Annotated in this window: 55 protein-coding genes (2 of these 55 running past the window's edge); 33 read left to right on the forward strand and 22 right to left on the reverse strand. The window is 69.6% G+C overall.

Going from position 1 to position 55,781, the window contains the following annotated elements; all coding sequences use genetic code 11:
• Window positions 1-246, reverse strand: partial view of a trypsin-like serine peptidase gene (locus tag ACWDRB_RS36515; protein ID WP_449901549.1) — the start only. Its footprint begins 876 nt before the window's first position; the window shows 246 of its 1,122 coding nt (coding positions 1-246); it begins with the start codon at window positions 244-246; its stop codon lies beyond the left edge, outside the window.
• 283 nt (window positions 247-529) lie between these two features.
• Between ACWDRB_RS36515 and ACWDRB_RS36520 the strand changes: the two genes are divergently transcribed.
• The 6 genes from ACWDRB_RS36520 to ACWDRB_RS36545 all read left to right on the forward strand — a co-directional run bounded on the left by ACWDRB_RS36520 (window position 530) and on the right by ACWDRB_RS36545 (window position 5,582).
• Complete coding sequence (locus tag ACWDRB_RS36520) at window positions 530-1,966, forward strand: acetyl-CoA synthetase (protein WP_449901551.1); 1,437 nt, start codon at window positions 530-532, stop codon at window positions 1,964-1,966.
• A gap of 96 nt (window positions 1,967-2,062) precedes the next feature.
• A complete protein-coding gene (locus ACWDRB_RS36525) occupies window positions 2,063-2,341 on the forward strand; it encodes a hypothetical protein (protein WP_449901554.1) in 279 nt (92 codons plus the stop codon).
• Window positions 2,328-2,756, forward strand: a complete 429-nt coding sequence (locus tag ACWDRB_RS36530) for a TA system VapC family ribonuclease toxin (RefSeq protein ID WP_449901556.1) — start codon at window positions 2,328-2,330, stop codon at window positions 2,754-2,756. The genes ACWDRB_RS36525 and ACWDRB_RS36530 overlap by 14 nt, the downstream gene beginning before the upstream one ends.
• 46 nt (window positions 2,757-2,802) lie before the next feature.
• Complete coding sequence (locus ACWDRB_RS36535; RefSeq protein WP_449901559.1) at window positions 2,803-3,681, forward strand: hypothetical protein; 879 nt, start codon at window positions 2,803-2,805, stop codon at window positions 3,679-3,681.
• A gap of 9 nt (window positions 3,682-3,690) precedes the next feature.
• A complete protein-coding gene (locus ACWDRB_RS36540) occupies window positions 3,691-4,647 on the forward strand; it encodes a zinc-binding dehydrogenase (protein ID WP_449901562.1) in 957 nt (318 codons plus the stop codon).
• Window positions 4,648-4,754: 107 nt separating this feature from the next.
• Window positions 4,755-5,582, forward strand: coding sequence for an oxygenase MpaB family protein (locus ACWDRB_RS36545; protein ID WP_449901564.1), 828 nt, complete (start codon window positions 4,755-4,757; stop codon window positions 5,580-5,582).
• Window positions 5,583-5,589: 7 nt separating this feature from the next.
• Here ACWDRB_RS36545 and ACWDRB_RS36550 read toward each other — a convergent pair whose 3' ends face one another.
• The 5 genes from ACWDRB_RS36550 to ACWDRB_RS36570 form a co-directional block, all read right to left on the reverse strand.
• Window positions 5,590-6,330 carry a helix-turn-helix transcriptional regulator gene (locus ACWDRB_RS36550; RefSeq protein WP_449901566.1) on the reverse strand — a complete coding sequence of 247 codons (741 nt, stop codon included), beginning with the start codon at window positions 6,328-6,330 and terminating at the stop codon, window positions 5,590-5,592.
• Entirely contained in the window at window positions 6,327-7,154 is an 828-nt protein-coding gene (locus ACWDRB_RS36555; RefSeq protein ID WP_350729333.1) for a DUF4097 family beta strand repeat-containing protein, read from the reverse strand. Before ACWDRB_RS36555 ends, ACWDRB_RS36550 begins: the two co-directional genes overlap by 4 nt.
• Window positions 7,155-7,324: 170 nt before the next feature.
• Window positions 7,325-7,504, reverse strand: coding sequence for a DUF6104 family protein (locus ACWDRB_RS36560; protein WP_192793777.1), 180 nt, complete (start codon window positions 7,502-7,504; stop codon window positions 7,325-7,327).
• A gap of 68 nt (window positions 7,505-7,572) precedes the next feature.
• A complete protein-coding gene (locus ACWDRB_RS36565) occupies window positions 7,573-11,214 on the reverse strand; it encodes a multifunctional oxoglutarate decarboxylase/oxoglutarate dehydrogenase thiamine pyrophosphate-binding subunit/dihydrolipoyllysine-residue succinyltransferase subunit (RefSeq protein WP_449901568.1) in 3,642 nt (1,213 codons plus the stop codon).
• 204 nt (window positions 11,215-11,418) lie between these two features.
• On the reverse strand, window positions 11,419-12,063 hold the full coding sequence (locus tag ACWDRB_RS36570; RefSeq protein ID WP_449901570.1) for a B3/B4 domain-containing protein: 645 nt from the start codon (window positions 12,061-12,063) through the stop codon (window positions 11,419-11,421).
• 74 nt (window positions 12,064-12,137) lie between these two features.
• On the opposite strand from ACWDRB_RS36570, the gene ACWDRB_RS36575 reads away from it, so the two are divergent.
• Both ACWDRB_RS36575 and ACWDRB_RS36580 read left to right on the forward strand, forming a co-directional pair.
• Window positions 12,138-12,704, forward strand: coding sequence for a winged helix-turn-helix domain-containing protein (locus ACWDRB_RS36575; RefSeq protein ID WP_449901573.1), 567 nt, complete (start codon window positions 12,138-12,140; stop codon window positions 12,702-12,704).
• A complete protein-coding gene (locus tag ACWDRB_RS36580; protein WP_449901575.1) occupies window positions 12,701-13,984 on the forward strand; it encodes an MFS transporter in 1,284 nt (427 codons plus the stop codon). The genes ACWDRB_RS36575 and ACWDRB_RS36580 overlap by 4 nt, the downstream gene beginning before the upstream one ends.
• Here the strand turns inward: ACWDRB_RS36580 and ACWDRB_RS36585 are convergent.
• Window positions 13,932-14,777: a glutathione S-transferase family protein gene (locus tag ACWDRB_RS36585; RefSeq protein ID WP_449901577.1), complete on the reverse strand. Its 846-nt coding sequence runs from the start codon at window positions 14,775-14,777 to the stop codon at window positions 13,932-13,934. The genes ACWDRB_RS36580 and ACWDRB_RS36585 overlap by 53 nt on opposite strands.
• A gap of 44 nt (window positions 14,778-14,821) precedes the next feature.
• Between ACWDRB_RS36585 and ACWDRB_RS36590 the strand changes: the two genes are divergently transcribed.
• The 8 genes from ACWDRB_RS36590 (at window position 14,822) to ACWDRB_RS36625 (ending at window position 23,993) form a co-directional block, all read left to right on the forward strand.
• Window positions 14,822-15,880 (forward strand): MBL fold metallo-hydrolase, encoded by a 1,059-nt coding sequence (locus ACWDRB_RS36590; RefSeq protein WP_449901580.1) that lies wholly within the window; start codon window positions 14,822-14,824, stop codon window positions 15,878-15,880.
• A gap of 53 nt (window positions 15,881-15,933) precedes the next feature.
• Window positions 15,934-16,806: an SDR family oxidoreductase gene (locus tag ACWDRB_RS36595; RefSeq protein WP_350729346.1), complete on the forward strand. Its 873-nt coding sequence runs from the start codon at window positions 15,934-15,936 to the stop codon at window positions 16,804-16,806.
• A 293-nt stretch (window positions 16,807-17,099) separates the two neighbouring features.
• A complete protein-coding gene (locus ACWDRB_RS36600) occupies window positions 17,100-18,257 on the forward strand; it encodes an ROK family transcriptional regulator (RefSeq protein WP_449901582.1) in 1,158 nt (385 codons plus the stop codon).
• Window positions 18,258-18,272: 15 nt separating this feature from the next.
• A complete protein-coding gene (locus ACWDRB_RS36605; protein WP_350729349.1) occupies window positions 18,273-19,757 on the forward strand; it encodes a sugar ABC transporter ATP-binding protein in 1,485 nt (494 codons plus the stop codon).
• Window positions 19,757-20,770: an ABC transporter permease gene (locus ACWDRB_RS36610; RefSeq protein WP_449901585.1), complete on the forward strand. Its 1,014-nt coding sequence runs from the start codon at window positions 19,757-19,759 to the stop codon at window positions 20,768-20,770. The genes ACWDRB_RS36605 and ACWDRB_RS36610 overlap by 1 nt, the downstream gene beginning before the upstream one ends.
• Window positions 20,767-21,819 carry an ABC transporter substrate-binding protein gene (locus tag ACWDRB_RS36615; protein ID WP_449901587.1) on the forward strand — a complete coding sequence of 351 codons (1,053 nt, stop codon included), beginning with the start codon at window positions 20,767-20,769 and terminating at the stop codon, window positions 21,817-21,819. Before ACWDRB_RS36610 ends, ACWDRB_RS36615 begins: the two co-directional genes overlap by 4 nt.
• A gap of 11 nt (window positions 21,820-21,830) precedes the next feature.
• Window positions 21,831-22,988, forward strand: a complete 1,158-nt coding sequence (locus ACWDRB_RS36620) for a Gfo/Idh/MocA family protein (protein WP_350729355.1) — start codon at window positions 21,831-21,833, stop codon at window positions 22,986-22,988.
• 3 nt (window positions 22,989-22,991) lie between these two features.
• Window positions 22,992-23,993 carry a sugar phosphate isomerase/epimerase family protein gene (locus tag ACWDRB_RS36625; RefSeq protein WP_350729357.1) on the forward strand — a complete coding sequence of 334 codons (1,002 nt, stop codon included), beginning with the start codon at window positions 22,992-22,994 and terminating at the stop codon, window positions 23,991-23,993.
• A gap of 268 nt (window positions 23,994-24,261) precedes the next feature.
• Here ACWDRB_RS36625 and ACWDRB_RS36630 read toward each other — a convergent pair whose 3' ends face one another.
• Window positions 24,262-24,870, reverse strand: a complete 609-nt coding sequence (locus ACWDRB_RS36630) for a DJ-1/PfpI family protein (RefSeq protein ID WP_449901592.1) — start codon at window positions 24,868-24,870, stop codon at window positions 24,262-24,264.
• Window positions 24,871-25,112: 242 nt separating this feature from the next.
• Between ACWDRB_RS36630 and ACWDRB_RS36635 the strand changes: the two genes are divergently transcribed.
• Window positions 25,113-26,363 (forward strand): cytochrome P450, encoded by a 1,251-nt coding sequence (locus ACWDRB_RS36635; protein WP_449901594.1) that lies wholly within the window; start codon window positions 25,113-25,115, stop codon window positions 26,361-26,363.
• 20 nt (window positions 26,364-26,383) lie between these two features.
• Window positions 26,384-26,968, forward strand: a complete 585-nt coding sequence (locus tag ACWDRB_RS36640; RefSeq protein ID WP_350729362.1) for a TetR/AcrR family transcriptional regulator — start codon at window positions 26,384-26,386, stop codon at window positions 26,966-26,968.
• Window positions 26,969-27,007: 39 nt separating this feature from the next.
• On the opposite strand, the gene ACWDRB_RS36645 is transcribed toward ACWDRB_RS36640, so the two are convergent.
• The 3 genes from ACWDRB_RS36645 to ACWDRB_RS36655 are packed head-to-tail and all read right to left on the reverse strand — an operon-like array spanning window position 27,008 to window position 28,768.
• Window positions 27,008-28,096, reverse strand: coding sequence for a Zn-dependent alcohol dehydrogenase (locus ACWDRB_RS36645; protein ID WP_350729364.1), 1,089 nt, complete (start codon window positions 28,094-28,096; stop codon window positions 27,008-27,010).
• 31 nt (window positions 28,097-28,127) lie between these two features.
• Window positions 28,128-28,319 carry a ferredoxin gene (locus ACWDRB_RS36650; RefSeq protein ID WP_350729366.1) on the reverse strand — a complete coding sequence of 64 codons (192 nt, stop codon included), beginning with the start codon at window positions 28,317-28,319 and terminating at the stop codon, window positions 28,128-28,130.
• Window positions 28,316-28,768, reverse strand: coding sequence for a pyridoxamine 5'-phosphate oxidase family protein (locus ACWDRB_RS36655; RefSeq protein ID WP_449901599.1), 453 nt, complete (start codon window positions 28,766-28,768; stop codon window positions 28,316-28,318). Before ACWDRB_RS36655 ends, ACWDRB_RS36650 begins: the two co-directional genes overlap by 4 nt.
• An 85-nt stretch (window positions 28,769-28,853) precedes the next feature.
• On the opposite strand from ACWDRB_RS36655, the gene ACWDRB_RS36660 reads away from it, so the two are divergent.
• Window positions 28,854-29,483 (forward strand): class I SAM-dependent methyltransferase, encoded by a 630-nt coding sequence (locus ACWDRB_RS36660; RefSeq protein ID WP_350729798.1) that lies wholly within the window; start codon window positions 28,854-28,856, stop codon window positions 29,481-29,483.
• Here ACWDRB_RS36660 and ACWDRB_RS36665 read toward each other — a convergent pair whose 3' ends face one another.
• The 4 genes from ACWDRB_RS36665 to ACWDRB_RS36680 form a co-directional block, all read right to left on the reverse strand.
• Window positions 29,484-30,479 (reverse strand): DUF1702 family protein, encoded by a 996-nt coding sequence (locus tag ACWDRB_RS36665; protein ID WP_449901601.1) that lies wholly within the window; start codon window positions 30,477-30,479, stop codon window positions 29,484-29,486.
• Window positions 30,480-30,602: 123 nt separating this feature from the next.
• Window positions 30,603-31,658 carry a prenyltransferase gene (locus tag ACWDRB_RS36670; RefSeq protein ID WP_449901603.1) on the reverse strand — a complete coding sequence of 352 codons (1,056 nt, stop codon included), beginning with the start codon at window positions 31,656-31,658 and terminating at the stop codon, window positions 30,603-30,605.
• Window positions 31,655-32,365 carry a class I SAM-dependent methyltransferase gene (locus tag ACWDRB_RS36675; protein ID WP_449901606.1) on the reverse strand — a complete coding sequence of 237 codons (711 nt, stop codon included), beginning with the start codon at window positions 32,363-32,365 and terminating at the stop codon, window positions 31,655-31,657. The genes ACWDRB_RS36670 and ACWDRB_RS36675 overlap by 4 nt, the downstream gene beginning before the upstream one ends.
• Before the next feature lie 3 nt (window positions 32,366-32,368).
• Window positions 32,369-33,628 (reverse strand): glycosyltransferase family 4 protein, encoded by a 1,260-nt coding sequence (locus tag ACWDRB_RS36680; protein WP_449901607.1) that lies wholly within the window; start codon window positions 33,626-33,628, stop codon window positions 32,369-32,371.
• 255 nt (window positions 33,629-33,883) lie between these two features.
• Between ACWDRB_RS36680 and ACWDRB_RS36685 the strand changes: the two genes are divergently transcribed.
• Complete coding sequence (locus ACWDRB_RS36685; RefSeq protein ID WP_364259882.1) at window positions 33,884-34,906, forward strand: GDP-mannose 4,6-dehydratase; 1,023 nt, start codon at window positions 33,884-33,886, stop codon at window positions 34,904-34,906.
• 3 nt (window positions 34,907-34,909) lie between these two features.
• Here ACWDRB_RS36685 and ACWDRB_RS36690 read toward each other — a convergent pair whose 3' ends face one another.
• Complete coding sequence (locus tag ACWDRB_RS36690; protein WP_449901610.1) at window positions 34,910-35,743, reverse strand: AraC family transcriptional regulator; 834 nt, start codon at window positions 35,741-35,743, stop codon at window positions 34,910-34,912.
• 61 nt (window positions 35,744-35,804) lie between these two features.
• On the opposite strand from ACWDRB_RS36690, the gene ACWDRB_RS36695 reads away from it, so the two are divergent.
• From ACWDRB_RS36695 to ACWDRB_RS36715, 5 genes are all read left to right on the forward strand, one after another.
• Window positions 35,805-36,491, forward strand: a complete 687-nt coding sequence (locus tag ACWDRB_RS36695) for a helix-turn-helix domain-containing protein (protein ID WP_449901612.1) — start codon at window positions 35,805-35,807, stop codon at window positions 36,489-36,491.
• Between the two features lie 80 nt (window positions 36,492-36,571).
• On the forward strand, window positions 36,572-37,405 hold the full coding sequence (locus ACWDRB_RS36700; protein ID WP_449901615.1) for an SRPBCC domain-containing protein: 834 nt from the start codon (window positions 36,572-36,574) through the stop codon (window positions 37,403-37,405).
• 56 nt (window positions 37,406-37,461) lie between these two features.
• Window positions 37,462-37,872, forward strand: a complete 411-nt coding sequence (locus tag ACWDRB_RS36705) for a DUF2000 domain-containing protein (protein WP_355205224.1) — start codon at window positions 37,462-37,464, stop codon at window positions 37,870-37,872.
• Window positions 37,873-38,050: 178 nt separating this feature from the next.
• Window positions 38,051-38,791 (forward strand): class I SAM-dependent methyltransferase, encoded by a 741-nt coding sequence (locus ACWDRB_RS36710; RefSeq protein ID WP_449901618.1) that lies wholly within the window; start codon window positions 38,051-38,053, stop codon window positions 38,789-38,791.
• A gap of 975 nt (window positions 38,792-39,766) precedes the next feature.
• Complete coding sequence (locus tag ACWDRB_RS36715) at window positions 39,767-40,615, forward strand: endonuclease domain-containing protein (RefSeq protein ID WP_449901620.1); 849 nt, start codon at window positions 39,767-39,769, stop codon at window positions 40,613-40,615.
• 42 nt (window positions 40,616-40,657) lie between these two features.
• Here ACWDRB_RS36715 and ACWDRB_RS36720 read toward each other — a convergent pair whose 3' ends face one another.
• Window positions 40,658-41,863: a cytochrome P450 gene (locus tag ACWDRB_RS36720; RefSeq protein ID WP_449901623.1), complete on the reverse strand. Its 1,206-nt coding sequence runs from the start codon at window positions 41,861-41,863 to the stop codon at window positions 40,658-40,660.
• Window positions 41,864-42,798: 935 nt separating this feature from the next.
• Here ACWDRB_RS36720 and ACWDRB_RS36725 point away from each other — a divergent pair.
• Genes ACWDRB_RS36725 through ACWDRB_RS36755 form a run of 7 tightly spaced genes read left to right on the forward strand, consistent with a single transcriptional unit; the run spans window position 42,799 to window position 50,208 of the window.
• Window positions 42,799-43,644, forward strand: a complete 846-nt coding sequence (locus ACWDRB_RS36725; protein WP_449901625.1) for a fumarylacetoacetate hydrolase family protein — start codon at window positions 42,799-42,801, stop codon at window positions 43,642-43,644.
• Window positions 43,641-44,939, forward strand: a complete 1,299-nt coding sequence (locus tag ACWDRB_RS36730) for an L-fuconate dehydratase (RefSeq protein ID WP_449901628.1) — start codon at window positions 43,641-43,643, stop codon at window positions 44,937-44,939. Before ACWDRB_RS36725 ends, ACWDRB_RS36730 begins: the two co-directional genes overlap by 4 nt.
• Window positions 44,936-45,670 (forward strand): SDR family NAD(P)-dependent oxidoreductase, encoded by a 735-nt coding sequence (locus tag ACWDRB_RS36735; protein WP_364259908.1) that lies wholly within the window; start codon window positions 44,936-44,938, stop codon window positions 45,668-45,670. Before ACWDRB_RS36730 ends, ACWDRB_RS36735 begins: the two co-directional genes overlap by 4 nt.
• A gap of 14 nt (window positions 45,671-45,684) precedes the next feature.
• On the forward strand, window positions 45,685-46,710 hold the full coding sequence (locus ACWDRB_RS36740; protein WP_449901630.1) for a sugar ABC transporter substrate-binding protein: 1,026 nt from the start codon (window positions 45,685-45,687) through the stop codon (window positions 46,708-46,710).
• Window positions 46,710-48,191, forward strand: coding sequence for a sugar ABC transporter ATP-binding protein (locus ACWDRB_RS36745; protein ID WP_449901632.1), 1,482 nt, complete (start codon window positions 46,710-46,712; stop codon window positions 48,189-48,191). Before ACWDRB_RS36740 ends, ACWDRB_RS36745 begins: the two co-directional genes overlap by 1 nt.
• Before the next feature lie 5 nt (window positions 48,192-48,196).
• A complete protein-coding gene (locus ACWDRB_RS36750) occupies window positions 48,197-49,177 on the forward strand; it encodes an ABC transporter permease (protein ID WP_364259917.1) in 981 nt (326 codons plus the stop codon).
• The gene (locus tag ACWDRB_RS36755) at window positions 49,174-50,208 is read left to right on the forward strand and encodes an aldo/keto reductase (RefSeq protein WP_449901635.1); all 1,035 of its coding nucleotides are present in this window, start codon (window positions 49,174-49,176) and stop codon (window positions 50,206-50,208) included. The genes ACWDRB_RS36750 and ACWDRB_RS36755 overlap by 4 nt, the downstream gene beginning before the upstream one ends.
• A gap of 26 nt (window positions 50,209-50,234) precedes the next feature.
• Here ACWDRB_RS36755 and ACWDRB_RS36760 read toward each other — a convergent pair whose 3' ends face one another.
• Together ACWDRB_RS36760 and ACWDRB_RS36765 are read right to left on the reverse strand one after the other, a co-directional pair.
• Window positions 50,235-51,173: a DNA polymerase ligase N-terminal domain-containing protein gene (locus tag ACWDRB_RS36760; RefSeq protein WP_449901638.1), complete on the reverse strand. Its 939-nt coding sequence runs from the start codon at window positions 51,171-51,173 to the stop codon at window positions 50,235-50,237.
• Window positions 51,174-51,474: 301 nt separating this feature from the next.
• On the reverse strand, window positions 51,475-52,329 hold the full coding sequence (locus ACWDRB_RS36765; RefSeq protein WP_449901641.1) for a helix-turn-helix transcriptional regulator: 855 nt from the start codon (window positions 52,327-52,329) through the stop codon (window positions 51,475-51,477).
• A 102-nt stretch (window positions 52,330-52,431) separates the two neighbouring features.
• Here ACWDRB_RS36765 and ACWDRB_RS36770 point away from each other — a divergent pair, with 102 nt between their 5' ends.
• A complete protein-coding gene (locus ACWDRB_RS36770; RefSeq protein ID WP_449901643.1) occupies window positions 52,432-53,154 on the forward strand; it encodes an SDR family oxidoreductase in 723 nt (240 codons plus the stop codon).
• A 5-nt stretch (window positions 53,155-53,159) separates the two neighbouring features.
• Here the strand turns inward: ACWDRB_RS36770 and ACWDRB_RS36775 are convergent, their stop codons facing one another.
• The 3 genes in view from ACWDRB_RS36775 to ACWDRB_RS36785 are tightly spaced (at most 40 nt apart) and all read right to left on the reverse strand, a layout consistent with a single transcriptional unit that may run on beyond the window.
• The gene (locus tag ACWDRB_RS36775) at window positions 53,160-53,840 is read right to left on the reverse strand and encodes a FadR/GntR family transcriptional regulator (protein WP_185068291.1); all 681 of its coding nucleotides are present in this window, start codon (window positions 53,838-53,840) and stop codon (window positions 53,160-53,162) included.
• A 25-nt stretch (window positions 53,841-53,865) separates the two neighbouring features.
• Complete coding sequence (locus ACWDRB_RS36780) at window positions 53,866-54,885, reverse strand: MBL fold metallo-hydrolase (protein WP_449901645.1); 1,020 nt, start codon at window positions 54,883-54,885, stop codon at window positions 53,866-53,868.
• Window positions 54,886-54,925: 40 nt separating this feature from the next.
• Window positions 54,926-55,781, reverse strand: the 3' portion of a protein-coding gene (locus tag ACWDRB_RS36785) for a steroid 3-ketoacyl-CoA thiolase (protein WP_449901647.1). The gene runs 260 nt beyond the window's last position; the window shows 856 of its 1,116 coding nt (coding positions 261-1,116); its start codon lies off the right edge, out of view; the stop codon is at window positions 54,926-54,928.

Here is a 55,781-nt window from a genome sequence, read left to right on the forward strand (position 1 = left end):
TGCGTCGTTGCTGCCCTTGACGCCCTTGGAGGTCAGGTCGAGGCCGGCGTCATAGTCGGTGGCCAGCTTGACGCGGTCGGGGGTCCAGAACTGAACCGCCTGCTCGGCGGGGGTGGCGGAGTTCTGGGACACGACGTCGGAGGGTGCTTGGGCGTTGGCCGGGGTGCCGCCGACCACGCCCGCGGCCAGCCCGACGGCCATCAGGCCGGCGAGCGGGAACGCGATGCGCCTTGCTCGGGAAAACATGGAGCTCCTTTCGGCTTTCGGCGGCCCAGAGCGGGGTACTGCGCCCCGGTGGGCCAGGAAAACGATCGGAACGCTAATGAATGGCGCAAGGGGATGGCCATGAAACGACGCGAAAAAGCATGGCCCGGTTCCATTCCGTTATAGAAATAGCGAAACCGCATGTATTCATAATTGGCATCCCCGCAGGTCGCGCCGCCCGTTTTTTGTCTCGCGCAACAGCGGTAACAGGCATTATCAAATGCCACTCCTTATCAACCGAATCTTGTTCTGGTTAGATGGATTCATGGATCCTCGCACCCCCTGTCTCATCGGCATCGCACAACGCACCATTCGCGAGCAGCCCGGCCCGGAACCGCTCGATCTATGGGAGGAGACGGCACGCGCGGCCGCCGAGGACGCCCGGCTCCCCGTCGAGCGACTGGACTCGATCCAGATCGTCCACACGGACTCGTGGCAGTACGACTCGCCGGTCGGCCGCCTCGCCGAGCGCCTCGGGGCGACGCCGCGGCACCGTGCGTACTCCAAGGTCAGCGGTACGGCCCCGCAGCTGCTCATCGGCGAGGCGGCGGCCAGGATCGCTGCGGGCGACCTGGACTCCGCGCTGGTCACGGGGGCCGAGGCGCTGGCGACGCGCCGGGCGTACCGGCGGGCGGGCGAGCACGTCCCGTGGAGCCACCCCGCCGTGCCCAAGCCCCCGTACGGTTGGGAGCGCCCGCCGCACCCGTACGCGCTGGCCCACGGGCTCTTCCTGCCGGTGCACACCTACGCGATCATGGAGACGGCGCGGCGGGCGGCGTCCGGGCTCACGATCGCGGAGGAGATGCGCGACAGGGGCCGGCTGATGGCGCCCATGACCGAGGTGGCCGCCGCGAACCCGTACGCCTGGCGCCGGACCGTCCGCACCCCCGACGAGCTCGCGAAGGGCGACCGCTTCGTCGGCTGGCCCTACACCAGGGACACGGTGGCCGTGCTGGAGGTGGACCAGGCGGCGGCCGTCATCCTGGCCAGCTCGCGGCTGGCCGACCGGCTCGGGGTGCCCGCGGAGGGGCGGGTCTACCTGCGCGGGTGGGCGTACGGGGAGGACACCTGGGAGGTGGCCGCGCGGCCCGAACTCGGGTCTTCCCGGGCCATCGCGCACGTGGCGGAGGCCGCTTTCCGGCGGTCCGGGCTCGGGCTCGGCGACATGCACGCGCTCGACCTGTACAGCTGTTTCGCGGTGGCGCTGCGGCAGGCGTGTGACGCGATCGGGCTCGATCCCCTGGACCGGCGCGGGCTCACGGTCACCGGCGGGCTGCCGTACGCGGGCGGGCCGGCCAGCGACTACGTCCTGCACTCCACGGCGACCATGGGGGGGCTGCTGCGGGCCCAGTCCGGGCACGGGCTGGTGAGCGGGGTGGGGATGCATCTGACCAAGCACACGTATGCGGTGTGGTCCAGCGAGCCGGGAGGGCGGCTGGGGAGCGCCGCGCCCGTGTTCGTGGCCGAGGAGGTGCCTCTGGTGGGGAGCAGCGCAGGGGAGGGGGTGGTCGCGGGGTACACGGTGGCGCACGGCCGCGACGGGGCCGTCGAGCGGGGAGTGCTGGTGGTGGAGGTGCCGGGCGGGCGGGCTTACGCGGTGGTGGAAGAAGCCGGGCTGCTGGCGGACGCGGAGTCGCGGGAGCTGGTGGGGCAGGTGGTGCGGGTGTCTTCTGACGGGAAGGTCAACGTGGCGGCGTGGTGACTCAAAGTTGATGCAAAGACTGTGATCGTACGACTACTGTCCGGAGTTGACATTTTGATGTCAGCGGCGGACGCTGGAGTCATGCGGAGGACAACGGTGCGCATCGACGAGACGCTCCTCAACGAGGCGAAGGCGTACGCGGCACGTAACGGACGCAGTCTCAACTCGGTGATGGAGGATGCCTTGAGGCAACTGCTCAACCGCTCCACGGAGCTGGCCGAACGGCCGCGGGTGGAGCTGATCACTTCCAGCAGCAAGGCTGGATTCCAGCCGTGGGTCCAGGAGCGGCTCGACGCCGGCGAGAAGCTGGAGCACATCGCCTGGGATCTCGACGACGAGGAGCGTTTCCCGGAGCTGCGCAATGTTGCTCGTTGACACCAACGTCCTCATCAACGCCTTCCGGCGGGAGTCCTCCGACCACGATCAATGCCATGACTTCGTGGACGGGATGGTCAACGGCGACTCCAGCTACGCCGTGAGCGACTTCGTCGTCAACGGCTTCGTCCGGATGGTGACCAACCGGCGCGTCTACAAGGACCCCGACGACGTGGGGCGCGCGCTGACCTTCGTCGGCACCTACCGCAACCAGCCGCAGGCGTCGGTGGTCGCCCCCGACTCGAGACACTGGGAGATCTTCGTCAAGCTGTGCCGTCAGTCGGGCGCCACCGGCAACCTCATCCCCGACGTCTATCTCGCCGCACTCGCCATCGAGCACGGTTGTGAATTTGTGACCTGCGACAAGGATTTCGCCAGGTTCCAGGGCTTGCGCTGGCGGTCGCCGCTCAACTGAACTGGATGAAAGGGCGCAAGCCCGCACTACTCGGCTAGGAACCGTCGTGGTTGACCGGTTCGATGTCATCGAGGTAGGCGAGCGCGGTCGCCGCCGGTGGGTCGGGCTGGTGGTGGTGCTCGCGCTCCTCCTGATCCCTGTCGTCAGCCTGCTCATCAGCCGGGATCCCGAGCCTGCGCCGCCGGCAGGGCCGACCTCCGAGCCCATCAGGTCCCTCACCAAGATAGACAGCGCCCCCAACGCCCTCACCGTCCGGCCCGCGGTCAAGGGCGGTGAGGAGGTCATGGAGGTGGTGTTCCCGCACGGGATGCGGGCCGAGGTGCGATACCCGGCCGAGCTCGGTCTGGCCGCCATGGGGTCGCGGCCCTACCAGGGGGTCTGGATCGACGGGCAGTACCGGCAGTTGTCCGCCCCGTACAACGGTGAGTTCGAGGTGACCGCGGGTGGCCAGGCGATCAGGAACTACGCGCCCAACGTCACCCTCTGGCCCCGCCGGGCGGGCAGCGGTTACTACGGGCAGGTGCTGCTGTTCACGTTCGGGCGGTGGCGGCTGGCGATGTACGACCGGGGGCAGGGGCTGACGTTCGACCAGCGGGTGGCGCTCGCGCGGGGGCTGAAGGGCAGGGAGACGAAGGACGGCTACCTCGTGCTGTCGGCCAAGTCGCCCGTGCGGCTGGCCAGGCCGGGGGAGACGGCGCAGGGGCAGCCGCTGGGGCCGCAGCTGTGGTTCGGCGGTGGCGCGGGGGAGATGGTCGTGCTGGCGCCCACGCCCGGCTGCAAGAAGAAGGCCGGGATGCCGAGTGTGATCGTGGGGCGCGGGCGGCCGGCCGGCTCGGTGTGCAGGGGCGACGTGCTGGTCGCGGTCACGGGGCCACAGTCGTTCAGGAAGCGGGCCTTGGAAGGGATTCGGATCACGCTGAAGTAGGGTGCGGCCATGTTCGCCGTAACCGCCACACAGACCGACCCCGACAACCCACTCGCCGGGCTGACGCTCGGCGAGCGTCCGGAGCCGAAGGTCCCGGACGGATGGACGACCGTCTCCGTGCGCGCGGCCGCGCTCAACCATCACGACCTGTGGACGCTCCAAGGCGTCGGCATCAGGCAGGACCGGTTGCCGATCGTGCTCGGCTGCGACGCCGCCGGCGTGGACGAGGACGGCAACGAGGTCATCGTGCACTCCGTGATCGGCACGGGCGCCGACGAGACGCTCGATCCCAAGCGCACGCTGCTGTCCGAGGTGCACGACGGCACGTTCGCCGAGCGGGTGGCCGTGCCGCGGCGCAACCTCGTGCCCAAGCCGGCCGGGCTCGGCTTCGAGCACGCCGCCTGCCTGCCCACGGCCTGGCTGACCGCGTACCGGATGCTGTTCGACAAGGCCGGGCTCGAGCCCGGCTCCACCGTGCTGGTGCAGGGCGCGGGCGGCGGCGTCGCCACCGCGCTGATCGCGCTCGGCCGGGCCGGCGGCTACCGGGTGTGGGCTACCAGCCGCTCCGAGGAGAAGCGCGCGCGTGCCCTCGAACTCGGCGCCGACCAGGTGTTCGAGCCGGGCGCGCGGCTGCCCGAGCGGGTGGACGCGGTCATGGAGACCGTCGGTCAGGCCACCTGGGACCATTCGCTCAAGTCGCTCAAGCCGGGCGGGCGCATCGTCGTCAGCGGCGCCACCAGCGGCGCGGTCCCGCCCGCCGACCTGAACCGGGTCTTCTTCCTGCAGTTGTCCGTCGTCGGCTCCACGATGGGCACGCGGGAACAGCTCGGCCGGCTGGCGGTCTTCCTGGAGCAGACCGGGGTACGGCCCGTCGTCGACAGGGTGCTGCCGCTGGCGGAGGCGCGGGACGGGTTCGCGGCCATGGCCGAAGGGGACATCTTCGGAAAGATCGTCTTCACCGTCTGAATAAGTAAAGGGTTACTTCCCGGCTTTCCGGGTGATACAAGCATGAGTGGGCTTGTCTCACCCGGGAGGCCGTGATGATGGAGGTTCAGCCCTTCGGTCCAGGTTCGATGCACTGGGACACCACCGGCGAATACCGCAATCTGCTCGTCGCCGGGAGCGCGCTGGTCATGCAGACGATGCACCCGGCCGTGGGTGCGGCCGTCGCCGAGCACTCCACGTACAAGGACGACCCGTGGGGGCGGCTCACCCGCACGCTCGTCTCGATCCAGAAATGGGTGTACGGCGGCGCGGACGGCCCGGCGGAGGGCGCGCGGCTCAGGAGGCTGCACCGGCAGATCAGCGGGGTGGACGAGCTCGGCAGGCCCTACCACGCGCTGAACGGGGAGGCGTGGGCGTGGGTGCACCTGTCGCTGTTCGAGCGCTTCGTCGTGCTCAACCGCTATTTCGGCACCCCGTTCACCGTCGAGCAGGAGCGGCGGCTCTACGCCGAGTCGCGGCAGCTCGGCGCGATCCTGCGGGTGCCGGAGCGGGAGATGCCCACGGACCTGGAGGCGTTCTGGCGGTACTTCGACGCGATGGTGGCCGACCGGCTGGAGGCGCACCCGACGGCGCTCGACGTGCTGTCGGTCCTGCGCGGCACGCCGGCGCCGCCCGGGCTGCCGAGACCGCTGCGGCGGCTGTGGACGCCTGTGGGAGTGGGATCGGGGGAGTTCAACTACTTCGTGACGGTCGGTACGTTGCCGCCCGCCATCCGGCGGAAGCTGGGGCTGCCGTGGACGGCGCGGGAGGAGCGGCGGTTGCGGCACCTCGGGCACGCGGTGGCGGTGCTGACGCCGCGCCTGCCCGAACGCCTGAGGTACATGCCCATCGCCTACCGCGCCCGCAAGGCCGCCCGCGGCGCGCGCCGCCCGGAACGGCACCTCCGCTCGGCATGAACGGAGGTCAGCCTTCGAGGATGTCGCGGACGCGGCGGCGGGTCTCGTCGAGCGTCGTACGCAGCTCCGCCAGCTTCTCCGGCGTCAGCCGGGCCTCGGACGCCTCCTGCCGGGCCTCGGCGATGAAGTCGGCCAGCAGCTCGCCCAGCTCCGCGTCGAGGTCGGCGCGGCTCGTCGGCGAGCCGCCCAGCGTGGCCCAGACCTCGGACCAGATCCTGCGCCACTCCCCGCTGAGCCGCTCGCCCTCGTCCTGCCAGTGGGTGGCGTGCTCCATCCACTGCCGCTTCTGCTGCTCCTTGAGCCGCCTGAAGTCCTCCTTCTGCTGCTCCTTGAGCCGCCGGGTGTCATCCCGGGCCCCCGTGCGAACATCCTTGGCCATCCGCGTGAGCTCGTCGCGCAACGACTTGACCGTGTCGCGGACGTCCTCCTTGACCTCGCGGGCGATGTCGCGCACGGAGGCGGAGATCTCCTGCTCCAGGTCGTCGAGCTCGTCGAGCCGGGCGTTCAGCTCCTCGCGGCCCTTGTCGGTGATCGAGAACACCTTCTTGCCCTCGACCACCTCATGCGTCACCAGGCCCTCCTCCTCCAGGCGGGCCAGGCGCGGGTAGATCGTGCCGGGAGAGGGCGAGTAGACGCCGAGGAAGCGGTCCTGGAGCAGCCTGATGACCTCGTAGCCGTGACGCGGGCTCTCTTCCAGCAGCTTGAGCAGGTACAGCCGGAGCCGGCCGTGACCGAAGACAGGGCTCATTCCTTCTCCCCCTTGAGCAGCGCGACCTCGCCGGAGACCGTGATCGCCGACAGCGACGCCATGCCGCCGCCCAGCCTGCCCGACATCGACTTCGTGCCGGGGCCGTTCGAGTTGAACAGTTCGTGGAACGTGCTGACCAGCCTGCCGGAGGTGGATCTCACGTTCACGTCCGCCTCCACGTTTTCCGGCAGCCTGACAAGGATGTCACCGGAAACGCTGTTGAGCGTCACATGGCCGGTCGGCCGAAGCGCCAGATCCGCCGTGATGCGGCCGGAGACGGTGTTCGCCTTGAGCCGGCGCGGGGTGCCGTCGGCCACGGTCAGGTCGCCCGAGACGCTCTTGAACGCCAGGTCGCCGTCCATCGCCCGGCTCTCCACGGGGCCCGAGACGGTCGTCGCGTTCACGTCGCCGCTGACGCCGTCGAGCACGATCTCCGCGGACACGCTCCTGACCTGCGTCATCCTCTCGAACCCGGCCACCACGGCGGGCGCGGAGACCACTCCGGCGTTGACGGTGCAGTGCTTGGGAACGGTGATCGTCAGGACCGTCCTGCGCCGGTCGCGCCGGAGCCAGCCGAGGAGGCCGTCCCAGGTGAGGTCCTTGTAGGTGATGGAGAGCTCCTTGGCGTCCTCGTCGTACGTGACCAGCAGCGGGGATGCCGACTCGATCTCGGACACCTCGACTGTGGGCGGGCCGTCGCTGGCCAGCACGGCCAGGCGGCCGGCGACGATGCGCACGTCGAGCGCTTCCACTTGGCCGAACGTCAGCTGTTCTGGGCCCTCGATCGTCCACTGCTGCATGTTCCCCCGCCCTTCTGGCGACATGTTCTCCCTACGTAACACGATATGTCGCGTTCTTGGGAAACTCAAGATGTATCGCGTTGGCGCGTCGAGGTGTTGTCCCTTGGGGGGAGGGGCGGGCTGGGGGCGACGGCCCTACCGGCGCGTGGCCCCCTTGCCGCCGTGGCGGGGAAGGGGGCCGCGGTGGGGTGGGGTCAGTCGTCCTCGTCGTCGTCGAGCCGTGCCAGCCAGGTGGCCAGCCGCTCGATCGGGATCTCGAACTCCGGGTTGAGGTCGACGAACTCGCGCAGCCGCTCGCCGAGCCAGAGCAGGCTGACCTCCTCCTCGCCCCGCCGCTCGACCAGTTCCTCGATCCCCCGATCGGTGAAGTACATCTTTCTCAAGTCCTCCTGAAACGGCAGTGAGCCCCCAGCCGGGGCCGGGGGCTCACTCTGGTGTTGGATCAGCCGAACAGCTCGTGGAGGATCTCCTCGAGCTCGGTGTCGTGCGAGTTGTGCGAGCCCGTCGCCGGCGAGCTGTTGGGGCGGCGCGAGACGCGCCGCAGCCGGCGGCCGTCCAGCGTCTGCGGGTCCTCGGCCAGCTTGAGCGCCAGGTAGGGCCACGGCCCCATGTTGACCGGCTCGTCCTGTGCCCAGACCAGCTCCGCCTGCGCCCCGTAGCGGGACAGCTCGGCGGCCAGCTCCTCACCCGGGAACGGGTAGAGGCGCTCGAGCCGGACGATCGCGACGTCGTCGCGGCCCGTCTTCTCGCGCCCCGCCGCCAGGTCGTAGTAGAGCTTGCCGGACGTGAGCACGACCCTGGTGACCTTGGCCGGGTCAACGGTGGTGTCGCCCAGGACCGGCTGGAAGGTGCCCGTGGTGAAGTCGGACGCCTTGGACGTGGCCGCCTTGTGGCGCAGCAGCGACTTCGGCGTGAAGACCACCATCGGCTTGTGCCGCTGCGACTCCACCTGCCAGCGCAGGAGGTGGAAGTAGTTGGCCGGGGTCGAGGGCTGCGCGACCGTCATGTTGTCGAGCGCGCAGACCTGCAGGAACCGCTCGATGCGGGCCGAGGAGTGGTCGGGGCCCTGGCCCTCGAAGCCGTGCGGCAGCAGCAGCACGACGGAGGACTTCTGGCCCCACTTCTGCTCGCCCGACGAGATGAACTCGTCGATGATCGTCTGGGCGCCGTTGACGAAGTCGCCGAACTGCGCCTCCCAGGCGACCAGGGCGTCCGGGCGGACGACGCTGTAGCCGTATTCGAAGCCGAGCGCCGCGAACTCGCTGAGCAGCGAGTCGTAGATGTAGAACTTCGTGGTGCCCTGGTTGAAGGTCTTGAGCGGCGTGTGGTCGGCGCCGGTCATCCGGTCCACCAGGACGGCGTGGCGCTGCGTGAACGTGCCGCGGCGCGAGTCCTGGCCGACCAGGCGCACCGGGTGGCCGTCGATCAGCAGCGAGCCGTAGGCGAGCGTCTCGCCCATCGCCCAGTCGATCGTGTCCGTCTCGACCATCTGGCCGCGGCGCTGCAGCACCGGCGCCAGACGCGGGTGCGGCGTGAAGCCCTCGGGCAGGTTGAGCTGGGTGTCGACGATGCGCTTGAGCGTCTCGTCGCTGATCGCGGTCTCCGTGTCGGCGTGCGACCACTTGACGACCTCGGTCGGCGGCACCCGCATCGCGGCGGCCTCGGCCGGCTTCTTCGCCGCCTCGCGGGTCTCGGTGAACGCCTGCTCCAGCTTGGCCTGGTAGTCGCGCAGCGCCTGCTCGGCCTCCTCGACCGTGATGTCGCCCCGGCCGATCAGCGCCTCGGTGTAGAGCTTGCGGGTCGAGCGCTTGGCGTCGATCAGGTCGTACATCAGCGGCTGGGTGAAGGCCGGGTTGTCGCCCTCGTTGTGGCCGCGGCGGCGGTAGCAGATGAGGTCGATGACGACGTCCTTGCGGAACGCCTGGCGGTATTCGTAGGCCAGCTGGCCCACGCGCACCACGGCCTCGGGGTCGTCGCCGTTGACGTGGAAGATCGGGGCCTGGATCATCCGGGCCACGTCGGTCGCGTAGACCGAGGACCGGGACGAGGCGGGCGAGGTGGTGAAGCCCACCTGGTTGTTGACCACCACGTGCACGGTGCCGCCGGTGCGGTAGCCGCGCAGCTGCGACAGGTTGAGCGTCTCCGCCACGACGCCCTGGCCGGCGAAGGCCGCGTCGCCGTGGATGAGCACGGGCAGGACGGTGAAGCCCTCCTCGCCGCGCTCCAGGAGGTCCTGCTTGGCGCGGACGACACCCTCGAGCACCGGGTCGACCGCCTCCAGGTGGGAGGGGTTGGCGACCACGGAGGAGGTGATGGTCTTGCCGCCCGGCGAGGTGAACGTGCCCGTCGCGCCGAGGTGGTACTTCACGTCGCCGGAGCCGTGCGCCGTGCGCGGGTCGATGTTGCCCTCGAACTCGCCGAAGATCTGCGCGTACGACTTGCCCACGATGTTGGCCAGCACGTTGAGGCGGCCGCGGTGGGCCATGCCGATGACGACCTCGTCGAGGCCCTCGTCGGCGGCGTCGCTGATCACCGAGTCGAGCAGCGGGATCAGGGACTCGCCGCCCTCCAGGGAGAAGCGCTTCTGGCCGACGAACTTCGTCTGCAGGAACGTCTCGAACGCCTCGGCGGTGTTGAGCCGGGACAGGATGTTGAGCTGCTCGTCACGCTCGGGCGACTTGTGCGGCTTCTCCACCCGCGCCTGGATCCAGGCCCGCTCCTCGGGGTTCTGGATGTGCATGTACTCGATGCCGACCGTGCGGCAGTAGGAGTCGCGCAGCACGCCGAGGATCTCGCGGAGCTTCATCAGCGCGCGGCCGCCGAAACCGCCCGTGGCGAACTCGCGCTCCAGGTCCCACAGCGTCAGCCCGTGGGACTGGATGTCCAGGTCGGGGTGCTTGCGCTGCTTGTACTCCAGCGGGTCGGTCTCGGCCATCAGGTGGCCGCGCACGCGGTAGGCGTGGATCAGCTCGATCACGCGGGCGGACTTCGACACGTCGTCGTCGTGGGAGGCCGAGACGTCCTGGACCCAGCGGACCGGCTCGTACGGGATCCGCAGCGCCTCGAAGATCTCGTCGTAGAAGCCGTCCTCGCCCAGCAGCAGCCGGTGGATCTGGCGCAGGAAGTCGCCCGACTGGGCGCCCTGGATGATCCGGTGGTCGTAGGTGCTGGTCAGCGTCATGACCTTGGAGACGGCCAGGCGCGAGAGCGTGTCGGGCGAGGCGCCCTGGTATTCGGCCGGGTATTCCATCGCGCCGACGCCGATGATGGTGCCCTGACCGGGCATCAGGCGCGGCACGGAGTGGACGGTGCCGATCGTGCCGGGGTTGGTCAGCGAGATCGTGGTGCCGGCGAAGTCGTCGACGCCCAGCTTGCCCCCGCGGGCCTTGCGGACGACGTCCTCGTACGCCATCCAGAACTGGCGGAAGTCCATCTCCTCGGCGCCCTTGATCGAGGGCACGAGGAGCTGGCGCTCGCCGTTGCTCTTCTGGACGTCGATCGCCAGGCCGAAGCCCACGTGCTCGGGCTTGATCAGCGTCGGCTTGCCGTCGACCTCCGTGTAGGAGTAGTTCATCTCCGGCATGGCCCTCAGGGCCTTGACGATCGCGAAGCCGATCAGGTGGGTGAAGGAGATCTTCCCGCCGCGACCCCGCTTGAGGTGATTGTTGATCACAATGCGGTTGTCGATCAGCAGCTTGGCCGGGATCGCGCGCACGCTGGTGGCCGTCGGGACCGTCAGTGACAGGTCCATGTTGGCGGCCGTGCGAGCGGCGGCGCCGCGCAGCTTGACCTCCTCGGCGCCCTTGGGCACCGGGGTGGCCGGCTGCTTCGGCTTCTCGGCAGCCGGTGGTGCCTTCGGCGGCGCCTGAGGAGGAGCGGGAGCGGTCACGGTGCCGTTCGCCACCTCCCTGACCGGCGCTGCCCGGCCCGTTCCGGAATCAGGGTTGTAGTCAGCGAAGAAGTTCCACCATGCCTTGTCGACAGACTCGGGATCTTGGAGGTACTTCTGGTACAGCTCGTCGACAAGCCACTCGTTCTGACCAAAGCTTGCCAGCGGGTTTGTCCGCGACGACTCTGACGACACGGCGGAAATCGCCCTCTTCCGCAGATCGGCGTTGATGTTAGAGAACCTGTCCAAGGCTACTCGCCCGGACCGGCAGCGCGCGCCGAAGAGCCCGTGCCGCCTCGAACGATCCTCTCAGGACAGTGCAAAGAGGTCACGTCCCCCTAGTCAATCCGGGTGGTGCCGCAATTATTACTCTTTGGTATCAACACTACGACGGGAGGTTTATTTCCCGCCGGACACCAATCTGCTAGCAATCCGTACCTCTGGTGACAACTCGGACAGCAGGTCGGCCAGCTCCTCACCCGCCTCCTTGAGCTCCTCCAGCGACATCGGCTCGAGGCGCTCGAGGAGGAAGATCGCGTTGGTGGTCTCTTCGGTGAGCCGGGTGCGCGCGACCTGACGCCAGTTCCACCTGCGGCAGGTGACGCCGACGTCGTCGCGCCAGATCACCTCGCCCGGCTCGGGCGTGCCGAGCGCCTCCTCGGACGCCTCGTCGCCGGTCGCCCGCAGCAGCCGGGCCGGGCCCGTGTAGTGGTCGAGGTCCTCGCCGCCGATCGGCAGCGCGTGCTTCACGCTGATCGAGTTGTACGCGTCCACCGCCTGGTTGATCTCCGGCAGCGGCATCCTGCGGGTCAGGGCGTCGACCGAGGGCCTGGTCCGCTGCGGTTTGGCGCCGAACGCCCGATAGGCGTCCTTCCAGGCGTCGATCTTGTCCGTCTGCACCTCGTAGTCGGAGGCCGCCGCCAGCCAGGCCCGGGACCGGTCGTCCGTGGGCCCGTTGCGCAGGCCGTGCGCGGTCATGACCAGCACCGCGAAGTCGGGGCGCAGCGCGAAGACGGAGTCGTCCACCCAGATGTCGTCAAGCATCCCCACAGTCTAGAAGCGGCCGAGACCGCAAAAATCTCTTTGCAAAATTAGCTTTGCGGTTTACGGTGGAACGCATGGAGGAGCGGTACAAGATCAGTGATCCGCGGGTGCTCAAAGCGGTCTCCCACCCGCTGCGCGTGCGCCTGCTCGGCCTGCTGCGCCTGGACGGCCCCGCGACCGCGAGCGAGCTGGGGCGCAAGGCGGGCGAGAGCTCGGGCTCCACCAGCTACCACCTGCGGGAGCTGTTCAAGTACGGCTTCATCGAGGAGGACGACGACCGGCGCGACGGGCGCGAGCGACGCTGGCGGGCCCGCCACCGCTACACCTCGTGGGACGCCGGCGAGCTGTCCGACACGGCCGAGGGCCGCGAGGCGGTCCGGATCATGCACCTGCGGCAGGCCGAGTTCGTCGGGCGGGTGATGGAGGAGTTCGTCCTCGACGGCTGGTCGCGCGACTGGGGTGACGCGGCGGGGATGAGCGACCACATCCTCTCGCTGCCGCCCGCAGGGGTGCGCGAGTTCAACGACAGGGCCGAGGAGCTGCTGCGCGACCTCGCCGCCAAGTACGCCGGCGATCCCGAGGCCAGGCAGGTCCACGCCTGGCACGGCGCCGTACCGCGATCGCAGGAGGAGGAGTCGTGACCGCACGCTCGGCCTTACGCCGCTACATGCTCGTCAGCTTCCTGACCTGGCTGCCCCTGGGCCTGATGGCGGCCACCATGGTGCTCCTCATGACCGCGCGGGGGCTCAGCCTGGCGGAGGTGGGGCTGTCGGTGACGGTGTTCTCGGTCGTCACCGCCACCCTGGAGCTGCCGACCGGCGGCCTGGCCGACGTCCTCGGGCGGCGCGTGGTCCTGGCCGTCTCCGCCGCGTTCACCGTGGCCGCGCTCGCGCTGCTCGCCGTCTCCACCACGTTCTGGATGTTCCTGATCAGCGGCGTGCTCAAGGGCGTGGCCAGGGCGCTGTCCAGCGGCCCGGCCACCTCCTGGTACGTCGACACGCTCCACGGGATCGAGGGCCGCGACGCCGACCTCAAACCGGGGCTGGCCAGGGGCGGCGCGATGGAGTCCGTGGCGCTGTGCGTGGGCGTGCTGGCGGGTGGCGGCCTGCCGCTCCTGGTGCCGGCGCAGGTGATCTTCCCGCTGGCCGCGCCGCCGCTGGTGGGGGCGACGGCGGCGGCCGTGCTGCTGGTCGTGGTGGTGTTCGCGATGCCGGAGCCCGCGCACGCCCGCAGGTCGCTGGCGGGCGTGCTGCGCGAGGTCCCGGCCACGGTCGGGGCGGGCGTCCGGCTGGCGGCCGGTGCGCCTGTGCTGCGCCGCTTGATGGCCGCCGCGGGGGCCTCCGGCGTGGTGCTGATCAGCATCGAGCTGCTCACCCCCGGGCGGCTGGCCGAGCTGGCCGGTACGGCCGAGCGGGGCAGCCTGGCCTACGCCGTGGTCTCCGCGCTCGGGTTCGCGAGCAGCGCGGCGGGCAGCGCGCTCGCGCCCCGGGTGGCGCGGCTGGCCGGCGGCTCGGCCGGCGGCGCGATCGCCGGGACCGTGCTCGCCGCCCTGTCCGTCGGGGCGCTCGCCGCGACCGCGGGGCTAAGGGGCCCGGCTGGGCTGGTGAGCGCGGGGCTGGCGTACATGACGCTCTTCGTGGGGCTGTCGGTGGCGGGCCTGCTCTGCCTGGAGATGACCCACAACGCGGTCAGCGCGGCCGAGCGCACCACCGTCACCTCGACCAGTTCGCTGTCGCTGCAGGCGGGCGGGGTCGTGGCCAACCTGACGCTCGGCGCGCTGGCCGGGGAGGCGGGCGTGGCCGTCGCGTGGATCGGCGCCGCGCTGGTGGTGCTGGCCTCGGCCCTGCTGTTCGTACGGATGCCCGCGCCTACAGGCTCCAGTCGATCTCCGGCCCCACGGGCACGATCCCACTCGGGTTGATGTTGGTCTGGGTGATGTAGTAGTGACGCTTGATCTGGTCGAAGACGGTGGTTTCGCGGAAGGCCGGGATCGCGTACAGCCGGCGCGCGTACGCCCACAACGCCGGATAGTCGACCAGCCGCCGGACCGAGCACTTGAAGTGCCCGTGATAGACGGCGTCGAACCTGGCCAGGGTCGTGTACAGGCGCACGTCGCTGTCGGTGAGGACGTCGAAGAGGTGTTCCGACTCCGCCAGGCGCACCTCAAGGAAGTCGAGCGTGGTGAAGACCCGGGCCACGGCCTCCTCGTACACCTGCTGGTCGCGGGAGAAGCCCGCCTCGTAGACCGCGTTGTTGAGGCCGTGGTAGAGGCGGTCGTTCATGATGTCGATGTCGGGGCGGAGGCGTTCCGGATAGAGGTCGGGGGAGGTTCCCCATGACATTTCCAGATCGAGGGTGATCTGCGGGAAGTCGTTGGTGACGATCCGCTTGTCCCTGGTGTCCCAGACGCACGGCACGGTGTAGCGGCCCGTGTAGTCCGGGTCGGTCGCGTGGTAGAGCTCCGACAGATACTCGGGGTCGCCGCCCGGGACGCGCCAGCCCTTCTCGTCGCGGATGGGGTCGACGATCGTGACGTCCAGCACGTCCTCCAGGCCGAGCAGCGCCCGGACGATCAGCACGCGCTGCGCCCAGGGGCAGGCGTAGGAGGCGTAGAGGCGGTAGCGGCCGGGTTCGGGCGGGCCGAGGCGGTCGGTGAAGCGGTTCGGCTGCCGTACGAACCGGCCATCCTCGGAGAGCTCGCGGCGCAGCTTCATGACCCCAGTAGAACATGATTCGGACACAGAACTATATTCGGCATGTGTCGAAATTTGTGGTGACTCCCGCGAGCCAGGCGCAGCGGGAGGCGTGGGTGGGCGGGGCGATCCCCGAGGTCGAGCGGGTGCGTCCGGGGCTGTGGTCGGTCCCGGTGCCGATCCCGATCAACCCCCTGCGGTACGTGCTGGTCTATGTCCTCGAACTGCCCGACGGCGTGGTGATCGTCGACGCCGGGTGGAACACCGACGAGGCGTACGACGCGCTCGTCGCGGGTCTCGGCGTGGCCGGGTACGCGATCACCGACGTCAAGGGCGTGCTCGTCACCCACATCCACCCGGACCACTACGGCCTGGCCGGGCGCATCCGCGAGATGTCGGGCGCCTGGATCGCCCTGCACCCGGCCGACGCCCGCCTGATCCGCGAACGCTACGACGACGAGGTCATCGACTCCCTCGTGGACCGGGAACGCGCGCTGCTGGTCCGCTGCGGCGTGCCGCCGCTGACGCTGGACGAGCTGGCCGGCGCGTCCATGATGATCAGGCACGTGGTCTCGATGGCCAGGCCGGACCGGCTGGTCGAGGACGGCGACGAGCTCGGCCTGCCCGGCTGGGACCTGCGGGCGATCTGGACGCCGGGCCACTCGCCCGGCCACCTGTGCTTCGTCTCGCCCTCGCGCCGGCTGCTGTTCTCCGGCGACCACGTGCTGGCGAAGATCACGCCCATCGTGGCCGTCCACCCCCAGTCGGGTCCGAACCCGCTGGCCGACTACCTCGACGCGCTGGCCGCCGTGCGCAAGCTGGACGTGGAGGAGGTGCTGCCGGCCCACGAGTACCGGTTCCTGGAGCTGGCCGAGCGGGTGGATTACGTGCTGGCGCACCACGACGAGCGGCTGGCGGAGATCGAGCAGGTCGTCGGCTCTCTGGACGGCGTCACGTGCTGGGACGTGGCCACCCGCCTGTCGTGGTCGCGGCCGTGGGAGACGATCCCGTCGTTCATGCGGCGCGCGGCCAACAACGAGACGCTGGCCCATCTGGCGTGGCTGGCGGCCAGGGGGCGGGTACGCAGGGAGCCCGGCGAACCCGAACTGTGGCGCCTGCCCTGACGCGGTCTATCGTAGCTCGTAACAGAATGTTGTTCTCCTGCGTGGGAGGTTCGATGCTTCGGTTCGATGACAGGGTCGCGATCATCACGGGCGCCGGGCACGGTCTTGGCAGGTCGCACGCGCTCCTGCTGGCCGAGCGGGGCGCCAAGGTCGTCGTCAACGACCTCGGCGGCGCGCTCGACGGCACGGGCGCCTCCACGGGGCCCGCCGCCGACGTGGTCGAGCTCATCACGAAGAACGGCGGCCAGGCCATCGCCAACGCCGACAACGTCGCCACGCCGGAGGGCGCCAGGGCCATCGTGCAGGCCGCCGTGGACGCGTTCGGCAAGGTGGACATCGTCGTCAACAACGCGGGCATCCTGCGGGACAAGTCGTTCGGCAAGATGACGGTCGAGGACTTCGACGGGGTGCTGGCCGTGCACGTACGCGGCTCGTACCTGGTCAGCCAGGCCGCGTACCCGCTGATGAAGGCGGCCGGCTACGGCCGCATCGTCAACACCTCCAGCCCGGCGGGCCTGTTCGGCAACTTCGGCCAGGCCAACTACTCCACCGCCAAGATGGGCCTGGTCGGCCTGACCAAGACGCTCGGCATCGAGGGCGCCCGCAACGGCATCAAGGCCAACGCCATCGCGCCCATCGCCTGGACCCGGATGACGGAAGCGCTGCTGCCGGCCGAGTTCGAGGCGAAGTTCACGCCGGAGCGGGTGAGCGCGCTGGTGGCGTACCTCGTGCACGAGACGTGCGAGGCGAGCGGCGAGGTGTTCAGCGTGGGCGGCGGCCGGGTGGCGCGGGTGTTCGTGGCGGAGGGGCCGGGCTGGAAGACCGACGACCTCACGCCGGAGGCCGTCGCCGGCAACTGGGAGGCCGTCATGGCCGAGCAGCCCTACGTGCTCACGGCCGCCGACTCGATGAAGGCGATGCTCTAACGCTTGCGGGTCCCCGCCGCCGGGCACTCCACGTCGGCGGCGGGGCTCCGCCATGCGCTCAGCAAGGCGACGTGGATGACGCGGCGTAACAAGCGGGGCTCCCAGAGGGACTTCTGTCAGAGGGAGACGCCGATGTGGCCGCTCCTCGAGGGACCTTAGGCCGAAGTACGAAGCCGCGATAGATGCCCAAAAAGCCGGAAAAACCGGGCTTTGTTCGATCTTCGGCGGAAGTCGCCGGAGTTTTGTCGATACTCACTCTTGATTTGCCGCATCGGTGATCTTATTGTCGCGGCATGACCCCCCAGCCGGGCTCTGCCGGAGATGTGCTGACGTTGATCAGCGCAGGTTCGGCCACGACCCGTTCCGATCTAGCGAGGCTCACCGGCCTGGCCAGGTCCACGATCTCCCAGCGCGTGGACGCGCTGATCGAGCGCGGGCTGGTCGAGGAGACCGAGAGCGGCGAGTCCACCGGTGGCCGCCCGCCGCGCCAGCTGCGCCTGCACACCGAGGAGCACGCCTTCGCGGGAGTCGACCTGGGGGCCACCCACTGCCGGGTCGTGTTGATGGACATCTCGGGCAACCTGCTGGCCGAATGCGAGGATTCGCTGCTGATCGGCGAGGGGCCGGAGAAAGTGCTCGCCCACGTGGACCAGCGTCTCGACCAGCTGCTCGGCGAGGCGGGGCGGCCCCGGTCGGCGCTGCGCGCCATCGGGGTCGGGGTGCCGGGGCCGGTGGAGTTCGCCACGGGACGGCCGAACAACCCGCCGATCATGCCGGGCTGGAACGACTACCCCATCCCCGAGTACTTCGATGGCGTGTCGGTGCTGGTCGACAACGACGTCAACGTGATGGCGCTCGGCGAGCACCGTCACTCGTTCCCCGGTGCCGGCCACCTGCTGTTCGTCAAGGTCGGCACGGGCATCGGCTGCGGCATCATGGCCGAGGGCAAGCTGCACAGGGGCGCCCAGGGCTCGGCCGGCGACATCGGGCACATCCGGGTCAGCGGCCACGAGGACGCGGGCTGCCGGTGCGGCAACAGCGCCTGCCTGGAGGCCGTGGCCGGCGGTGCCGCCATCGCGCGGCGGCTGAGCGAGCTGGGCCTGCCGGCCGAGTCCGGAGCCGACGTCGTGGCGCTCGTACAGGCGGGCAACACTCAGGCGCTGCGGCTGGTCAGAGAGGCCGGCCGGCTCGTCGGCGAGGTGCTGGCCGGCCTGGTCAACTTCTTCAACCCCGAGGTCATCGTCATCGGCGGCGCACTGTCGCGGGTGCACGAGCACCTGCTGGCCGGGATCAGGGAGACGGTCTACCGCAGGTCGCTCCCGCTGGCCACGCACCACCTGTCGATCACGCCGAGCCGTACGGGCATCAACGCGGCCGCGCTCGGGGCGGGGATCCTCGCCATCGAGCACTACCTGTCGCCGGACAACATCAACCGGATCGTCAACGCCTGAAAGGGACTTTCCCCGATGCTGGTCATGAAGGGCATCGTCAAGCAGTTCCCCGGCGTGCGCGCGCTGGACGGGGTCGACCTGGACGTACGGGCCGGCGAGGTGCACTGCCTGCTCGGCCAGAACGGCGCCGGCAAGTCCACCCTGATCAAGGTGCTGGCCGGAGCGCACCAGCCGGACGAGGGCACGATCCTGTTCAACGACCAGGAAGTGCGCCCGAGCAGCCCCATCGACGCCATCAGGCTCGGTTTCGCCACGATCTACCAGGAACTCGACCTGGTCGACGGGCTCAGCGTGGCCGAGAACATCTTCCTCGGCCACGAGCACGCCCGCTTCGGCTTCGTCAACCGGGCGGCCGCCAGGCGCGCCGCCCGCGAGGTGCTCGAACGGCTCGGCCACGGGGAGATCCGCGCCTCGGCCGAGGTGGGCCGGCTGTCGCCGGCGGCCAAGCAGGTCGTGTCCATGGCCAGGGCGCTCTCCCACGACGCCCGCCTGATCATCATGGACGAGCCCTCCGCCGCCCTCGCCCACGACGAGGTCGCGAACCTCTTCCGCATCATCCGCGAGCTGACCGCCCAGGGCGTGGCCGTGGTCTACATCTCGCACCGCCTGGAGGAGATCCGCGAGATCGGCGACCGGGTCACCGTGCTGAAGGACGGCCGCACGGTCGCCGTCGGCCTGTCCGCGCGGGACACCCCCACCGGGGAGATCGTCTCGCTCATGACCGGCAGGAACGTCGAGTACGTCTTCCCGCCCCGGGCGGGCCGCTCGCCGGGCGAGGAGGTGCTCAAGGTCGAGAACCTGTCCTCGCCGGGCGTCTTCTCAGGCGTGTCGTTCTCCGTCCGGGCGGGCGAGATCGTCGGGCTGGCCGGGCTCGTCGGCTCGGGCCGCTCGGAGATCCTGGAGGCCGTGTACGGCGCCCGCCCCGCCTCGGGCCGCGTCCTGCTCGCCGGAACTCCCATGCGCCGCAGCGTCGTCGGCACCGTCAAACGCGGCATGGGCCTGGCCCCGGAGGAACGCAAGGCCCAGGCCCTCCTCCTCGACCAGAGCGTCACCGCCAACATCACGCTGGGCACCCTGCCGGGGTTCGCCAGGTTCGGCTGGATCGACCGCAAGCGGGAGCGGGCCGAGGCCAAGCGCCTGTCAGAAATGTTGGACATCAGGCCACCCGATCCCGAACGCCCGATCCGGACCCTGTCCGGCGGCAACCAGCAGAAGGCCGTGCTCGCCCGCTGGCTGCTCGGCGGCCGCAAGCTGCTCCTGCTCGACGAACCGACCAGAGGCGTGGACGTGGGCGCCAGGGCCGAGCTGTACGCGGTGATCCGCAACCTGGCCGAGCAGGGGATCGGCGTGCTGCTGGTCTCCAGCGAGGTGCCCGAGGTGCTCGGCCTGGCCGACCGGGTGCTCGTGTTACGCGAGGGGACGGTCATCCACGAGGGCGACGCCGAGGGCCTGGACGAGCACCGCGTACTCGACATGATCATGAATGGGAGGGCGGCGTGATGAGCGAGCCCACAACGGACCGGCCGCTCGCGGGAGTGGGGTCGCCCCCGTCGCCGGGCGGCTTCCGCGCCAGTTTCGGAGAAATGCGACATCTCGGGCTGTTGGCGGCGCTGGCGCTGCTGATCGTCGTCGGCCTCGTCACCAGGCCCGAGAACTTCGCCACCACCTCCAACCTCGTCAGCATCCTCTCCCTGGCCGCCACGATCGGCGTGATCACGGTCGGGGCCACGTTCGTGATCATCGGCGGCGGCATCGACCTGTCGGTCGGCGCGGTCATGGCGCTGGCCTCGGTCTGGGCCACGACGCTGGCCACGCAGTCGTACGGGCCGGTGGTGATGGCGATCTGCGCCATCGCCGTCGGGACCGGGGCGGGGCTGGTCAACGGGTTACTCATCGCCTACGGGCGACTGGTGCCGTTCATCGCGACGCTGGCCATGCTCGTCGCCGCCCGAGGGCTGGCGCAGCGCATGTCCGACCGCAAGACGCAGCTCATCCAGTCCGACAACTCCGCCATCGTGGACCTGTCGACCACGCGCCTGCTCGGCATCCCACTGCTGGTCTACATCTTCGCCCTGGTGGTGGTGCTCGGGTGGATCGTGCTCAACCGCACGACGTTCGGGCGGCGGACGTACGCGGTCGGGGGCAACCCCGAGGCGGCCAGGCTCGCCGGGATCAACGTGCGCAGGCACACGATGCTGCTCTACGCCCTGTCGGGGCTCTGCTGCGGCATCGCCGCGATCCTCATCATGGCGCGTACGACGACGGGCTCGTCCACCCACGGCGACCTGTACGAGCTCGACGCCATCGCCGCCGTGATCATCGGCGGCACGCTCCTCACCGGGGGCCGGGGCACGATCGTGGGCTCGATCCTGGGCCTGCTGATCTTCACCCTCATCACGAACCTGTTCATTCTCAACGGGCTCAACACCAGCGACCAGCTGATCGCCAAGGGCCTGATCATCGTCGTCGCCGTCCTTCTCCAGCGGCGGAACTTGAAGGAGAGAGCACCATGAGTGAGAACGTCGCGCGCAGGGGATTCCTCGTCGGCGGAGCCGTACTCTTAGCGACCGGCTGCACCAGCAACGAGCCCGCGGCCTCGACCGGCAACTCGGCCTCAGCGCCCGCGCCCGCCCCGGCGGCCAGCGGCAACGACCAGCCGGGCGACAAGGTCACGATCGGGTTCTCGGCGCCCGCCGCCGACCACGGCTGGATCGCGGCCATCGCCAAGAACGCCGAGAGTGCCGCGAAGCAGTACTCCGACGTGGAGTTCAAGCCGGTCGAGCCGACGAACGACATCAACCAGCAGATCTCCGCGGTCGAGTCGCTCATCGCGGCCAAGGTGAGCGCGCTGGTCATCCTGCCCAACGACGGCCAGCAGCTGAACCAGGTCGCGCTCCAGGCCACCGCGGCCGGGATCCCGGTCATCAACCTCGACCGCGTCTTCCCCGACAAGCTGGCCTACCGGACCTGGATCGGCGGCGACAACTACGGCATGGGCGTCGCGGCCGGGCAGTACATCGGCAAGCAGCTCAAGGACAAGGGTGTCACCAACCCCGTCATCGTCGAGATCCAGGGCATCGCCACGCTGCCGCTGACGCAGGACCGCAGCAAGGGCTTCGCCGACGCGCTGAAGACGTTCGGGTTCAGCGTCACGGCCAAGCAGGACGCCAAGTTCACCGTCGAGACCGGCAACCAGGTGGCCACTTCGCTGCTCCAGGCGCACAAGAAGATCGACGCGCTCTGGAACCACGACGACGACCAGGGCGTCGGCGTGCTGGCCGCGATCAAGGAGGCGAACCGGAGCGAGTTCATCATGGTCGGCGGCGCCGGGTCGCTGAACGCGATGAAGGAGATCCAGTCGGGCACCTCGGTGCTGAAGGCCACGGTCACCTACAGTCCGACGATGGCCTCCTCGGCGATCAAACTCGCACGTCTGATCGCGCAGGGGAAGGGCATGAGTGATCTGGTGGAGAACCAGGTTCCGCAGTCCATCACGCTCGCATCCGAGACCATTACCAAGGACAACGTCGAGAAGTACCTGGCGCTCGGCTTCGAATCCTGATCGGGGGTTGCATGTCAGACAAGACCACCATCGGCGTGGGCATGATCGGCTACGCCTTTATGGGCCGCGTCCACTCCCAGGCCTGGCGCAGCGTCTCGGCCTTCTTCGACCTGCCTTTGGTGCCTCGCATGGCGGTGCTCGGCGGCAGGTCGAAGGAGAGCACCGAGGCGGCCGCCGCACAGCTCGGCTGGGCCGACGTCGAGACGGACTGGCGAGAGCTGATCAAGCGCGACGACGTGCAGATCGTCGACATCTGCACGCCCGGTGACTCGCACGCCGAGATCGCCATCGCCGCGCTGCAGGCGGGCAAGCACGTGATCTGCGAGAAACCGCTCGCCAACACCGTCGAAGAGGCCGAGGCCATGGTCCGGGCCGCGCAGGCGGCGCCGTCCTCGGTCAAGAGCATGGTGGCCTTCAACTACCGGCGGGTGCCCGCGATCGCGCTCGCCCGCCGGTACGTCGAGGAGGGCCGGATCGGCGAGGTCAGGCACGTACGGGCCGCGTACCTGCAGGACTGGATCGTCGACCCGGAGTTCCCGCTGGTCTGGCGACTGCAGAAGGACAAGGCGGGCGCGGGCGCGCTGGGCGACATCGGCTCGCACATCGTGGACGCGGCCCAGTTCATCACCGGGCAGCAGCTGGTGGGCGTCTCCGCGCTGACGGAGACGTTCATCAAGGAACGCCCCGTCGCCGCGGCGTCCGCGGGCCTGGAGGCCACCGGCACCGGCGACATGGGCCAGGTGACCGTGGACGACGCCGCCCTGTTCATCGGCCGGCTCTCGGGCGGAGGGCTGGCCTCGTTCGAGGCCACCCGCTTCGCCTTCGGCCGCAAGAACGCGATGCGCATCGAGATCAACGGCTCGCTCGGGAGCCTGGCGTTCGACTTCGAGGCCATGAACGAGCTGTGGTTCAGCTCCGGAGGCGGCGGTTTCGAGCGGATCCTGGTCACCGAACCCGACCACCCCTACGTGGGCGCCTGGTGGCCGCCCGGCCACGGGCTCGGCTACGAGCACACCTTCACCCACGAGATCAACGACTTCCTGGAGGCGATCGCCACCGGAGCCGACCCCACGCCGTCGTTCGCCGACGGGCTGCGGGTGCAGCGGGTGCTGGAGGCGGTCGAGCGTAGCGCGGCTGAGGGCAGCCGCTACATGAACGTGGAGGACTGACACATGCGACCTGTCACCCTGTTCACGGGGCAGTGGGCCGACCTGCCGTTCGAGGAGGTGTGCAGGCTGGCCGCCGAATGGGGCTACGACGGCCTGGAGATCGCCTGCTCGGGCGACCACTTCGACGTGGCCCAGGCCGTGGCGGACCCGTCGTACGTGGAGCAGAAGCACGCCCAGCTCGACAAGCACGGCCTCAAGGTCTGGACCATCTCCAACCACCTCGTCGGCCAGGCGGTGTGCGACCTCATCGACGAGCGCCACAAGTCCATCCTCCCCGCCCGCATCTGGGGCTCCGGCGACCCCGAGTCGGTCCGCCAGGCGGCGGCGGAGGACATGAAGAACACGGCCCGCGCGGCCGCCCTGCTGGGCGTGGACACGGTGGTCGGCTTCACCGGGTCGTCGATCTGGCACACGGTCGCCATGTTCCCGCCGGTGCCGGCGTCGATGGTGGACGCCGGGTACCAGGACTTCGCCGACCGCTGGAACCCGATCCTCGACGTCTTCGACGAGGTCGGGGTGCGCTTCGCGCACGAGGTTCACCCGAGTGAGATCGCGTACGACTACTACACCACCGCGCGGACCCTGGAGGCGATCGGCCACCGCCCCGCCTTCGGCCTGAACTGGGACCCGTCCCACATGGTCTGGCAGGACCTGGACCCGGTCGGGTTCATCCTGGACTTCAAGGACCGCATCTACCACGTCGACTGCAAGGACACGCGCATGCGCGTGGGCGACGGCCGCAAGGGCCGCCTGTCCTCGCACCTGCCGTGGGCCGACATGCGCCGCGGCTGGGACTTCGTCTCGACGGGGCGGGGCGACGTGCCCTGGGAGGACTGCTTCCGGGCGCTGAACTCGATCGGGTACGAAGGGCCCATTTCGATCGAGTGGGAGGACGCGGGGATGGACCGGCTGGATGGGGCTCGGGAGGCGCTCGGCTACATCCGCAAGCTCAACTCCATCACCCCACCGGCCACCGCCTTCGACGCCGCCTTCTCCACGACGTAAGGCCTTTTGCGAGGGGGGCGCTGCACGCCACGGGCTTCCAGCCAGCGCCTCCCAGGAGGGCTTACGCCCCCCTTCGACCCCCCCGAACCCCCCGCTCGCTTCGCTCGCCAGCCCCACCCATTGCCCGGTTACCGGCTTGGCCTGCGAGGGGCTCCCACCCCTCGCGCACCCCGGCGTAGGCCGAGAGCGAAGTCGTCCTTTGACCGACCTCGGATGCCGTGCGGGAAGGCCGCTTATCCTTTCATCGCGAGCGTCGTACCGAGGCCGGTCAGCGCAGCGCCGGTTCGGTCGTGCGCACCGTGGACATGACGCGCTGGACGACCTTCTGCTTCTCGCCCACGGGCGCCGCATACTCGATCACGTCCCAGGCCGTGGCCTCGCCGGCTGTGTGGAGCAGCGTCCACGCTGCCAGATAGACCGATGCCAGGCATCCGCCTGCGGTCGCGATGGCGCCCTCCGCGTGGAACGGCGCGTCCAGCACCGTTATCCCGCACTCCTCGACCCAGGGCCGCGAGATGGTGTCGGTGCAGGCGGGGCGCCCGGCGAGGAGGCCGAGGTGTGCGAGGACCAGGGCGCCGGAGCACTGTGAGCCGATCAACTGCCGGGCGGGGTCGAGGGGCAGGCGCGCCAGCAGCGTGTCGTCGGCCACGACGTCACGCGTCTTGATGCCGCTGCCGAGGAGGACGACGTCGGCCTCGGTGATGAAGTCCAACGGCCGCTGACCGGTCACCTCCACGCCGTTCATCGAGGTCACGACGGGCGTCGGCGTGGTGATGTATGCCGTCACGCCTTGCTTGCGAGCACGGTTGATCAGTCCGTTGGCGATGAAGCTGTCGAGTTCGTTGAATCCGTCAAAGGTGACGACCGCGACCTGCAAGACCACTCCCTATGCAGCTCTGCATTACCACCTCATATGGTACAAGTCGCATCTCTGAGAGCCAGGGCTGCCGCAGCCCTCAGGTCCGCGCCGTGTCGTTCTCCGGCGGGGAGGGTGGCCGGGTCAAGCCTGAGTTTGGCGCGGCGCGCGATCCCGTACCCCGTGTCTCGTGCTCTCGCCATTGACATATTGACCTCAGGTCATTTACTAATGACCTGAGGTCAACAATCGAGGAGATGCAGATGTCCAACGCGACGAACAGTGAGATGTCCGGCTTCCACCTGGTCGCCAAGCTTCTCGACCACGCGTCGAGGCCCGACCCGTACCCGATCTACGCCGAGTTCCGCGCCCGCGGCCCGTTATGGATCGAGGAGATGTCCTCGCTGGTGGTGACGGGCTACCGCGACTGCGAGACGCTGCTGCGCGACCCGCGGCTCAGCGCCGAGCGGTGGCGGTTCTTCCAGCCCGATGGGGCGGCCGACCCGTACCCCGCGGACGCTCCCGCCTCGGTCCGGCGGCCGTGGTTCCTCTCCCTGGATCCTCCGGACCACACCCGGCTGCGGCGTCTGGTCAGCAGCGCGTTCACCGCCCGTACCGTCGCACGGATGGAGGACTCCGTCACGCGGCTGGTCGACGGGTGCCTCGACCGCGCGGCCGAGGGGGAGACGTTCGACGTGATGTCCGGCCTCGCCTACTCGCTGCCGGTGACGGTCATCTGCCGGATGCTCGGCGTGCCGCAGGCCGACGAGCGGCTGTTCCACGGGTGGACCGCCCAGCTCACCCGGCTGCTCGACGGGTTCGGCAATCCTGGCGACGGGAACGACGAGTGGGCGGGTGGCATGGCCGACATGCACCGGTACGTCAACGACCTCGTCGCCGAACGGCGCCGGAGCCCGCGCCGGGACGACCTGATCTCCGAGCTGCTCGCCGCGCAGGAGGGCGGCGACGCGCTCAGCCATGACGAGCTGGTCTCCACGATCGTGCTGCTGCTGGTGGCGGGCCATGAGACGACGGTCAACCTGATCGCCAACGGCGTGCTCGCCCTGCTGCGGCACCCCGGCCACCTCGCCGCCCTGCGCGCCGACCCCGGTACGGCGTCCGCGGTCGTCGAGGAGACTCTGCGCTACGACCCGCCCGTCCAGCTCACCGCCCGGGTCGCCAAGGAGGACATGAGCGTCGGGAAGGCGAAGGTGCCCGCGGGCAGCCTGGTCATCCTGCTGCTGGCCGCGGCCCACCGGGACCCGGAGGCGAACGCGGACCCGGACCGGTTCGACCCGGCCCGCGAGCAGGTGCGGCATCTGGGCTTCGGCTTCGGTCCGCACTTCTGCCTCGGCTCGCCGCTGGCCCGGCTCGAAGGCCGGGTGGCGCTGGCCGCGTTCGCCCGGCGCGTACGGGAGCCCGTGCTGGTCGCCGACCCGCCGCCGTACCGGGAGCACATCAACCTTCGCGGCGTCAGCGAGCTCCTCATCTCCCACGCAGGGGTGATGACGTGACGGTCGGCTAACCTGATGCGATGGTGACCTCCAGGAGCCGGCGCCGTCTTTCCCCCGAGGCCAGGCGCGGCGAACTCATCGACGCCGCCATCCGGCTCCTGGACTCCGGGCAGGACGTGACCAACTGGGTCCAGGCCGTCACCGCCGAAGCCGACGCCGCCAAGGGCACCTTCTACGTCTACTTCTCCTCCTGGGAGGAGATGGTCACCGCGGTACGGGACCGCGTGCTACGGGACTACGTGGACCGCTTCCACCGGCTCGCCGAATCCACCGAGCCGATCGACTGGTGGGCCACCCTCGACGCCGAATGCGCGGCGGCCGTCGAGTCCATCGCCCGGCCCGGCGGGCTCCACGCCGCGGTCTTCCACTCCAACCCCGCGCCCGAAGGGGGGCCGGACATCATCGCCGCCATCGCCAAGGCGCTGCGGCGGGCCATGGACGACGGCGCGTTCCGCCAGGTCGACCCGCATGTCGCGGCCACGCTCCTGTTCACCGTCCTGCACAGCGCCGCGGACGCGATCGCCGCCGGGGAGCGGCCGCAGGTCTGGCTGGAGGCCGTGAGCGACCTCAATCGCCACTGGCTCGCGCCGGCGCCGACGCAGTAGAAGGGGCCACCGCGGCGGCCCCTTCTACTCGGAACAGAGTCAGTCCATGACGACGATCTGGCGCAGGACCTCGCCGCCCCGCAGCGCCGCCACCGCGTCGTTCAGGTCCGACAGGCGGATGCGGGCGCTGATCATCGACTCCAGGTCCAGCTTGCCGGCCTTGTGGAGCTTGGCGAAGTAGGGGAAGGCGTGGCGCACGTCCGCCTCGCCGTACAGGCTGGACAGCAGGTTCTTGCCCTCGAACAGCAGGCTGAACGCCGAGATCGACACCATGTCGTCCACCGCGCCCGCCCCGACCACGATGACGTCGCCGCCCTGCCGGGTGATCTGCCAGGCGCTCTGGATGGTGGCCGCCTTGCCGACCACCTCGAAGCCGTAGTCGAAGCCGGCGCCGGCGGTGAGCTCGTTCAGGGTGTCGGGGACCTGCTCCGGGGTGACGGCGTGCGTGGCGCCGACCTTCTTGGCCAGCTCGTGCTTGGACTCCAGCGGGTCGATCGCGAGGATCATGCGGGCGCCGGAGAGGCGGGCGCCCTGGATGACCGACAGGCCGACGCCGCCGCAGCCGATCACCGCGACCGTGGAGCCGGGGCGGACCTTCGCGGTGTTGATCGCGGCGCCCACGCCGGTCGTGATGCCGCAGCCGATCAGGGCCGCCGCCTCCCACGACACGTCCTCGTCGATCTTGATCGCGCCCTGCCACGGCACGACGATCTCCTCGGCCCAGGTGCCGCACCCGGCCATCCCGTACGCCGTCGCCCCGTCGCCGCCGAACCGGAAGTTGCCCTTGCTGAACGCCTCGACCACGTACTTGATGCACAGGTACGGCTGGCCGCCCAGGCACAGGTCGCACTCCTGGCAGCCGGGCCGCCAGTTGATGACCACGTGGTCGCCCGGCTTGAGCGAGGTGACGTGCTCGCCCACCTCGACCACCTCGCCCGCGCCCTCGTGCCCGAGCACCAGCGGCACGGGCTGCGGCAGTACGCCGGTCATGGCCGACAGGTCCGAGTGGCAGACGCCCGTCGCCTTGATCCGTACGCGTACGTCCGCCGGCCCGACGGGGGCCAGGGTGACGTCGTCGCGGATGTCCAGCTTGTCGTTGCCTACGGCGTGCAGGATCGCGGCGCGCATGGGTTCCTCCTCCGGCTGGTGCCTTGCGGGGCTATTCCTCTAGGGAAAGGGCGGCTTTGGGGCAGGACCGGACGGCGTGGCGGACGCGGTCCTGCATCTCGGGGGGCGGTTCTGGCAGCAGGACGTGGAGCTGGTCGTCGTCGTCCACCTCGAACACCTCCGGCGCGAGCCCCATGCACACGGCGTTGGCCTCGCAGACCAGCTCGTCCACCTTGACTCTCATCCGAGCCTCCTGTGATCCCATGAGACCACTTTGGTGTACTCCACGACGTACGCAACTCGCTTCTGCCCGGTCTGCTCCACATACGGGCGCAGCAGTTCGTCCGGTACACCCGGAGTCATCCGGCGGGCGACCGTCATCCCGATGTCCATGACGCGGTCGCGGTCGTCCACCCGCTCGGCGTTCCCGTACACCAGGACGCCTTGGAGCTCGGCGTAGTCGTCGCCTGTCTCGATCAGGCAGCTCACCCGGGAGTCGCGGGCAAGATTGCGGGCTTTCTGGGCTTTCGCATAGGTCCAGAAGGTGATGCGTCCCTTGTCGAGCCCATAGAACATCGTCACCAAATGGGGTGTGCCGTCCGCGTTGATGGTGGCCAGCTGCAGCTTGCGCGAGCTCTCCAGGAAGGCGGTGACGTCGTCGTCCGACATGGCGATGCGAGCGCGCTGATTCACGTTGTAAGTAGAACAGGTTTCAGAACGGCGCTGCAAGGGTCCCCTGGAATGTTATTCGGTTCGGCTAGGCTGCATCCCCATGACGATGCCGTCAGAGCTGCTCTACGCAGCGAAGCACGCCAAGGGATTCATGCCGCACAACGAGGGGCTGGCCCTGTACGAGGCCGCCTGCCAGTACGGGAAGCTGGGCCCCGTCTGCGAGATCGGCACATACTGCGGGAAGTCGGCCGTCTATCTCGGCGCGGCGGCCAGGCAGGCCGGGTCGGTGGTCGTCACCGTCGACCACCACCGGGGCTCCGAGGAGATCCAGCCAGGGTGGGCCCACCACGACCCGACGCTGGTGGACCCCCGGTTCGGCAAGATGGACTCGCTGCCGACGTTCAGGGCCACGATCGCGGCCGCGGGGCTCGAGGACGAGGTGATCGCGATCGTCGGCCGGTCGGAGCAGGTCGCCGCTCTCTGGAGGACGCCCCTGGGGATGTTGTTCATCGACGGCGGGCACTCCGAGGAGCCGGTGACCCGCGACTACGAGGGCTGGGCGCCGCACGTCATGGAGGGCGGGGCGCTGGTCTTCCACGACATCTACCCCGATCCCGCCGATGGCGGGCAGGCGCCGTACCGGGTCTACCAGCGGGCGGTGCGGTCCGGCGCCTTCAGCGAGGTGTCGGTGGAGGGCTCGCTCCGCGTGCTGGAGCGCGTCGGCCCCGGAATCTAGTCAGCAGCGGTGGCGCTGGCTCCAGGACCGGCGGGTCTGGGACTGCCAGCGCAGGAAGTCCTCGTGCGTGTGCGCCTCGTGCCCGAGCGCGAGGAGCGCCTGGTCCGTCCACGAGGCGGCCGCCTCGGGTTCGGCCCCGGCCAGGATCGGCACGGCCTGCGCCGTGTGGGCCGGCAGCGTCCCCGACCGCAGCCGGGCGGCGACGGCGAACGCGCACCCCTGGGCCAGCTGGGCGCGGAACCCGTCGGCCCCGGCGTGCTCGGTCAGCCACCACAGCTCGTCGGAGTCGGCCCCGCCCGTGTACGTCGCCGCGAACCCGATCCCGCTCCACAGGTCGCCCCGACGTCCCGCCGGATATCCACCGATCCTGGCGGCGATGTCGTCGGGCGAGGCGCTGTCGTGGTACCAGAGCAGCCGCCCCAGCCCCTGGTCGAACACCGCGCAGTGCGCCCTGGTCAGCAGGTCGGGCATCGTGCGCTCGCCCACCATGCGGTCGGCCCTGGCCAGGCTCCACTGGAACCCGAACCCATCCACGGCCAGCCAGCGCAGCAGCGGATGCGCGCGCCGCGCCCCCCACAGGGGTCGCAGCCGCAGCAGGGCGTAGCCGCGCCCGGCGCCGACGTAGGCGGCGTGGCGATGATGCTGGGCGGGGCCGGTGAGTAGCTCGTGAAGGCGCCGGCCCCGCGTCAGCGTGAGCAGGTCGAGTACGGTGCAGGCGGCGGCCGCCCCTTCGTAGCCGAAGGGCCGCTGCTCAGCCGATATTTCCTCGACCTTCTCAATCTCCCGGGACATCACCGCGTTGAAGCCGAAAACGTATGCGCTTTCGGCATCGGTGAAGACCGCTCGGGAAGCTCCTCCCCTGAGCCGGAATCGTCGCCGGCCCAGATCGGACTCCAGAGGATCCTTGACCAGGAACCTCCGCAGCCCCCTCGCCCGGGACAGTGTCGGCTCGGTCCTGACCTGATCCAAGAACGAAGTTGTGCCCGTGTCGCCCACGCTTCCCCCGAAGACGCCTCGTACGAGTCACTCAGAAGCTAGTAAGCCCATTGCGTCGATCATCGGCGGCGCACCGGATTTCGGGGGCAAAGAACCCGCAAAAGCGCTTGTGCGGGGGTGGGGTCAGAGGTCGTCGCGGCGTACCAGGCCCGTGCCGGCGGCGCAGCCGCAGGTCTCCGGGTCGGACACCGACGTCCCCACGATGTCCCTGAACAGGCCGGACCCCGGCGTCAGCGCCAGCAGCGCGTCGGCGGCGAGCACGACGGCGGCGGCCGTGTACCCGGATCGTTCGTGGGGGAAGTGCTTGAGGTTCGCGAACTGCCAGCCCGTCCAGTACGAGCCGTCCTCGTGCCGCAGGTGCTGCATGTCCGTGAACAGCGTGACCGCCCGCCCCCGGTCTCCCAGCGCGTCGAGCGCGAGCACCAGCTCGCACGTCTCCGCCCCCGTCACCCACGGCTGGTCGGACACGCACCTGATCCCGAGCCCGGGCACCACGAACGTGGCCCACTCGCGCTCCAGCAGCTCGAACGCCTGCTGCCCGCGCACCGCGCCGCCGAGCACCGGGTAGTACCAGTCCATGGAGAAGCGGCTCTTGTCCGCGAACGCCTCGGGATGCGCCGCCAGCACGTGCGCCAGCCGGTCGGCGGCCAGCTCCCAGTGCGGCTGCGGGTCGCCCAGGTGGTCCGCGAGCAGCACGCCGCAGCGCAGCCCCTGGTGGATGGAGGAGCACCCGGTGAGCAGCGCGAGCGTCGAGGCGACGCCGTGCGCGTCGCGCTCCCAGACGATCTCGCCCCGCTCGGTCTGCAGCCCCGCCACGTAGTCGAGCGCGGCCTTGACCATGGGCCAGTGTTCCTGGGTGAACGCCTGGTCGCCGGTCACGAGGTGGTGATGCCAGAGCCCGGCGGCCACGTAGGCGGCGTGGTTGCTCTCGCCGCCCTGCTCCGTGGGCACGCCGTCGGCCAGCTTCATCGGCCAGGAGCCGTCGGGGCGCTGGTGCCGGGCCAGCCACGCGTAGCCGCGCCGTACCGGCTCGCCGAGTCCCGCGACGGACATGGCCATCAGGCATTCGACGTGGTTCCAGGCGTCGACGTGGCCTTCCGGCCACGGCACGCCGCCGTCGTCCTGCTGGATCGCCGCGATGCTCTCGCCCGTCCGCACGACCTCCGCGTGGGAGATCATGGCTTCCTGACGTAGAGGACCACGCTCTTGCCGATGATCGGGTTGAGCACGGCTTCGGCGATCCTGGTGGCGGCCGGGCGCTTCATGATGTCCCAGACCAGCAGCTCGTGGTACGCCTTGGCGAGCGGGTGGTCGTCGTTGCCGACGCCGACGGCGCACTTGATCCACCAGTACGGCGCGTGCAGGCCGTGGGCGTGGTGGTGGGGGCCGATTTCGAACCCGATGGACTTCAGCTTGGCCGACAGCTCAGCCAACGTATAAATCCGGACATGTCCCCCGGGGGCCGTGTGGTAGGCCTCGTCCAGCGCCCAGCAGATCCGTTCGGGCAGGAAGCTCGGTACGGTGACGGCCGCCGTACCGCCCGGCTTGAGCACGCGGAAGAGCTCGCGCATGGCCGCCATGTCGTCCGGGATGTGCTCCAGCACCTCGGCCGCGATGACCCGGTCGAAGCTGCCGTCCTCGAACGGCATGTCCAGCGCCGTACCCTGGATGATCTGCCCGCTCGCCCCGGGCGGCACCTCGCCCGCCTTGTCCATCGCCGCGAACATGGCTGCCACGCCGTCCAGCTCCGCCTGGTCCATGTCGAACGCGATCACGTCCGCTCCCCGGCGCAGCGCCTCGAAGGCGTGCCTGCCGCCGCCGCAGCCCAGGTCGAGCAGGCGCACGCCGGGGCCGACGGGAAGCCGGGCGAAGTCGACGGTCAGCACTGGTCAGCCTCTCCTCTTGTGGTTCTCCATGGCCTCGAGGTATGCCTCGACGGTCTTCTTGGCCACGACGTGCCAGGTGTAGCGCTCCATGACACGGTCGTATCCGGCCTTGCCCACGCGTTCGCGCTCCTCGGGGGAGTCGTGCAGGCGGCGCAGCACCGCGGCGAGCTCCTCGGGGTCGCCCGGGGCCACCTGGATGGCGGCGTCGCCCACGACCTCGGGCAGCGCCCCCGTACGGCTGGCCACCAGGGGTGTGCCGCAGGCCATGTGCTCGACGGCGGGCAGCGAGAAGCCCTCATAGAGGGAGGGGACGACCGAGATCTCCGAGGTGGCGATCAGCTCACCCAGCTCGTCGTCGGAGATGCCGTGGACGAAACGCACCCGGTCCTGCAGCGACAGCTCCTGGACGAGCTGCTCGGTCGGGCCGCCGGGGGTGGGTCGGCTGACGACGGTGAGGTGCACGTCGCGCTCGGTGGCCAGCTTCGCGACCGCCCGCAGCAGCGTCGCGACGCCCTTCATGGGCGAGTCCGCGCTGGCCACGGCCACGATCGAGCCCTTGCGCCGGGGCTTGTCCGGGCGCGGGTGGAAGTAGCGGGTGTCGACGCCGAGGGGGATCAGGCGCATGTTCGCCTGGGGGACGTTGAAGTCGCGGTGGATGTCGGCCAGCGACGACTCGCTGACGGTCAGGATCGGGCTCAGCCGGGGCGCGACACGCGACTGCATCTTCACGAACCCGTACCAGCGGCGCAGGCTCAGCTTCTTCCCGCCGGTGGCGGCCTCGAGCTCGATGCGGCGGTCGACGCTGATCGGGTGGTGGATGGTGCCGACCACGGGGAACATCCGCTGGATGCCCAGCAGGCCGTATCCGAGGGTCTGGTTGTCCTGCACGACGTCGAAGTCGCCGATGCGCTTCTTCAGCTCGCGGTAGGCCCGCAGTGTGAACGTCAGCGGCTCGGGGAACCCCGCCGTCCACATCGTCCCGACCTCGAGCCAGTCGATCCAGTCGCGGTATTCGTGCAGCTTGGGCGTTCTGAACGGGTCCTCGTCGCGGTAGAGGTCGAGGCTGGGCACCTCGCGCAGGATGACGCCCTCGTCCAGCTCGGGATAGGGCTGCCCGGAGAACACCTCGACGTGGTGCCCTAAGGCGACCAGCTCGCGGCTGAGGTGGCGAAGATAGACGCCTTGGCCACCACAGGTGGGCTTGCTGCGGTAGGACAACAACGCGACTCGCAGCGTTCGATCCCGCCGGGCTGGCTCTGCCACGACACCCCTTTCTCCGCCGGTAGGGCCCTTGAGATGGGCGTGTACCGTGAAGATGACCTTAGTCCGAGAAGGCTACCATTCGGTAGGTCGGGTGGAATTGTTCACAATTACGGTTAAACGTCGTGCGAACTGCGACGTTGCCGTAACCGAGCGTGGTTCGGTGGAACGGGTTCTAGGTGGGCTGGTGCCCTATCTGGGCGCTTAGCTGTACATTCCGTCCCAGACAGATTGCTATACGCGATAGCAGGAGGACCCTTGGCCAGGCGAGCTCTGATCACCGGCATCACCGGCCAGGACGGTTCTTACTTGGCGGAGCACCTGCTCGAGCAGGGATACGAGGTGTGGGGCCTGGCCCGGGGGCAGGCGAACCCGCGCGTGTCCAGGATGCGCAAGCTGCTCTCCGACGTGCGGGTGGTGCGGGGGGATCTGCTGGACCAGGGGTCCCTGATCTCGGCGGTGGAACGCGTTCAGCCTGACGAGGTCTACAACCTCGGGGCGATCTCGTTCGTGCCGATGTCGTGGGAGCAGGCGGAGCTCACGGCCGAGGTGACCGGGATGGGCGTGCTGCGCATGCTGGAGGCGATCCGGGTGTGCTCGGGGGCGTCGCGGGGCTCGGGCGCCTCCCGACAGATCCGCTTTTATCAGGCTTCATCCTCTGAGATGTTCGGGCAGGTCAGCGAGACGCCGCAGAACGAGCGGACCGCCTTCCACCCGCGCTCGCCGTACGGGGTGGCCAAGGCGTACGGGCACTTCCTCACGCAGAACTACCGCGAGTCGTACGGGATGTTCGCCGTGTCCGGGATCCTGTTCAACCACGAGTCGCCGCGCCGGGGGGCCGAGTTCGTCACCAGGAAGGTGTCCCTGGGGGTGGCCCGGATCAAGCTGGGGCTGGCCACCGAGCTGCGACTGGGGAACCTGGAGGCGCGGCGGGACTGGGGGTTCGCCGGCGACTACGTGAAGGCGATGCACCTGATGCTGCAGGCCGCCAATCCCGAGGACTACGTGATCGGGACGGGGCGGATGAAGTCGGTCAGGGAGCTGGTGGAGGCGGCCTTCACGGCCGCGGGGCTGGACTGGGAGCGGTACGTGGTGACCGACCAGACGCTGCACCGGCCCGCCGAGGTGGACCTGCTGTGCGCGGACCCGAAGAAGGCGCGGACGCAGCTGGGGTGGGAGCCGAGCGTGTCGTTCGACGAGCTGGTGGCGATGATGGTCGAGTCGGATCTGCGGTTGCTCTCCGACGGAGGCGATCCCGACCAGGACAGCTCCTGGCCGTGACGGTCATCGTTCACCTGTGACGGCCTGTCGATAGGTGCCCGGGGTCAGGCCGAAGTAGCGGGTGAACCAGCGGGTCAGGTGGCTCTGGTCGGCGAAGCCCGTCGCGGTGGCCGCCTCACTGATGGCCGTGCCGCCGGCGATCAGCGTACGTGCCGCTCTGAGCCGTAGCTGCCGCTGGTAGTCGCTGGGGGACAGCCCGTACTCCGCGTGGAAGGCCCGGTAGACCGCGTAGCGGCTGGCGCCCGTGGCCCGCGCCAGGTCGTCGCTCGTGAGATCGTCCCTGAGGCGGTCATGGAGGAGCTGCCTGGCCTGCCGCGCGACCCTCGCCGACCTTCCTGGCCTGCCGTCCGGGTGGATCGGGGTCGTGGCGGCCCGCCGTACGATCGCCGCGACCGTGGCCGTGAGCAGCTCGTCGCGCCGCAGAGCCGTCGCGTCGGAGCCGAGGAGTTCCGCGTGCAGGGAGCGCAGCGCCCCCGCCAGGACGGGATCATCGACCACGGGCGCGGCGAACAGGGGCAGGCCCAGGCGGCGGCCCGTCGCGTCGGTCAGGGCGTTCGACACGAGCTCGGGACCGATGTGGACGATCCGGTACGTGAAGCCGTACGCGTTCGTGGCGTGGCCGTCGTGGGGGTCCTCCGGGTTGAACGCCATGACCATGCCCGCCGAGCTCGTGTGGGCCGAGCCGCGGCAGGTGAACGACTGCGCGCCGGTCTCGGTGACCCCGAACGAGTAGGTCTCGTGGCTGTGCCGGTGGTACACGTGCCGCTCGAAGTGGGCATGCATGGCCTCCACCGGCCGGTCGGGTGACCGCCAGTATCGGGACCAGTCATGCGCCATCCATCCATTGTCCTCACCGCCATTGACAAACCAAATTTTTACGTAAAGGATTGTTTTTGCAATGAGAGACGTCCTGTACCTGGAAGAGATCGAGCAGGCCGAGGCACTGCTCAAGCCGCAGCGCGTGGAGGTGCTGCGGCAGCTGGCCGAGCCGCGTACGTGCTCGGAGGTCGCCGAACGGCTCGGCCAGACACCGCAGCGGGTCTACTACCACGTCAAACGGCTGGTCGAGGCGGGCCTGGTGGACCTCGTGTCCGAGCGCAAGGTGCGCGGGATCCACGAGGGCATCTATCAGGCCGGTGCTCGCTCGTACTGGCTGTCGCCCCGGCTGGTGGGCCGGATCGGGCTGCGCAAGGCGCGTGACGAGCTGAGCCTCGGTTACCTGCTGGATCTCATGGAGGAGGTCCAGTCGGACATCGCGGCGCTCGACAGGAGCGCGCCCGAGCTGCCGTCGATCGGGTTGTCGGGGGAGATCCGCGTGCGTCCCGAAGAGCGTCAGGAGTTCCTGAACGATCTGCAGACGATGCTGCAGGGGCTGTTCACGCGGTACGGCGGGGCGGAGGGGGACGCGTTCAAGCTCGCCGTCGCCTGCTACCCGAACGCCGCCGACCCTCCCGCAGACATCCCCGAGCCCGGCACCTCTCCCGCCACCACCGACCCTCCTGCACCTTCGACCCCTCCGGCGCCCACGGACGAGACCGGCCCGCATCGGCGGCCGGACGGGGGCGACCGACCACAACCGGCCTGAAGCCGACGCCCGACCGGCGACCGCCCACGCGGATCGGCCACTCACACTCACACTCGCCCTCTCCAAAGGAGAAGATGACGATGACCGAGCCCATGACGCTTCGTGCCCGCATCCAGGCGCCTGTCAAGGACGTACGCCAGGCGCTCACCGACGCGGCTGCGCTGCGGATCTGGCTGGCCGAGCACGCCGAGGTGGAACTGCCCGACCGGTTCGGGTTCTGGGGGCGTACCACGCCTGAGGGGGACGCGCCGCACCAGCGGCTGCTGCACGCGGACGAGCGCACGGTGCGCTTCGCGTGGGTGCTGGACGGCGAGGAGACGACCACCGAGTTGAAGCTGGAGGAGGACGGGGACGCGACGATCCTGACGTTGTCGCAGACGCACTTCGACTTCCAGGACGTCATCACGGGCAAGAGCATCCGGGGCGTGCTGCAGACGTTCTGGTGCCTGGCCGTCGCCAACCTGGCCGAGCACCTTGAGGGGCGCGAGCTCACACCCAAGATCGACTTCACCTCCGCGGACCTGCGCGCCGAGGTCACCATCGACGCCTCACCGGCGAAGGTGTTCGAGTCGCTGATCGACTCGGAGGCGGTGACGCGGTGGTTCGGGTTCCCGATCGAGATCGAGCCGTACGTGGGCGGGCGCTTCGCGATGGGCGGCCTGGACAAGGACCCCAGCCCGGCCAAGGTGCTGGAGCTTGAGCCCGGCAGCAAGTTCTCCCTGGACTGGGGCGCCTCGGGAGTCGGCACGTGGGAGTTGGAGGGCTCCGGCGGGCAGACGCGCCTGACGCTGGTGCAGAGCGGGTTCGACACGGAGCGCCCGCCGTACGCGGCGTGGGGCGGGATCCTGTCCGGTGTCGCGGAGCTGCGACGCTACCACGAGGTGCCGGACTGGCAGCCGGTCTTCACGAGCTGACGCTTCCGCACCAGCGTTCAAGACACGGCGGGGGCGGGACGTGGAGACTCGTGACCATGCGTTTCGACACCAAGATCGGCATAGTGGTCCGCGCGGATCTGGCCGCATGGCAGAAGCTCAACGTCACCGCCTTCCTGTCCAGCGCAGTGGCGGGCGGGGTGCCGGGGCTCATGGGGGAGCCGTACGAGGACGGGTCCGGCAATTCGTACCTGCCGATGCTCCGCCAGCCCGTGCTCGTCTACACGGCCGACTTGGAGGGCCTCCGGGGCGTCCGGGAGAAGGCGGTGGGCCGGGAGATGGACGTGGCCGTCTACATCGAGGAGATGTTCAAGACGGGACACGACGCGGACAACCGAGCGGCCGTGCGAGCGGTGGAGGCCGAGGAAATGGCGCTGGTGGGGGTGGCGATCCATGGGCCGAAGAACGGCGTGGACAAGGTCCTGAAGGGCCTCACCCTGCACCCTTAACCCGCAACCTCCACCGCGCCTTTAGATTTGGCGTTTGTGGCGGCGGAGCCGCCGGCAGCCGGTCAGCCGGCGGACGGGTTCGTTCGACGGCCCGATGCCATCACCTGCCCTCTCTTCGACCCCGGCCGGGGCCGGAAATGATGTCGCCGAGCATTCGGCTGAAGCGTAAGGTGCGGGCGTGGATCCTGCTGATTTCTACACAGGAATCGTCGCCGAGTTATATGGGCCGCTGAAGTCCGTCGCCCAAGATCCAGAGCCCTACGCGGCGTTTGTCCGAGAGGCTGGTTCCCCGGCTCTGGAGCTGGGGTGTGGGGACGGCGATCCATTGCTCGACCTGCGTCGGCGCGGCCTGGACGTCGAGGGTGTTGACTCCTCGGCGGACATGCTGCAGCGGTGCCGTCGCCGGGCGGGGAAGCAAGGCGTCGATGTCGTCGTCTACCAACAGCGCATGGAGGCGCTCGATCTGCCACGCCGCTACCGCGCGATCTTTCTTGCCGGGCCGACTTTCAACCTGCTCCCCGACGACTCCATCGCTCTGGCTGCCCTCCACCGCATCCGCAACCATCTCGCCGTGGGCGGCACCGCCCTGGTGCCGCTGTTCGTCCCGTCGCCCACACCTGCCGAACGGATCGGCCGAGTGCGCACCGCTACGGCGGACGACGGTGCTGAGTTGCGTGTCTCGGTGGTGTCCGAGGAGCGTAGCGATTCCGCGCGGACGCAGACGACGGTGTTGCGTTACGAGCGGTACCGCGACGGCGAGAGCACCGTCGTGGACCGCCCCTGGGTACTGCACTGGTATACCCGCTCGGGATTCGAGAGCCTTGCCGCAGCCGCCGGCCTGGTCGCGGTGTCGGTCCTGGAGACGCCAGGCGCCTCCGACCTGCAATTCCAGCTGCAAGCCGCCGATTTCAGAGGGTGACGCCGACGCGACGGGCGAGTTCTCGCAAGCCGGATAGCTTGCTGTGAGGATCCCGGCGAAGTAGCTCAGTGATGACCTGACGGGTACCGGAGCGCCTTACTTCGGAGGGCGCCATCTTCTCGGCGATGTTCAAGGCTCGTATTGCGCGGTCGGTCTTGCCGGCGCGGGAACTGCTGATGCGGCTGACCGACGTGCGAGCGGTGGAGCCGGGGGATTCTGCCTGGAGTGGGCCGGGCTGATGCCCGAGGTCGCCTGCCTGGTGCGGTGGCGTACGGTCGGAGCGCAACGATCAGAGGCAGCGGCTGACCTGCGAAAACGTCAACGATGGGCTACTCACGGGCCAACCCGGCCACCACGGGGCAGCGTAGGTCCTAGAACCGCAGGTCAATTCCCTGAACTGTGGAAAACTCAACGTCCTCCACAGAACTCCATTCGGCTGCTCGCCACCAGCCCCGCCATAGCACCCTGTGTGCCATGCACCACCCACACCACCCCATCCACCTCACCGTCACCGACTCCAGCCTCAGAGGCCCCAGAGTCACCGATTGCACCGTCACCGACCCCGCTTACCCCAGCGCCGTAACCACGCCTCACGGCCCTCCACCCCATGCGGCACCGCCCCTCGGAGCTGTAGACCCCGAAAGAGGGACATCGACACCCAGCACCGCACCCCTGAAGGAGCCACCTCCCATTCAGGGAAAGACCGATCGCGGGCTTCCAAAGGCAGAGCTGCCACCCACCCCGCCATCACTCGCCGAGCGGACCGCCCGAATCACCCGAGCGATCCCGCAGGCCGTTGTCTGCCGTCAGACAGCCGCCCATATCTGGGGTCTGAACGCCCTGCACACCCCAGAAGCCGACTGGCCCATAGAGCTGACCGCCCCCGGCCACCTCGCTCTCCCAGGCTGCGTCACCTACCCGGCACCGCTCCCTCCGGAAGACATCACCACGCACAAGGGCATCCGCCTCACCACCATGGAACGCACAGCCCTCGACTGCGCCCGCTGGTTGCCCCGCATGGAGGCGGTGGCGATCCTCGACCAGTTCGCACGGCGGGGCGTCGATCTCGAAGCTCTGTGGCACCGCCCGCTCAACTCCTGGCGCCTACGCGACACCCTCGGCTTCGCCGACCGGGGAGCCGCCTCACCCAGGGAGAGCTGGCTCCGGGTCATCCTCGTGGAAGGCGGCCTCCCCAGACCCACCACCCAGATCCGGGTCGGGCTGGACGACGACCGGTTCGCGTACCTAGACCTGGGCTGGGAGGACTTCAAGGTCGCAGTCGAGTACGACGGCCAGGAGCATCACACCTCACCCGCCGACCAGCAACACGACGCGGACCGCCGCGAGGAGTTGCGCCGCCGCGGCTGGCGCGTGATCGCCGTCCGCCGAGACGTCATCCCCGGCCAGATCGCCGACCTCCTCCATCACGTGGCCAACGCCTTGATCGAATGCGGCTGGCAGCCCGGCCCGGAGCGCACCAACCACATCCTCCGCCGCATCCGAGCCGCCCGCCGCCGCTCCCGCTTCCGATTAATCAGCCACCCACCTCTCCAACCCACCACGCCGAGTGCCGGTCAGACGTCCGTGCCCGGACGCCGGCCGGGCCCGCACGCCGTCCGCGCGCCCACACCCGGACTGATGACTGGCGCCGTGCCCAAATGCCAGCCAGGCGCCACGCCGGAGCATCAGCCGGGCGCCGCGCCGCGGTGTCGGCTGGGCGTCACACCGGAGCCTTGGTCGGGCGTTCGTGGCGGAACGTCGGGCCGGGCCGGGCCGGGCTGGGTTGTGCTGACCACCAACAGGCCGCTGCGGCGAGCGGGGTGACATGGGGTGGAGCTGATTCCCTGCGGTGGCCGCTGCCAGGGGTCAGCCGACCGTGACAGGAAGCTCCTTGATGCCGTTGATGAAGTTCGAGCGAAGCCGGCGCGCAGAGCCCGTTTGGCGGAGTTTGGGGCGTCGGCGTGCCAGTTGCTCGAAGAGGACCCGGAGTTCGAGTTTGGCCAGGTGGTTGCCCAGGCAGAAGTGAGCTCCGCCGCCGCCGAAGCCGATGTGCGGGTTCGGGTCGCGGGTGATGTCGAAGACTTCGGGGTCGGAGAAGACCGCGGGGTCGCGGTTGGCGGCGGCGTAGAAGACCACGACCTTGTCGTCGGCCTTGATCTCCTGCCCGCCCAGCACTTGGTCGGTGGTGGAGGTGCGGCGGAAGAGGTTGACCGGGGAGACCCAGCGGACGATTTCGTCGGCTGCGGTCTTGGCGAGGGTGGGGTCGGCGACCAGGCGGGCCCACTGGTCCGGGTGCTCGAAGAGGGTGAGCATGCCGCCGGAGGCCGCGTTGCGGGTCGTCTCGTTGCCGGCGACCGCCAGGAGGAGGATGAACAGGTTGAACTCGTCCTGGTCAAGCGTCTCGCCGTGCTCGTTGGGCTGAAGGAGCTTGGTGACGATGTCGTTCTTCGGGGTGTCCCTGCGGCGTGTCGCGAGTTCGTTGGCGTAGGCGTAGACCTCCATGGCGGCGGCCGAGCCCACCTCGGGAGTTTCCGAGTAGTCCGGGTCCTGGCTGCCGATCATGCGGTTGGACCAGGTGAAGAGCTTGTCGCGGTCGGCCACGGGCGCGCCGAGCAATTCGCAGATCACGTACAGGGGGAGCGGCGCGGCGACTTCGGTGACGAAGTCGATCTCGCCGGTGCACTTGTCCAGGAGGTCGTCGCAGATGTCGCGGATGTGCTCTTCGAGCGCGCCGATCGTGCGCGGAGTGAAGCCGCGGTTGACCAGGGAACGCCGTCTCGTGTGCTCGGGCGGGTCCTGGTTGAGCATCATGTGGCGCTGGAGATCGATCTGTTCCTGGGTCAGCTCTTCGAACAGGGCGAGCTTCTTGTGCGAGGAGAACCGGTCGGAGTGCCGCGATACATGGACGACGTCCTCGTATCGGGTGACGGCCCAGAATCCGGGCTCGCCCTCGTGCCAGTGGACGGGGGAGTTCGCGCGGAGCCAGGCGAGCTGCTCGTGTGGTGGTCCGGTGGTCGCGTAAATGTCCCTGTCGACGAGGTCGATGTGCACCAGATTCACCCTCTTGATCAAGCGCTTGGTTTACTACTACTTGAAACGTGTTCTATTACGTCCCTGTACGACCGTCAAGGGGCAATGTAGTGGCGAAATGGCTCCACAAGGGGTCCGCCGAGGTCGGGCATTCGTCGGGCGATGCGGCTTGTGCCAGGTCCCCGCGGTTGCCGATGACAGCGGCCTCGCTTGATGTCGGGAAGCACGCGTGCCGCCGGCCGTCCGCGTGCGTGCCGCCGGCTGTCTGCGTGCGAGCTGTTGGTCGTCTGTGCGTGCGCCATGGCTGTCTGTGCGCGTGTCGTCGGCCGTCTGCGCGAGAGTCGTCGACCGTCTGTGTGGGTGCTGCTGGTCGTCTGTGCGCGTGCTATCGGCTGTCTGTGTGCGTGCCCTCGGTGTCTACGTGCGAGTCGTTGGTCGTCTGAGCGCGAGCCTCGGCTGGGTTTCATGCGCGATCCAGCCGTCGTGTGCGCTCAGGTTGAGTCGGCTCGCATGCCCGATACGGCTGGCCTGGCGTGTGCGACACGGCGGGGCCCGCGTGCTTGATAAGCCGGCCCGTGCCCCCTATCGCGAGGGCTTGAGTCCCACGCCGGCACCTGCTGCGGGGACCTGGGCCCAGCGCTGGCGCCTATCGCGGGGGCTGGAGTCCCACGCCGCCACCCCGGCCGGCGTGGGGTGGATTGTCCTGGGGGGATGTTTGCCGGTGGTGGTTGGCGTGGCAGGTGGGAGGTGTGGTCTTGGGGGTGGGGTTTACCTCCGATGTATTGGGAGGCGTTAATTCGTGTATGTGAATGCAGCCATCGGAGCGGTAAAGTCGCTTCACAGGCATCGACCACCCCCAGGGGGTGTCTTTCGAGGTCACGGATCGGATGTATCCGTCTTGTCACCCTTGACACACTCTGCCCGATCGCACGAGCATCATGAATCGAGACATCCGATGTATATGAGAAGGATGCGGTGTGAAGCTGCTGCGAGTAGGACCTGTCGGCCAGGAACGTCCGGTGGTCATGGATGACGCCGGTCACCTGCGCGACATCGGAGAGCCCGAGATTGATGGGGCTTTCCTCGCTTCCGGGGGAGTGGCGCGCGTCCGGGACGCGCTCGAGCGTGGTGCCCTGCCCGTCGTCGACGCCGAAGGGCTGCGGATCGGCGCCCCGATCGCTCGTCCGGGCAAGATCGTTTGCATCGGCCTGAACTACAGCGACCACGCCGCCGAGTCCGGGCAGGATGTGCCGGCCGAGCCGGTCGTGTTCATGAAGGCCGCGAACACCATGGTCGGCCCGTACGACGAGGTGCTCGTGCCCAGGGGCAGTGTGAAGACCGACTGGGAGGTGGAGTTGGCTGTCGTGATCGGCCAGGAGGCCCGCTACCTGGGCAGCCGGGAGGAGGCGCTCGGTGTGATCGCCGGGTACGCGATCTCCAACGACGTCTCCGAACGCGAGTTCCAGCTCGAACGCGGTGGGCAGTGGGACAAGGGCAAGTCGTGCGAGACGTTCAACCCGCTCGGCCCGTGGCTGGTTACGGCGGACGAGGTGAGCGACCCGCAGAGCCTGCCGCTGCGCCTCTGGGTGAACGGTGAGCTGCGCCAGGACGGCGACACCAAGAACATGATCTTTGACGTGGCCGAGATCGTGCGCTACCTGAGCCAGTTCATGGTCCTGGAGCCGGGTGACGTGATCAATACGGGTACGCCGGCCGGCGTGGCGATGGGCATGCCGGGGCAGCCGTACCTGCGTGAAGGTGACGTGATGGAGCTGGAGATCGAAGGGCTCGGGCGGCAGCGCCAGATGGTGGGGCAGGCATGACGACTCCTGGCGCGTACCGGATCGTCGGGATGGAGACGCACGACGTGCGGTTCCCGACCTCGCGCGAGCTCGACGGCTCGGATGCGATGAATCCGGATCCCGACTACTCCGCGGCCTATGTCGTGCTCACGACCGATGACGGGTTCGAGGGGCACGGGTTCGCCTTCACGATCGGGCGTGGCAACGACATCCAGACCACGGCCATCAGCGCGCTCGAGCCGTACGTGATCGGCAAGGACGTCGAGGACCTCGGCGTGCTCTACAAGGACATGGTCAACGACTCGCAGTTGCGCTGGCTGGGGCCGGAGAAGGGCGTCATGCACATGGCGATCTCCGCCGTGGTCAACGCCCTGTGGGACCTCAAGGCCAAGCGGGCGGGCAAGCCGTTGTGGCGGCTGCTGTCCGAGATGTCCCCCGAGGAGATCGTCGACCTCATCGACTTCCGCTACCTGAGCGACGCGCTGACGCCGCAAGAGGCCCTCCAGATCCTGAAGAGCCAGGAGGCGGGCAAGGAGGAGCGGATCAGCCGGCTCATCGAGGTCGGCTATCCCGCCTACACCACCTCCCCCGGATGGCTCGGGTACGACGACGACAAGCTGCGCAGGCTCTGCAAGGAGGCCCTGGAGCAGGGCTTCAAGCAGATCAAGCTCAAGGTCGGCGCCGACCTCGAGGACGACCGGCGCAGGTTCAGGGTCGCCCGCGAGGTCTGCGGCCCCGACTTCCCGATCGCCATCGACGCCAACCAGCGCTGGGACGTCGGATCGGGCATCGAGTGGATCAACGCGCTGGGCGAGTTCCACCCCCATTGGGTCGAGGAGCCGACCAGCCCCGACGACGTGCTCGGCCACGCCGCCATCGCCAGGGGCATCGACCCCATCCCCGTGGCCACCGGCGAGCACGTCCAGAACCGCATCGTGTTCAAGCAGCTCCTGCAGGCCAATGCCATCTCCTACCTGCAGATCGACTCGGCCAGAGTCGGCGGCGTCAACGAGAACCTGGCGATCCTGCTGCTCGCGGCCAAGTTCGGCGTGCCGGTGTGTCCCCACGCGGGCGGCGTCGGGCTGTGCGAGCTGGTGCAGCACCTGTCGATGTTCGACTACGTCGCGATCACCGGCTCCATGGACAACCGCGTGATCGAGTACGTCGACCACCTCCACGAGCACTTCGTGGACCCCGTGGTCATCCGCAACGGTCGTTACGCCGCACCGTCCGCGCCCGGCTTCAGCGCGGAGATGCACGCAGTGTCGATCGCCGCCCACACATTCCCCGGCGGCGAAGTATGGAGGGACGCGTGAGCCTGAAAGCGATCGTGACCGGCGGCGGGTCCGGCATCGGGCTGGCCGTGGCCACCCTGCTCGCCGAGCGCGACATGACCGTCGCCTGCCTCGACATCAATCCGCCGGGCGAGCCGTTCATCGGGATCAAGGTCGATGTCACAGATGACGCACAGGTACGGGCGGCGGTGGCGGAGGCCGCCGAGCGGCTGGGCGGCATCGACGTGCTCGTCAACAACGCCGGCATCGGCGCTCAGGGCACCATCGAGGACAACCCGGACAGCGAGTGGCAGAGGGTGTTCGACGTCAACGTGCTCGGCATGGTCCGGGTCGCGCGGGCGGCGCTGCCGTACCTCAGGCAGTCAGAGCACGCCTCCATCGTCAACACGTGCTCGATCGCGGCCACCGCGGGCCTGCCACAGCGCGCGCTCTACAGCGCGACCAAGGGCGCGGTGCTCTCGCTGACCCTCGCGATGGCCGCGGACCACATCCGTGAGGGCATTCGCGTCAACTGCGTCAACCCCGGCACCGCGGACACCCCGTGGGTCGCGAGGCTGCTCGACAAGGCCGACGACCCCGAGGGGGAGCGGGCCGCACTGAACGCCAGGCAGCCGATGGGCCGTCTGGTCAGCGCGGAGGAGGTCGCCGCGGCGATCGCCTATCTCGCCAGTCCTGAAGCCGGCGCCACCACCGGGACCGCGCTCGCGGTCGACGGGGGCATGCAAGGGCTCCGGCTGAGGGCGTCCAACTAAGGAAGGTACCCCCCATGAAGTTCGGATCGGCGGTCGCGGCGGCGGCCCTCTTGGCGGTCGTCACCGCGTGTGGCTCGGGCACGACAACAACCGGAGGAGGGAGCGGCGGCGGGAAGGTCGGCATCGACCACCCGCGGGCCGACTCCAACTTCTGGAACTCCTACATCAAGTACGTCCCGCAGATGGCCGGCGAGTACAAGGTGGACCTCATGCCACCCACGAACTCGCAGAACGACGTCTCCAAGCTGGTCAACAACGTGCAGGCGCTGGTGGGTCAGGGTGCCAAGGCGATCATCATGGCCCCGCAGGACACCGGTGCCATCGCCAACACGCTGCAGCAGTTGGAGAACAAGAAGATCCCCGTCGTGACCGTCGACACCCGTCCGGACAAGGGAAAGGTCTACATGGTCGTACGCGCCGACAACCGCGCGTACGGGACCAAGGCCTGCGAGTTCCTCGGGGAGAAGCTGGGGGGCAAGGGCAAGGTCGTGCAGCTCCAGGGCGCGCTCAGCTCCATCAACGGCCGTGACAGGTCGGAGGCGTTCCTGGAGTGCATGAAGTCCAAGTTCCCCGGCATCACCGTGTTCAGCGAGCCCACGGAGTGGGAGGGCACCAAGGCCGCGTCCATGCTGCAGACCCGCCTGGAGCAGAACCCCGACATCAAGGGCATCTACATGCATGCCGGCGGCGTGCACCTGGCGCCGACGCTGCAGGTGTTGAAGCAGAAGAGCCTGCTCGTCACGCCGAGCGACCCCAAGCACGTCTTCGTGGTGTCGAACGACGGCATCCCGGAGGAGCTCGAGGCGATCCGCAAGGGCGACATCGACGCCACGGTGTCGCAGCCGGCGGACCTGTATGCCAAGTACGCGGTCTTCTACGCCAAGGCCGCGCTGGAGGGCAAGACGTTCAAGCCCGGCCCGACCGATCACGACAGCAACATCATCCAGCTCCCGAACGGCCTGGAGGACCAGCTCCCCGCGCCGCTCGTGACTAAAGACAACGTGGACGACAAGAGCCTTTGGGGTAATCAGATCAAGTGATGAAAAATCACGTTGAAGCCCGAAACGTCGTCAAGCGCTTCGGCCCCACCGTCGCGCTGAACGGCGCGGGGATCGCGATCGCCGAGGGCGAGACCCATGCGCTCGTCGGCAGGAACGGCGCGGGGAAGTCCACCCTCGTGTCGATCCTCACCGGGCTCCAGCCGGCCGATGAGGGCGAGGTGCTGTTCTCGGGAGAGGGGGCGCCCGCCCTCGCCGACCGCGACGCCTGGCGGCAGCGCGTCGCCTGCGTCTATCAGAAGTCCACGATCATCCCCGCGCTGACGGTCGCCGAGAACCTCTTCCTCAACCGCCAGTCGGCCAGGGGCGCCAGGATCAACTGGCGCGCGCTGCGGGCCAGGGCGCGCGAGCTGCTGGACACGTACGAGGTGGACGTCGACGCCCAGGCGCTGGCCGGCGACCTGACCGTCGAGCAGCGCCAGCTCGTCGAGATCGCCAGGGCGCTGTCGTTCGGGACGAGGTTCATCATCCTCGACGAGCCGACCGCCCGGCTCGACGGCCCGGCCATCGAGCGGCTGTTCGCGCGCATGCGCTCGCTGCGCGAGCAGGGCGTCACGATGATGTACATCTCCCACCACCTCGACGAGGTCTACGAGATCTGCCAGAGCGTCACGGTCTTCCGCGACGCGCGGCACATCGTGACCAGGCCGGTCGCCGAGCTTCCCCACGACGAGCTGGTCGCCGCGATGACGGGGGAGGCCACGACGGCGTACGAGTCCCGCTCCCGCACGCCTGGCGACCGGGTCGTGCTGTCGGGCGAGGGACTCTCGCTCGGCGATCGCTACGCAGATATCGATATTTCCGTTAAAGCGGGCGAGGTCGTCGGCCTGGCCGGCTCCGCGAGCAGCGGCAAGGTCGGCCTGGCCGAGACCCTCGTCGGGCTCCGCAAAGCCGACTCCGGCACGGTCACGGTCAACGGCACCCGGGTCAAACCGGGCGACGTGCCCGCCGCCATGAAGGCGGGTCTCGGGTTCGTGCCGGAGGACCGCCACCACGAGGGCTTCGTCCCGCTGCTCTCGGTGGGGGAGAACACCACGTTCCCGATCGCCCGCAAGCTCGGCCGGTACGGGATCGTGTCACCTGCCCGCCGACGGGCCAAGGCCGACGAGATGATCAAGAACCTCGACATCAAGACGGAAGGCCCTGATCAGCCGGTCGGCGACCTGTCCGGGGGGAACGCGCAGAAGGTCGTGTTCGCGCGGGCTCTCGTGGACGACCCGACGGTGCTGGTCGTGATCAACCCGACGGCCGGTGTCGACGTCAAGGCCAAGCAGGCACTGCTCGGCGCGGTCGAGGACGCGGTCGGGCGGGGCGCGGGGGCCGTCGTGGTCTCCGACGAGCTCGACGACCTGCGGATCTGCGACAGGGTGCTGGTGATGTTCCACGGCAGGGTCGTCAAGGACGTGCCGCGCGGCTGGACTGACCACGAACTCGTGGCCGTGATGGAGGGCATAGAAGATTGACCACTATGACTGCGCCGGTCCCACGGGTGCGCCTGGCCAGGTTCCGTGACCTGACGCTGGTGCCGGTGATCGTGATCCTGCTCGTCGTGGGCGCGTTCCTCGACCCGACCTTCCTGACCGCGGGCAACCTCACGAACGTGCTCCAGCAGCAGGCGGCGATCTCGCTCGTCGTGCTGGCGGAGGCGATGATCCTCATCGCCGGCAAGTTCGACCTGTCGCTGGAGTCGACGGTCGGCACCGCGCCGGCCATCGCGGTGATGCTGGTGATCCCGGCGGCCGCGGGCGGGTTCGGCATCGGGCTGCCCGGCGCGCTGGTGATCCCGCTGGCCCTGCTGGTCGGCGCGGCCATCGGGGCGTTCAACGGTTTCCTGATCATCAGGTTCCAGCTGTCGGCGTTCATCGTGACGCTGGCCATGCTGATCATCGTGCACGGCCTCCTGCAGGGGCCGACCGAGGGCAAGACGCTGTTCCAGCTCCCCGACTCGATCCTCTACCTGGGCAGCGCCATGTGGCTCGGCCTGCCGGCGGCCATCTGGATCGCCGGTGTGCTGTTCGCGGCGGGCATCTTCGGCCTGGGCTACCTGCGGCTCGGCCGCGCGCTCTACGCGATCGGCGGCAACACCGACGCCGCCCGCGCCGCCGGCATCCGGGTGGATCGGGTGCTGTACGGGGTGTTCATCCTGGGCGGGACGCTCGCGGCGCTCGCCGGGATCCTGGAGACCGGCCGCCTCGGGGCGATCGGCAACAACCAGGGCGTCGGGTGGATCTTCATGGTGTTCGCGGCGGCGGTCATCGGCGGCGTGAGCATGGACGGCGGCAAGGGCACGATCCTGGGCGCGCTCACCGGCGTGCTGGTGATCGGCCTGGTGCAGAACATCCTGACGCTCATCGGCGTCTCCGGCTTCTGGCAGCCGGTGATCTATGGCGGGATCATCCTCATCGCGTTGATGATCAGCCGGATCGCGGGCGGAAAGGCACAGGATTGAACGGGATCGACGAACCTCCGGCCGGCTCGGACGGCGACGCGCCGGACGGGTCTCCGACCGGTCGTGATGGCGGCGGGTCGTGGGTCGGGCGTGACGGTGGCGGGGTTGAGGTGTCGCGGCACGGCTTCGGTGGTGCGCCGATCGGCAACCTGTACCAGGAGGTGTCGGAGGAGCAGGCGCGGGCCACGGTCGACGCGGCGTGGGACGCCGGGGTGCGCCTGTTCGACACCGCGCCCCACTACGGGCTCGGCCTGTCGGAGCGCCGCCTCGGCGCCGCGCTCAAGGACCGCTCGGGTTACGTCCTGTCCACCAAGGTCGGCCGCCTGCTGGTGCCCGCCTCGTCCTCGGGCGGCCGCGACGAGCAGGGCTTCGACGTGTCCGCCGACCTCCAGCGGGTGTGGGACTTCTCCGGCGACGGCGTACGCAGATCCCTGGAGGAGTCCCTGGGACGCCTGGGGCTCCCGGCCGTCGACATCGCGCTCATCCACGACCCGGACGACCACATGGACCAGGCGCTGGCGGAGGCGTACCCGGCGCTGGCCGAGCTGCGGGCGCAGGGCGTGGTGAAGGCCATCGGCGTCGGGATGAACCAGTGGCAGGCGCTTCTGCGCTTCGTCCAGGAGACCACCATCGACGTCGTGATGCTCGCGGGCCGCTACACCCTGCTCGACCAGTCGGGCCTGCCGCTCCTGGAGGAGTGCGCGCGTCGCGGGGTCAGGGTGCTGGCGGCGGGCGTCTTCAACAGCGGCATCCTGGCCACCCCGCGGCCGACCGGCACGTACAACTACGAGCCCGCACCGGCGTCGGTGATGGAGCGGGCGACGAGGATCGCGGAGATCTGCGAACGCCACGGCGTCACGCTGCCCCAGGCGGCCATGACCTTCCCCCTCCGCCACCCGGCCGTCGCCTCGGTCGTCCTGGGCGCCCGCTCGCCCGAGGAGATCACCGCGAACGCCGCCCTGCTGTCCCGCCCGGTCCCGGAGGCGGTGTGGGACGAGCTGATGTCGGAGGAGTTACTGCCCAAGGAGTGATGGCGAGGCGCTGAGCCCGGCGGGGCTCAGGTGGGGATGTACAGCCAGGACTTCGAGGGCCCTGGCTCGTACGCCGAGTCGAGGCGTTTGGCCACGATCCCGGGCAGGCCCTGTTCGCGGGCGGCCCGACGGACGGGGCCCGCCTCGCCAGGCCACGACGGAGCGGTCTGCCAATGCGCTCCCGCCAGCTCCAGCGCGTCCAGCGCCGCCCGCCGCTCCGCGTAAGGCTGGTCGACCAGGGAGCGGCCGTCGTCGTACAGCAGGTCGTAGAAGACCAGGATCTCGGCGCCCCCGAGCGTGGCCACCTCCCCGTCCAGCATCGCCGTGCGGCTGCCGAACGACTCCGCGAGCCCCCGCAACCACGGGTGCTCCCGCGCGGCCGTCGTGCGCCCGCCCTCGATGGGGACGAGCAGGCGGCGGCCGCCCCACGCGAACTCGAAGGCGTAGGCCGAGACGTCCTTCGGGGGCTTGGCGCGTTCGGTCGGGAGCATGGGTTCGGGTGGCGGGAACGGGTCGCGGGCCCGGGCGTCCATGCGGTGGATCATCCAGCTCTGGCCTCGGGTCCGGAACAGGACGAACCTCCCCGAGGCCCGCTCTCCGTGCAGGACGAACTTGACCTCGCATTTCTCCGTCTCGTACGTGCCGGTGTCCCAGACGGTCATCGTGCCGCCGCCGTACTCGCCCTTGGGGATCTCGCCGTGGAACGTGAGGTACTCCATCGGGTGGTCCTCGGTGTGCACGGCGAGGTGGTTGGTGCCGGGGTCGGCGGGCAGGCCCTTGGGGACGGCCCAGGACACGAGGACGCCGTCGCGCTCGAGCCGCAGGTCCCAGTGGAGGGACCGGGCGTGGTGCTCCTGGATGACGAACGCGTTGCCGTCCCCGGAGGCGGGCGGCGATGCGGGGACGGGCTCGGGGGTGCGGCTGGCGTCGCGTTTGCTCCGGTATCGCTCCAGTTTGTCGGCCACGACAGGGGTACTACCCGCCCGTACTCTCCCGGACCACCAGCGGGGTACGGCACACGGACCATGCGCCGGTCAAGGTCATGCCGACCGAGCGCGACCGGACACGCCCGGCACCGCGCGGGATGGCGTGCTGTACCAGGCCGCCGGGCTGGGCTGTGGCGTGCCGTGCGGGGTCGCGTCGGGCTGGGGTGGCCGGGTGGCCGTGTGGGGCTGGGGTCGCCGGGCGGTTGTGCCGTGCCGGGCTCCGTTGTGGCGCGGGCCGTTGTGCTGGGCTCCGTGGTGCTGCGTGCGGGTGAGGGTGGGTTCAGGGGGAGTGCTGGAGGTTCTGTGTGCCGATGACCTTGAGGAGGCGCAGTGCCTCGTACGACGGCGATCCCGGCGCCGCGGTGTAGAGGACGATCCACTGGTCGCCCTCGGGCACGTGCAGCGTCTCGCAGTCGAGCTCCAGCCACCCCACCGCCGGATGGTTGATCCGCTTGCGCGCGGACCTGCGGACCGTGACGTCGTGTCCGGCCCACAGCTCCGCGAACTCGGTGCTGCCGGCCAGCAGCCGGTCGATCAGCCGGCGGATGCCGAGGTCGTCCGGGTAGCGGGCGGAGGCGGCGCGCAGGTCGGCCACCGACTCCCTGGCGAACCGCCACGCGCCCTCGGGGTCGTGGCGGTCCCGGGCCCGAGGGTCGGTGAAGTAGCGCCAGATGAGGTTGCGTTCGCCGGGCGGGAGCGCGGAGAAGTCCGTGAGGAGCGCGGCGGCGAGGGGGTTCCAGGCCAGCACGTCGTACTTGGCGTCCGACACGAGCGCCGGGGTGTCGTCCAGCCGGTCGAGCAGGTGCAGGACGCCGGGCCTGACGTCCTGTGCCGGGCCGGGAGGCGGTCCGGGCGGCTCGCCGGCCAGGTAGTACAGGTGGGAACGCTCGTCGTCCGTCAGCCGCAGCGCCCTGGCGATCGCGCCGAGCATCTGGCGCGACGGGCGAGGTCCGCGGGCCTGTTCCAGGCGGGCGTAGTAGTCGACGGACATCCCGGCCAGCCGGGCGACCTCCTCGCGCCGCAGCCCGGGTGTGCGGCGGCGCTTGCCGCCCTCCAGGCCCACGTCGGACGGCCGCACCAGTTCGCGGCGGCTGCGCAGGAAGCCCGCCAGGCCGGCCCTGTTGATCCGGTCCATGACCTCAGGATGCCTGGTCCGCGCCGCCGTAACCAGGGATCGTCAATCCGGGCCTCAGCGGTTCTCTCCCGTTCGTACGCGGCCCCGCTCAGCCTTGAGGGCATGAACATCGCACTCATCACCGGTGCCAACAAAGGCATCGGGTACGCCACCGCCCGCGTACTGGCCAAGTCCGGATATGTCGTCCTGGTTGGGGCCCGCGACCCCGAGCGTGGCAGGGAGGCCGCCGAGGAGCTGGTGGGGGAAGGGCTGGACGCCCGGTTCGTACGCCTGGACGTCACCGACCCGGACATCGTGGAGGCGGCCGCCGCTCGCGTCGAGCGCGAGTTCGGCCACCTGGACCTGCTCATCAACAACGCCGCGATCAGCCGCGACCACGAGCGCACGCCGAGCCGGCTCCCGGTCGCCGCCCTGCGCGAGGTCTACGAGACGAACGTGATCGGCGTCGTCGCCGTGACCAACGCCATGCTCCCGCTCCTGCGCAGGTCGGAGGCCGGCCGCGTGGTGAACGTCTCCAGCGGCCTGGGCACGTTCGCGTTCCTGGCCGACGAGGAGTCCGAGTGGCGCGAGTACGCGACCCTGCTCGGCTACAACTCCTCCAAGGCAGCACTGAACGCCGTCACCCTGATCTACGCCGAGGAGCTGCGCGACACGCCGATCAAGGTCTACGCGGTCGCGCCCGGCTTCTGCGCCACCGACCTCAACGGCTTCATCGGGACGCTGACCGCCGACGAGGGCGGCGAGCACGTGGCCCGCCAGGCCACCCTGCCCGACGTCCCGACCGGCGTCTTCCTCAGCGAGCAGGGCGGCACCAACCCCTGGTAGCGGGGTCAGTCGAGATCGAGCGCCTTGCGCAGCCACGACTCCACGCCCGCCACGTGCACGGTCGCCCAGGACCGGGCCACGTCGGCCTGGCGGGCGGCGATGGCCTCGTAGATCGCGGTGTGCTGCTCCCGCGTCTTCTGCATCGCCCCCTCCTGGGTGAGCCCGCGCCAGATCCTGGCCCGAGTGGTCGGACCTGACAGGCTCTCGATGAACGAGCAGAGCACGCTGTTCCCGGAACCCCGCGCGATCCGCTGGTGGAACTGGAGGTCGTTGGCCACCAGCTCCTCGACCGTCGGCTCCGCGGGCAGGGACTCCAGGATCACGCGGAGTTCCTCGACGTCGGCGTCGGTCATCAGCTCGGTCGCCATCGCGGTCGCGGCCGGCTCCAGGATGCGCCTGACCTCGAAGAACTGGATCACCGTGTCGTCGCGGTGCAGGTCGAGCACGAACGACATGGTGTCCAGCAGCAGCCGCGGCTCCAGGCTGGTCACGTACGTGCCGTCGCCCTGACGTACGTCGAGCACGTTGATCAGGGACAGGGCGCGCACGGCCTCGCGCAACGAGTTGCGCGACAGGCCGAGCCGCTCGGCGAGGTCGGCCTCCTTGGGCAGCCGGTCGCCGGGGGCCAGCTCGCCCGAGAGGATCATCTGTTTGATCTTGTCGATGGCCGCGTCGGTGACCGCCACGCTTCGCTCCCTAGACATCGGATGTCTAGGAGTCTAGAGCCTGGAAGCGGACAGAATCGACACCGGGGACCCGGCGAACTTCGCCCCTGGCCTCCAGAGTGCGCAGATGCGCCGCGGCCTCCCCGGCCGCCATGCCTTTCAGCATCGGGGACAGGTCGTCCCATGGCCTGTTCCACGTCATCATCGCGGCGACCTCCCAGATGGTCAGCGGTTCCGGCCGCTGGGCCAGGAGGGCGCGCAGCCGTACGAGCTTCTCATCGTGATGGTGGCGGATCTGGACGGCTCGCGCGGCCACATCAGGAAATATCCATTCGTGTGCGGGCAACGCATCCAGGGGCCCCAGGTCGGCGACTCGGTCCAAGGAGTCCAGGAAATCGCCCAACGGATCGACATCGTCTCGGTCATACGGATAAATCCCGACGTGGGGGGTGATGTCGGGGAGGACGTGGTCGCCGGTGAACAGCCGGTCGGCATCCTCCAGGTGCAGGCAGATGTGCCCCGGGGTGTGGCCGGGCGTGTGGACGGCCCGGAGCTTGCGGCCGGGCAGGTCCACCAGGTCCCCGTCACGTAACCGGCGGTCGGGCAGCGCCGGCGGCGTCGGGCGGCTCACCGCCTGCCGCGCCTCGCCCGGATCGGCCCCGGCCCGCCGGAGCATGTCGGACTGGAAGCTCTCGTGCTCCTCGGCCGCGTAGTCGTGCATGAGCCTGACCAGCGCCGCGTCGGCCTCGTGCATCGCGATCCACGCGCCGGACACGTCCTTGACCTGCCCCGCGAGCCCGGCGTGGTCGGGATGGAAATGGGTGACGACCACCCCGCTCACCGTGCTCACGTCGATCCCGACCGCGGCGAGGCCGCCGCTGAGCGCGTCCCAGGCGTCCGGATGGTTCCACCCGGCGTCGACCAGCACCGGCCCCTTGGGGGACTCGAGGGCGTAGACGAGCGTGTAGCCGAGCGGGTTGCCCGGGATCGGCACCGGCACGCTCCACACCCCGCCGCCGACATCCTGCGGCCGCTGCTCCGCGTACGGCCTGCGTCTGCTCTTCATGCGCCCCCCGATCGGGTAATGAGTGTCACCGGCCGAGCCCTCAGCCGGCCCGCTCGAGAATGGTGGCCGTGGCCAGCGCCCCGCCGGCGCACATCGTGACCAGCGCGGTCGCCGAGTCCGACCGCTCCAGCTCGTGCAGCGCCGTGGTGATCAGCCGCGCGCCCGTGGCGCCGACCGGATGGCCGAGCGCGATCGCGCCGCCGTTGACGTTGACGCGGTCGAAGTCGGGCTCGTGCACGCCCGCCCACGACAGCACCACCGATGCGAACGCCTCATTCACCTCGAACCTGTCGATGTCGCCGATCGTCATCCCGGCTGCCGCCAGCACCTTGGCCGTCGCCTCCACGGGCCCGTCCAGGTGATAGTACGGCTCCGCGCCGACGAGCGCCTGCGCCAGGATCCGCGCCCTGGGCCGCAGCCCGTGCCTGGCGGCGGCCTCCTCGCTCATCACCAGCACCGCCGCGGCGCCGTCGGAGATCTGCGACGAGGTGCCCGCGGTGTGGAGGGCGCCCTCGGCGACGGGCTTGAGGTTGGCCAGGGTCTCCACCGTGGTCTCGCGTAAGCCCTGGTCCCTGCGTACGTCCCCGACGGGCACGATCTCGCGCTCGAACCGCCCGTCGGCCCACGCCTTGGCCGCCAGTCGCTGGGAGCGCGCCCCGAGCCAGTCGAGCCGCTCCCGCGTCAGCCCGCGCCGCCGCGCGATCCGCTCGGCCGCGGTGAACTGGTCGGGCAGATCGATGCTCCAGTCGTCCGGCTTGGCCGTGGCGGGCCGCACGTTGCTGCCGAGGGGCGCCCGGCTCATCACCTCGACACCGCAGCCGACGCCGGCCTCGATCACGCCCGCGCGCACCATCGCCGCCGCGAGGTGCACGGCCTGCTGCGACGACCCGCACTGC

It is taken from the genome of Nonomuraea sp. NPDC003707 (assembly GCF_053587055.1).

Bases quoted from the DNA above. Each gene is read 5' to 3' on its own strand.
- ACWDRB_RS36520 (WP_449901551.1), top strand. From the start codon at position 530: ATGGATCCTCGCACCCCCTGTCTCATCGGCATCGCACAACGCACCATT.
- ACWDRB_RS36530 (WP_449901556.1), top strand. From the start codon at position 2,328: ATGTTGCTCGTTGACACCAACGTCCTCATCAACGCCTTCCGGCGGGAG.
- ACWDRB_RS36540 (WP_449901562.1), top strand. From the start codon at position 3,691: ATGTTCGCCGTAACCGCCACACAGACCGACCCCGACAACCCACTCGCC.
- ACWDRB_RS36545 (WP_449901564.1), top strand. From the start codon at position 4,755: ATGCACTGGGACACCACCGGCGAATACCGCAATCTGCTCGTCGCCGGG.
- ACWDRB_RS36550 (WP_449901566.1), bottom strand. From the start codon at position 6,330: ATGAGCCCTGTCTTCGGTCACGGCCGGCTCCGGCTGTACCTGCTCAAG.
- ACWDRB_RS36555 (WP_350729333.1), bottom strand. From the start codon at position 7,154: ATGTCGCCAGAAGGGCGGGGGAACATGCAGCAGTGGACGATCGAGGGC.
- ACWDRB_RS36560 (WP_192793777.1), bottom strand. From the start codon at position 7,504: ATGTACTTCACCGATCGGGGGATCGAGGAACTGGTCGAGCGGCGGGGC.
- ACWDRB_RS36570 (WP_449901570.1), bottom strand. From the start codon at position 12,063: ATGCTTGACGACATCTGGGTGGACGACTCCGTCTTCGCGCTGCGCCCC.
- ACWDRB_RS36575 (WP_449901573.1), top strand. From the start codon at position 12,138: ATGGAGGAGCGGTACAAGATCAGTGATCCGCGGGTGCTCAAAGCGGTC.
- ACWDRB_RS36585 (WP_449901577.1), bottom strand. From the start codon at position 14,777: ATGAAGCTGCGCCGCGAGCTCTCCGAGGATGGCCGGTTCGTACGGCAG.
- ACWDRB_RS36595 (WP_350729346.1), top strand. From the start codon at position 15,934: ATGCTTCGGTTCGATGACAGGGTCGCGATCATCACGGGCGCCGGGCAC.
- ACWDRB_RS36600 (WP_449901582.1), top strand. From the start codon at position 17,100: ATGACCCCCCAGCCGGGCTCTGCCGGAGATGTGCTGACGTTGATCAGC.
- ACWDRB_RS36605 (WP_350729349.1), top strand. From the start codon at position 18,273: ATGCTGGTCATGAAGGGCATCGTCAAGCAGTTCCCCGGCGTGCGCGCG.
- ACWDRB_RS36610 (WP_449901585.1), top strand. From the start codon at position 19,757: ATGAGCGAGCCCACAACGGACCGGCCGCTCGCGGGAGTGGGGTCGCCC.
- ACWDRB_RS36615 (WP_449901587.1), top strand. From the start codon at position 20,767: ATGAGTGAGAACGTCGCGCGCAGGGGATTCCTCGTCGGCGGAGCCGTA.
- ACWDRB_RS36620 (WP_350729355.1), top strand. From the start codon at position 21,831: ATGTCAGACAAGACCACCATCGGCGTGGGCATGATCGGCTACGCCTTT.
- ACWDRB_RS36625 (WP_350729357.1), top strand. From the start codon at position 22,992: ATGCGACCTGTCACCCTGTTCACGGGGCAGTGGGCCGACCTGCCGTTC.
- ACWDRB_RS36635 (WP_449901594.1), top strand. From the start codon at position 25,113: ATGTCCAACGCGACGAACAGTGAGATGTCCGGCTTCCACCTGGTCGCC.
- ACWDRB_RS36640 (WP_350729362.1), top strand. From the start codon at position 26,384: ATGGTGACCTCCAGGAGCCGGCGCCGTCTTTCCCCCGAGGCCAGGCGC.
- ACWDRB_RS36645 (WP_350729364.1), bottom strand. From the start codon at position 28,096: ATGCGCGCCGCGATCCTGCACGCCGTAGGCAACGACAAGCTGGACATC.
- ACWDRB_RS36650 (WP_350729366.1), bottom strand. From the start codon at position 28,319: ATGAGAGTCAAGGTGGACGAGCTGGTCTGCGAGGCCAACGCCGTGTGC.
- ACWDRB_RS36660 (WP_350729798.1), top strand. From the start codon at position 28,854: ATGCCGTCAGAGCTGCTCTACGCAGCGAAGCACGCCAAGGGATTCATG.
- ACWDRB_RS36670 (WP_449901603.1), bottom strand. From the start codon at position 31,658: ATGATCTCCCACGCGGAGGTCGTGCGGACGGGCGAGAGCATCGCGGCG.
- ACWDRB_RS36690 (WP_449901610.1), bottom strand. From the start codon at position 35,743: ATGGCGCATGACTGGTCCCGATACTGGCGGTCACCCGACCGGCCGGTG.
- ACWDRB_RS36695 (WP_449901612.1), top strand. From the start codon at position 35,805: ATGAGAGACGTCCTGTACCTGGAAGAGATCGAGCAGGCCGAGGCACTG.
- ACWDRB_RS36700 (WP_449901615.1), top strand. From the start codon at position 36,572: ATGACCGAGCCCATGACGCTTCGTGCCCGCATCCAGGCGCCTGTCAAG.
- ACWDRB_RS36705 (WP_355205224.1), top strand. From the start codon at position 37,462: ATGCGTTTCGACACCAAGATCGGCATAGTGGTCCGCGCGGATCTGGCC.
- ACWDRB_RS36715 (WP_449901620.1), top strand. From the start codon at position 39,767: ATGGAACGCACAGCCCTCGACTGCGCCCGCTGGTTGCCCCGCATGGAG.
- ACWDRB_RS36730 (WP_449901628.1), top strand. From the start codon at position 43,641: ATGACGACTCCTGGCGCGTACCGGATCGTCGGGATGGAGACGCACGAC.
- ACWDRB_RS36740 (WP_449901630.1), top strand. From the start codon at position 45,685: ATGAAGTTCGGATCGGCGGTCGCGGCGGCGGCCCTCTTGGCGGTCGTC.
- ACWDRB_RS36745 (WP_449901632.1), top strand. From the start codon at position 46,710: ATGAAAAATCACGTTGAAGCCCGAAACGTCGTCAAGCGCTTCGGCCCC.
- ACWDRB_RS36750 (WP_364259917.1), top strand. From the start codon at position 48,197: ATGACTGCGCCGGTCCCACGGGTGCGCCTGGCCAGGTTCCGTGACCTG.
- ACWDRB_RS36765 (WP_449901641.1), bottom strand. From the start codon at position 52,329: ATGGACCGGATCAACAGGGCCGGCCTGGCGGGCTTCCTGCGCAGCCGC.
- ACWDRB_RS36770 (WP_449901643.1), top strand. From the start codon at position 52,432: ATGAACATCGCACTCATCACCGGTGCCAACAAAGGCATCGGGTACGCC.
- ACWDRB_RS36780 (WP_449901645.1), bottom strand. From the start codon at position 54,885: ATGAAGAGCAGACGCAGGCCGTACGCGGAGCAGCGGCCGCAGGATGTC.